Here is a 57,671-nt window from a genome sequence, read left to right on the forward strand (position 1 = left end):
TCGCCATCGCCGTCGCCGACCATGTCGCCGGCGCGCTGGACCGGGCCGCGCGCGGCATCGTCGTCGAGTACCCGCTGCGCGCGGAGGTCCAGGCCCTGTACGCCACCGAGTACGCCCAGGCGCAGCGCCTGCTGGCTGCCATCAACGAGCGCGTGGACGCGCGGCTGGAGGACTCCGAGGCGATCGCGCTCGCCCTGCACCTGGTCAACGCGGGCTTCGCCACGGGCGACCTGTCCTTCACGTACACGATGACCGGGGTCATCCAGCAGATGCTCGCCGTCGTGCGGGAGCGGTACGGGCTCTCCGTCTCCCAGGAGTCCATGAGCGCGGCGCGGTTCATCACCCACGTGCGCTACCTCTTCGTGCGCATCCAGCAGCACCGGCAGCTGAAGGGGCACGAGTCCACGATCGGCGAGGGCATCCGCCGGCACTACCCGGAGGCGACCCGCACCGCGCAGCAGCTGGCGACGATCGTCGAGCTGCGTCTGGGGCAGCTCCTGAGCGAGGACGAGGTCTCCTACCTGGCACTCCACGTGGCCCGCATGACCGCGGAGCCGGACGGCACCGCCGCCTAGGACCCCGGCAGCGGGCCGCCCCGTCGTCGGCCCGGCCATCCGCCGGTGCGCCTCACCCCGGCGGCGCGACGAGGCCGAACTCGTAGGCGAGGATCACGAGGTGGACCCGGTCGCGCGCGTCGAGTTTGGTGAAGAGCCGCGCGAGATGGGCCTTGGCGGTGGCCACGCTGATGGTGAGTTCCCCGGCGATCTCCGCGTTGGACAAGCCGCGGCCGACCAGGGTCAGGACCTCGCGCTCCCGGTCCGTGATGCCGTCGACGACCACCCCGCGGGCTCCCGGAGATCCGCCCCGCCGGACACCGGGGGACGGTTCCGGCCGCGCCGCGAACTCCGCGATGAGACGGCGCGTGACGCTCGGCGCGATGAGGGCGTCCCCGGCGGCCACGACCCGGACCCCGTCGAGGATGGACTCCAGCGGCATGTCCTTGACGAGGAAGCCGCTCGCACCCGCGCGGAGCGCACCGTAGACGTACTCGTCGTCGTCGAAGGTGGTGAGGACCAGGACCCGGGTCGTCGACCGGGGATCCGCGTCGATCAGGCGGGTGGCCTCGATCCCGTCCGTGCCGGGCATCCGGATGTCCATGATGGCGACGTCCGGCCGCAACCGCGCCACCAGCTCCACGGCGTCGGCGCCGTTACCGGCCTCCCCGACCACCTCCAGGTCGGGGGTGTCGGCGATGAGGACGCGCAGCCCCGTACGGATCAGCGGCTGGTCGTCGATCAGGAGGACGCGGATCACCGGCCCGCCTCCACGGGGATCGGCAGCAGGGCCGCCACGCGGAAGCCGCCGTCCGGAAGCGGACCGGCGCTGAACTCGCCGTGCAGCAGGCCGACTCGCTCCCGCATGCCGAGGATGCCGTATCCGGACCCTCCGACGCCGCCCCCGCGGCCGAGGTCGACGACGTCGACGGACAGCTCCTCCCCTCGGTAGTCGACCGTCACGGTGCAGTCCCGGGTGCCGGAGTGCCGCACCACGTTGGTGACCGCCTCCTGGACGATGCGGAAGGCCGCCAGGTCGACGTCCGGGGGCAGTTCGCGACGCTCCCCCCGCCAGCGGACGTCGACCCGGACACCGGCGGCCGCGCTCCGCCCGACCAGTTGGCCGAGGGCGCCCAGACCGGGGACCGGCTCCAGCGGCGCGGACTCCTCCTCGCCCTTGCGGAGCGCGCCGAGCATCCGCCGCAGGCCGGCGAGGGTCTCCCGGCCGGTGGCCTCGATGGCGTCGAGCGCCTTGCGGGTCTCGGCGGGCTGGGTGTCCATGACCCGGCTGCCCACGCCGGCCTGGATGGTGATGATGCCGATGTTGTGGGCGACCATGTCGTGCAGTTCCCGGGCGATCCGCAGCCGCTCGGCGGTGACCGCCTGCCGGGTGACCTGGGCGCGCACCGTGTCCGCGTGCGCCCGGTCCTGACGGATCGTGTTGCCGATCAGCCAGGCGATGACGACGGTCGACGCGAGCCCGGCCGGCGGCGAGGGGTTGAAGAAGTGGCCGCGGGCCAGCTGCCAGGCCGCGTAGCCCGCCAGCGTGGCGATGCAGAGCAGGGCGGCGGGCACCGAGACCCGCCGTGAGCGGGTCGCGGCGGTGTAGCCCACGGCCGCGTCGGCCAGCAGGAACAGGACGAACGTCGTCTCCCGCACCGCCATCCCGAGCGAGAACACGGAGCCGGTGAGCGCGACGGCCACGGCCGCCAGCGGCGCGCGGAACAGCAGCAGCGCTCCGAGGGTCGTGACGACGGCGGTGGCCAGGAGCGGTGCGTCCTCGATGTTGCCGTTGTACTGGACCAGGTGGCGGAGCTCGTCCGGCCGTTGCAGCGTGCGCACCAGGATCAGGGTCACCCAGAAGGCACCCACCCACGCACCCGGTGGCAGGCGTTTGAGCAGCGGTGGACGAGGAGTGGCGGTCATCGGTCGATCGTATCCGGGCAGGTCCGCCGGGGCATTGGCCCGCAGGCCTAATCCCCCGGGCTACCGGCGGGACGCCGCAGTGTGAACCACCGGCCGATGCACGGACGGTGCCCGCACCGGCAGCGTGGACCCCGTGATCGAATCAACTCGGCTGACCAAGCGGTACGGCGACACCGTCGCCGTCGACGACCTGACCTTTACCGTGGAACCGGGCAGCGTGACGGGCTTCCTCGGCCCGAACGGCGCCGGCAAGTCCACCACCCTGCGGATGATCCTGGGCCTCAACACGCCAACGGGCGGGACAGTCACCGTGGACGGGGTTCCCTTCTCCCACCGCCCGCGCGGACTGCGCCACGTCGGCGCGCTGCTGGACGCCCAGGACGTGCACGGCGGCCGGAGCGCGCGGGCGCACCTGTCGGCCCTGGCCCGCGGCAACCGCATCCCCCTGTCCCGCGTGGACGAGGTCCTCCGGGAAGCAGGACTGACGAAGGCGGCGGCCCGCCGGATCGGCGGGTTCTCCCTCGGGATGAAGCAGCGCCTCGGCATCGCGGGCGCCCTGCTCGGCGATCCGCCGGTGCTGCTGTTCGACGAGCCCCTCAACGGCCTCGACCCCGAGGGCGTGCTGTGGGTGCGCGGCCTGTTCCGGCGCCTGGCGGCCGAGGGCCGCACCGTTTTCGTCTCCAGCCACATGATGGCCGAGATGGAGCACACCGCCGACCGGATCATCGTCATCGGCCGGGGCCGGCTGATCGCCGACGAGAGCCTGGCGGAGTTCTCGGCGCGGCACGCCTCCCGGAGCGTGACGGTCCATGCCCCCGACCTGGCGGCCCTGGAAGCCGTCCTGGTCGCCGAGGGTGCGTCGGTGCACCGGGAGGACGGTCCGGCGGTCCGCGTCACCGGCCTGACCGCGGCCCGGATCGGCGACCTCGCCCACCGGCACCGCATCGTCCTGCACGAACTGGCCACGCACGCCTCCTCCCTGGAGTCGGCGTTCATGGCCCTCACCGCCGACAGCGTCGAATACCTCGCAGGAGAACCCCGATGAGCACACGGACTGCGTCCGGCACCAGGCCCTCCGAGCGGGCGGCCGAACCCGTGGCCGGATTCACCGACCTGCTCGCCGCCGAGTGGATCAAGATGCGCTCGCTCAGGTCGACCTACTGGGTGCTCGTCCTCGCGGCCGCCGTCGCCATCGCGATCAACGTGAACGGCGTCCACTCCGACCTGCCGTACATCGACCAGCAGCAGCCCCCGCTCCCCGGCGAAACTCCCTACACGTACGACCCGTTGTTCCACGGTCTGAACAGCATCGCCGCCGACGTCATGGCACTGGCGGCGGCCTCCTTCGGCGCCATCACGATCTTCGGCGAGTACGCCACCGGAATGATCCGGACCACGTTCGCCGCCGTCCCCGACCGGCGTGCGGTGATCACGGCCAAGGTGGCCCTCGTCACGCTGATCACCCTCACCCTCGGTGTGATCGTCTCCGTGACCTCGTTCTTCACCATCAACGCGATGCTGGCTTCCCGCAACGTCGGGCTCTCGATCAGCGACCCCGGCTGCCTGCGGGCCGTCGCCGCCTATGCGCTGGTCATCCCGGTCTGCGCCCTCATCGGGATGGCCTTCGGAGCCGTCCTCCGACATGCCACGGCCTCGATCGTCGCCGTCGTGGGGATCCTCTTCATCCTGCCGCTGCTCTTCGGCGGCGACAGGTACCGCTTCCTCAGGGAGATCGGCAACCACCTGCCCCTGGCCGCCCAGGGGCGGCTGGCCCTGAACCCGGACTCCTCCACCAGTCTGGGCGCCTACCCGGGCACGATCACGGGTTCCTGGATCGCGCTCGCGGCCTGGGCGCTCGTCTCGGTGATCGTTGCTGTGACGGTCGTACGGCGCCGGGACGTCTGAGACCGGCTCAGCGGCCGCGTGCGCGGCGGCCGCGCGGCCGTGTCTCAGCGCAGCTGCAGCACGCTTCTGACGCCGGCGTGGTCGGAGGGCCACAGTCCTGACGGGGTGCGGTCGGCCAGGGCGTGGCCGACCCGGTGGGTATTCAGTGCCGTGACCTTGCCGCGGAAGAGTACGTAGTCGATGCGCTGCGTGAGGGTGGAGGCGGGGTTGCGCAGGTCGGGGGCCTGGCAGCAGGTGAAGCCGGGGTCGCGGGGGCGGGTGGCGGTCCAGGCGTCGGTGAATCCGGCGGACAGGAGCCGGTTGTGGCTCTGGGTGTTGGTTCCCGGTACCGCGCCGACTCCGCCGGCGGCCGAGTTGAGGTCGCCGAGCAGCACGGTGGGGAGCGTGGTGTTCAGCGGGCCCGCGAGCAGTTCGTCGGTCTGAGCCTCCTGGACGGCCGGGGCGGCGGGATCAAGATGGGTGGTCACCACGCGCGTGGTGCGCCCGCGCACCGTGGCGTCGGCCGCGACCCAGCCGCGTTCGACCCGCAGGGGTGGATTGGGCGGGCAGCCCAGCACGGGGCGGCAGATGGGGACGTGGCTCTGGAACCGGGCGGCCTGCGGGTTGGCCACCGAGAAGCTGCGCGCGGGCAGGTCGGTGCGGGCCAGAAGCACTTCGCGGTCGGTGAGGCGGATGTCCTGCAAACCGCTGGGCGTGGAGCGCGGGGCCTCGAAGTCGCTACCGACGGTGACGCTGGCCACGGCCGCGTAATGCTTGCCCCGGGCGGACAGCTCATCGAGAAGGATCTGCAGGAAGTCGTACTCGACGTGGGTGGCGCTGCCCGGCCCGGCAGGCGTCTGGCTGCGCCACAGCACGGCTTCCTGGACGCCCACGAGGTGAGGGTCGCTTTCGGCGATCTCGTCGGCCAGCGCTTCGGCTCGCTCGGGAAAGTCCGTCGCCCGGACGTTCGCCCACACCGCGGTCACCGCGGCGACGAGCCCCTCTGGGCTGGTGGCGGCGAGGACCGGTGCGAGGTCGGCGCCGAGGTAGAGGTTGCGCGTCATGACCCGCAGGGGAGTCCGGCCGCCGTCGGCGGCCGAGGCCGCGCCGAGCGACCCGGGTGCGAGGAGCGCGAGTGCGCACAGGGAGGATGTGAACCAACGGCGAGCCATGCGGGCAGCCCTTTCGGTCAAAGCGGGCGAATGCCCGCATCCTCGCCGAATCTAGAATGACGGCCGGCATGTGGCGATCCAGACGTGGGCCGGCCGGCCTACGGCGCGCCCGAACGCGCCGGAGCCCCCGTCCCGCCCGGCACGGCGCGGAGCCCGCCCCGCCCCACGCGCCCGACCCGACGGGCTAGTTCGCGGCCGGAGTCGGCGGGGTAGGAACCCCGAGCGAATTCGCCGACGGTGGGGGAGAGCTCGTATGGGTGACCGGGACCGGCTGGGCGTGGTGTTCGTCCATGGGTTCGCCTCCGGACCGAAGGTGTGGGACCGGTTCCTCTCCCTCATCGAGGGGGACACGGACCTGGACTTCCTCGACACCCGGACGCTGGGGTACGCCACCGGGTTCGGCCGGGTTCGGCCGGACCGGGCCCTGCCCTCGCTGAGCACCGTCGCCGACCACCTGAAGACGCTCCTGGAGACCGAGCCCCCGCACCGGCCGCTGGTGCTCGTGGGGCACAGCATGGGCGGCCTGGTCATCCAGAGATGGCTGGTCCGGATGCTTCAGGAAGGGCGCGGCCGAGAGCTGGCCCGCATCCGCCGGGTCGTGCTCCTGGCCTGCCCGAACGCCGGCTCCGACCTCGCCCGGGGCGCGCGCAGGCAACTGCTCGGCGCAAACCCGCAGGAGCGTCAGCTGCGCACCCTCGACGAGGACGTACGGGACACGCACCGCCGTGCTCCGCGACATCGTCGGCGCGGACGCCGTCAGCGAGCGCACCTGCCCGATCCTGTTCTCCGTCTACGCCGCCGAGAGCGACGCCGTGGTCCCGCGCGCGTCCGCCCAGGGGGCCTTTCCCCGCAGCGGTGTGCTGCCCGGGGACCACTTCAGCGTCGTCCAGCCGCGCTCCCGCGACCACGCCTCGTACGCCACGCTGCGCCACCTGCTCCGCGAGGAGGCCAGCGGCAGCGATCCGCCCGCCGGGCGAACCGTCTCGGCGTTCACGCCCAAGGCCCTCGAAGTGCACGGCGCTCCCCTCCCCGAGGGGCGGCCGGAAGAGGCGGCCGACGGGCCCCTGACCCCGTACCTGCTGCGCTCCCACGACGCGCGGCTGCGCACGGCACTCGACGCGGCACTCTCCGGCGGTACGCCGCGCCTGCTGGTCCTGACCGGTGAGTCGGCGACCGGAAAGACCCGCGCCCTGTACGAGGCGCTGCTCGACCGGGCTCCGGACCGTCCCCTGCTCAAGCCGAGCACCGCCGCCGACCTGCTGTCCCTCCTGAGCGCGGGACGGGTGCCGGACGGGTCGGTGCTGTGGCTGAACGAGGCGCAGCGGTTCTTCTACGGCGCACAAGGAGAGGCCGCGGCGGACGCCCTCCACCAGTGCCTGGCACGGGACGGGCGGCTCGTGGCGCTGGCGACGCTGTGGACCCGGCCGTACTGGACGCAGATCACCGCCCCGCCCCGGACCGCCCACGTCCGGGCGAGGGCCCTGCTCACCCACCCGGCCCTGACGCTACAGCTGACCGTACCGCCGCACCTGGACGCCGAGGACCTGACGGTGTGGGCCGAACTGGACGAACTGGCCGGCGATCTGCGCCTGGGACTCGCCCTGGAGGCGGGCCGCGTCATCCAGCAGCTCACCGGCGGGCCACAGCTGCTGGACGCCTTCCTCTCGGGTCCGGAGGTGTTCTTCACCGCCTCGGAACACGCGCTGATCGGTGTGGCACTCGACGCCCGGCGCCTCGGCCACCACGCCCCCATGGCGCCCGGGCTCCTCGCCCGGGTCGCCGACGGCGCGCTGACCCCGAGGCAGCGCAGCGGAGTTCCCGGGTGGGAGCTCCGGGACCTCACGGCGCTCAGCGAGGGCGCGCGTGAGGACGGCACGCCGACCGACGTCCGCACCCTCACCGCCCTGACCGCGCTGCGTCCCCGCTCCGGGGGACCCGCGCTGTTCGAGCCCGCCGACTATCTGGACCAGCACATGCGCGGGCTCCGGGCGGGCCTGCGCCCGGAACCCGGGCTCTGGGACGCCTTGTCGGAGTACGCCGACGATCCGGCGGACCTGGTCCGGCTCGGGAGTTCCGCGTGGGACCGGGGCCTGCGGCGGCACGCGGCCCTGCTGTGGCGGCGCGCCGTACTCGCCGGTGACGCCTCCGCTCCCGCGCTCCTCGTGTCGCACCTCCGGGGGCCGCTCGACCCGGCCGGTACGGTGGCCCGCTGGGCGGCCGTCCACTGTTCCCTGGAGAACCCGTTCGGATGCTTCGACCTGCTCAGAGCGGTGGCCGACGCCGACGCACCCGCCGGGGCGGTGGAAGCCGAGCTCCGGGCGCGAGGCCTGATCACCCGTCTGGAGGAGTTCTCCAGCCTCCCCCTGACCCTGCACGCCACGCTGACGAGGCTGCGGGACTCGGGGCGAGGCCGCTCGCCCGGGAACTGCTGGACCGGGGCGCCGTCACCCGCATGGAGCTCGGCCGCAGTCGGGGCTGGACCGGGCTGCCGGGCATCCTGAGCCTCCTCAACGAGTCCGGAGCCGACGAGGCCCGGGCGGAGTTCCTGGCACGCGGTCCGGTGGCCCATCTCGATCGGGATGACCCGCTGGAGGCCGTCTGGATGCTGGAGGCACTGCTGGCCGCGGACGCGCGGGAGGCGGCGGAGGAAGTCGTCGAGCACTGCGAACTGGCCGGAAGGACGGACATCAGCGACGCCCGGACAGTCGCCGACCTGCTGTTCCTCCTCGACAAGATGCGTTCCCCCGCCAAGGAGGCGGTGCTGGCGCGCGACCCGGCCGGCTGCGCCGATCTCGGCTACGCCGGCAGTGTGGCGTGGCTGCTGAGGGCCCTGGGCGAGATCGGGGCCGACGACGCCGTGGCGCGGCTCCTCGCGCGCGACCCCGCGACCCACGTCGGCCTCGGGGACGGGGCACTCGAAGGCGCCGCGTTCCTGTTGGCGACCCTGGACGGGCTCGGGGCCGCACCGGGCGCGGCGACGCTGCGCGCCCGCATGGCGGTGGAGCTGGACCCGCTCGAACCGGGGGTCTTACGAGTCCTGCTGGCACACTCGCCGGACCTGGCCTGCGAAGCACTCGTGACCGAATACCCGGTGGACGACCTGGACCCGGACTTCACCGAAGACATCGGGATGCTGCTCAGCGCCTGGGCGGCGGTGGGTGATCAGGAGGCGGCCGTCCGTGACCTGCTCGCCCTCGACCCGGTGGCGCACGCGGACCTCACGGACACCTCGGCGGTCGCCCTGCTCATCCGCGGGCTGATGGACTCGGGGTCGACCGGCGCCCTGCGGGCGCTGCTGGACCGGGATCCCGCCGCACACGCCGGGACGACCGAACGCGGGGAAGTGGACGCCCTGCTGAGTGCCCTGCGGGACGCGGGTGCCGAGTCCGCGGCCGAAGACCTGGCGGAGCGGGCGCGCGAGGCGGGCACCGCCGTACCAGCACGCCTCCTCCCGTACGGGTGCGGACCGGACGGCCGTCCGGCGCGGCCGTGGACCTGGGACGACCCCCCACCCCTTCCCTGAGCACCGGCCGGGCACGGCGACTGCCCGGAACGGGCCCCGGCGGGGGCACGGGAGAGCGGGTCCGTCAGCGCTGCGCGGCGGCGCGGGGCGGGACTACGCGGCACCAGCCGCTGCCAGCACCGCGACGGGCAGGAGCAGAATCCACTGCGGCAGGCGGAGCAGCGGTCTGGGCCAGCCGACGGACAGCGTGACGACCAGGAAGGCTGCCGCGTACGCGACGAAGTGCGCGGCCACGAACCACCCCACCAGGTCGTTCCCCGGCGTCCCGTCCGTCAGGGAGAGGTAGAGCAGCGCGAGTCCGGAGAGCACCAAGTCGACGCTCACCATGTGCCACACGGCGTGCAGGACACGCTTGGGCTCGTCCGCGAGCCCACAGGACAGCAGCGGGCGCACCACATCGCGGCGCCCGCCGACGATGTGCACCACGGCCACGCCGAGAGCGGTGATGCCCGCCGCGAGAAACCAGCTGTTCATCGGACCTCGATTCCCTTGGCCACCACAGTGGCCAGCAATGCGGCCAGCTCCTGGGCGGGGTGCTCCCCGACCAGTCCCACGTGGAAGAACACAGCTCCTGCCAGCGTGTCCAGGACCAGGTCCACAGGCGTTCCGGCCGAGATCTCCCCACGCACCACGGCGCGTTCGAAGACGACCAGCAGCCGTTCCTTCGCCGGGGCCAGGAACTCGCCGCGGATACGCGCCTTCAGCTCGGGATCGGCGGCGAAGTCGGCGAGCAGTCCCGGGAGCGCGGCCGTGGCGGCCGGCGCGCTGAACTCGTCGACCAGACCCTGCAGCAGCACGGTCAGATCCCCGGCCAGCGTTCCGGTGTCCGGGATCGGAGCGTCATCGGTGCTCGTGAAGACGGCCTCGAAGACCAACTCGGGCTTGCCCGGCCACCGCCGGTAGATCGTGTCCTTGCCGACACCGGCACGCGCGGCCACCGCCCCGATCGAGGTCGCGGCGTAGCCGACCTCGACCACCAGCTCTGCCGTCGCACCGATGATCGCCTCGTGCGACCGGGGATCTCTGGGACGCCCCCTGGAGGGCGGAGAGGAACTCATGGCACTTACTTTACGGGTCGACCCGTAAGGTAATCAAGAGGTCGGCCCGCCATGGAAAACCGGAGCCGACGGCAGATCAGGAGCCGCCGGCGCAGGGTGGCTGCGGAGGCGACCCGGGCGTTACCCCACCTGGTCGGCGAGAGCCTTCGCGAGGGCGCTGACGCGCGCGTCGTCCTGCGTACCCGGGCTGTCTCCCACCGAGACGACCAGGAAGGCATCGCCCTTGCCGTCGAGCTTCAGCCGTACGGCGGCGAGGTCCCCGCTCGCGGTCACGGCCGGCCGGCCGGCTTCGGCCTCGCCGGCCTGCTTCAGATAGGCCCTCAGGGCTTCGAGGTCCATCCCGGCCTGCTGCTGGATCGCCGGGGCGAGCGGGTTGATCGCCTGCCGGTCCCGCGTCGCAACGGTGTGCACCACGATGTCCCTCCGGCCGATGAGGAAATCGCAGCTCACCAGGGCGCCGGGATTCTGCGCCAGCGCCTCCTCGGGCAGGGCCCGCTTCCCGCCCTCGGAGGTGGCGACGGGTTCGTCACCTCCGTCCGCGTGCCCCGGGCGGGCTTCCCCCTCCAGGCCGGCGGCCTTCGCCGCCTTGGCGATGTCGTAGGGGAGCGGACAGGTATCCGCCCCCTTGGCCCCCATGGAGTCCGCGGTCTCGGTCAGCCCGCTCAGGCTCAGCGGTGTCGCGCCGCCACTCTGACACCCGGCCAGCAGGGTCGTGGCTGTCACGGCGGCGATCGTCCATCCGTACCGACGGTGTGTCACGTGCGTCCTCGGCTCTCGTCCCGCCTGCTCCTGTGCCCAACGATCATAGGCGGGGCCTGCGCAGGCCCCGTTGCGCTCCTCCACGCGCAGCCGCGGCGCGCCCCGAGTCCCCTCATCCCCTTTCCGGATGCCCGGGCTTGTCGCCGTCCATGGGCCCGACGCGCCGCAGGGTGCGGATCGCCGGGATCGAGAGCAGCGCCACGCAGCCCGCCAGGCAGGTGCCCGCCGAGACCAGGAGCAGTGTCTCGGGGGAGGCCAGTTCGGTGGCCGGCCCCGCCAGGATCTGGCCGAGGGCGATCCCCGACACCGAGCCGGCCAGCTCGTACGCGGTGACCCGGTTGAGAACCGCGGGCGGCGTGTGGGTCTGCACGCTGGTCGCCCACATCACCGACCAGAACGCCCAGGCACCACCGCCGAGGACGTGTCCCGCCAACAGGACCGGCAGTGTGGTGCCCGACACCACGCAGAGAGGCAGCGCGGTGAACAGCACCATGGCCACCGCGCCTGCGGCCAGCGGCCGGGACGGGCGCAGGCGCAGTGCCAGCAAGCCACCGAGTACCGTTCCGACACCGAGGAAGGAGACGGCCAGGCCGTAGGCGTTCGGGCCGAGCCGGGCTCCGATCAGCGCAGAGCTCAGCGGCACCATCGGGCCGAACAGCAGCACGCCGAAGCCCACCCAGATCAGGATCACCGCCCACATCCAGGTGCGGGAGCGGAACTCCTGCCAGCCCTGGCGCAGGTCACGACGGAGCGAACTCCTCTCGGTGCCGGCGGAGTCGGCGGCGGCAAGGGTTCCCGTGGCCGTGTCCGCGGGGGCGAGGCGGATGAGCCCCAGGCACACGGCGCTGAGTACGAAGGTGCCCGCGTCGATCGCGTAAACGGTCCCGGCACCGGTCAGCACGATCAGCAGCCCCGCCAGGGCCGGGCCGAGCAGGTGGGCCAGCGCGTCGGCGACCTTGAGCGTGGCGTTGGCGCGCTGCGGTTCCCGGGCTACCAGCGGGACCATACCGTTCACACCCGGCTGGAACATCGCGACGGCCGCACCGGCCAGTGCCGCCATGGCCAACAGCAGCCAGAACGGCGGCGTCCCGGCGAAGAACGCGGCGGCCAGTACGCCCTGGGTGAGCACCCGGACGAGGTCTGCACCGACCATCATCCGGCGTGCGCCGACCCGGTCGGCGAACACCCCGCCGAACAGGACCAGGAGGACGAACGTCCCGGTCCAGGTGCCGAGGACGAAGCCGACTCCGGAGATCCCGTACAGCGGGCCGACCGCGAGCGCGGCGGCCACCGGCATCATCGCGTCGCCGAGCAAGGAGACCGCGCGGGCGGTGAAGTAGAGCGCGAACCGCCGGTCCCACAACGGGGGCCTGGCGGTCGGCGCATCGGTCTGGATGTTCTGGACGGCCTGTGTCTGTGTCTGTGCGGTGGTCACAGGACGATATTGGACTGGACCAATCGTTCACCCCAGTGTCCTGAACGACACGATGGGGTACTTTCGCGCCATGACGCCTCGTTCGCTGCCGAAGTCCCCGGCGCTCCACCGGGTCGTGGCCGTGCTGCGGCCCCCGCAGTCGACCTTCCCGCTGGCCTGCGCGACCGAGGTGTTCGGCGACCACAGCCCGGCGATCCCCTCCCGCTACGCGTTCGAGGTCTGCACCGAGCACCCCGGCCCGGTGCGAACCCGGTCCGGATACGACCTGCTGGTCACGACGGGCCTGGACGCGTTGGAGCGCGCGGACACCGTACTGGTCCCCGGCTGGCAACAACCCGTCGGCACCGACGTATCGGAAAACCTGATCGCGGCGGTCCGCCGGGCGCACCGCCGAGGCGCGCGCGTCGTCGGCATCTGCTCGGGCGCCTTCGTACTAGCTGCCGCCGGACTGCTGGACGATCGGCGGGCCGCCACCCACTGGGCCCAGGCCCCGGATCTGGCCGCCCGGTTCCCGCGGGTCCGGGTCGACCCCGCAGTGCTGTACGTGGACCACGGCGACGTCGCGACCAGCGCCGGATCGGCGGCCGGCGTGGACCTCTGCCTCCACCTGGTGCGCACGGACCAAGGCGCCGCGTACGCGATGCGGATCGCCCGTCAGATGGTGATGCCCCCGCACCGCGAAGGCTGCCAGCTGCAGTACGCCGAACTGCCCACCTCCGGACCGGTCGCCGACTCACTGGCCCCGCTGCTGGAATGGCTGGCCGGGCGGCTGGAGCAGCCGGTCAGCGTCGCCGAGATGGCGGCCCGCTCACAGGTCTCGGCCCGCACCCTGACCCGGCGCTTCACCGAGCAGTTGGGGATCAGCCCCGGACGCTGGCTGCTGGACCGGCGGATCGCCGCCACCCGGGCCCTGCTGGAAGAGACCGACCTTCCCGTGGAAACCATCGCGCACCGGGTCGGCCTCTCTTCGGCCGTCAACCTGCGCCGACGCTTCCACGAGGCCCTGCGCACCACACCCGCCGCCTATCGGTGCGCCTTCCGAACGGACGCGGCGGGGCACGCCGACGCGGTCCCTCCCGGATAGAGCAACGGCCCCGAGGGAATCAACACCAAGGCCGATCGGCCCCCGAGACCAGGTCTCGGGGGCCGACGACATCACCCGCAGCACGTGCCGCGGTACGCCGGTACCGCGCGGGGTGCGCCGTACGGCGCTCGCGCCGCGTCTCAGGGGGCGAAGTGCCTTCGGGCGGGACGGGTACGGGTGGGTCTGGTGCCGTGCATGGGGTGCCTTCGGTCAGTGAGCGGATGTGGGTGTGGTCAGCCGTGACCGGCCCCAACGACCGAAACGGCCCGCCGGGATAGCCGGCGGACCCTCACGGCCGACCGTCCTCACGGCTGACCGTCCTCACGGGCGAGACGTAGGGCGAGTTCCTGAAGGATTTCGTCGGTACCGGGATCCGTGCCGGTTTCGTCGTACGCGTAGGCGACTGCCGCGAAGGCGGCGATGAAGCCGTTGACCAGAGCGCTCAGCGGAGCGGAGAGCTGATCGAGCACGGCACTGCCGATTTCTTCGGGGTCGGCTCCCGCCGGCACGAGGAAGTGGCTGGGGGTCACTTCCGCGAGGAGTTCGGAGGCGAGGCCTTCGCCGACATCCGAGCGCAGTGCGGTGAGCGCTGCGATGGCTTTGAGTTTGATCTCGTTTTCGTGCACGGCCCGAGACTACGACGCGGGCAACGCGACAGAGATCCCCCTCAGTCCCGCGCCAGCCCGCCCCGCGCGATCACCCCCGCGTACCAGCGCGCGCTGTCCTTCACCGTCCGCCGCTGGGACGCGAAGTCCACGTGGACGATGCCGAAGCGCTTGCCGTAGCCGTACGCCCACTCGAAATTGTCCAGCAGGCTCCACAGGAAGTAGCCGCGTACGTCCACGCCGTCCTCGATCGCCCGGTGTACGGCCGCCAGGTGCGAGTCCAGGTACGCCACCCGCTCCGGGTCGTGGACCTGCCCCTCCGGGTCCGCGTAGTCGTCGTACGCCGCCCCGTTCTCCGTCACCAGGAGCGGGAGGCGCGGGAGTTCGTCGCGCAGCCGGGTCAGCAACTCGTACAGGCCGTTGGCGTCCACCGGCCAGTCCATCGCCGTGCGCGGGCCCGCCGCCGGGGTGAACGCCACATGCTCCTCGGCCCCCGCCCAGGGAGCGGGGGAAGCGGAGCGGCCCGCCGAAACCACGCTGGGGGAGTAGTAGTTGATGCCCAGCGAGTCGATCGGGGTGGACGCGACCGCCAGATCGCCGTCCCGGACGAACGACCAGTCCGTCACCCCCGCCGTGTCCTCCACCAGGTCCGCCGGCAGCCGCCCGTGGAAGACCGGGTCCAGGAAGATCCGGTTCGCCACCGCGTCGATCCGGCGCACCGCGTCCCGGTCCGCCGCCGTGTCCGTCAGCGGACGCAGGGCGTGGAGGTTCAGGGTCAGGGAGATCTCGGCAGTGGTCGGGAGGTGGTCACGCAGAACGCGAGCCGCCCCGCCGTGCGCCAGGTTGAAGTGGTGGGCGGCGCGCAGTGCCGCGAGGTCGCTGGTACGGCCGGGGGCGTGGACCCCGCTCCCGTACCCGAGGAACGCCCCGCACCAGGGCTCGTTCAACGTCGTCCAGGTCGTCACCCGGTCGCCCAGCGCCCGGGCCACCAGGCTCGCGTACTCCGCGAACCGGTGTGCCGTGTCGCGCTCCGGCCAACCGCCCGCGTCCTCCAGCTCCTGAGGGAGGTCCCAGTGGTAGAGCGTCGCGACCGGCCTGATCCCGCTCGCCAGCAGCTCGTCCACCAAACGGCGGTAGAAGTCCATGCCGCGCTCCACGGCCGGGCCCCGCCCCGTCGGCTGGACCCGGGACCAGGAGACGGAGAAGCGGTAGTCCGTGACGCCGAGTTCCTTCATCAGCTTCACGTCGTCCGGCATCCGGTGCAGGTGGTCGGCGGCGATGTCACCGGTGTCCCCGTTGCGGACCTTGCCGGGGGTGCGGCTGAAGGTGTCCCAGATGGACGGCGTCCGGCCGCCCTCGGCGGCTGCTCCCTCGATCTGGTAGGCGGCGGTGGCCGTGCCCCAACGGAATCCGGCGGGGAAACGGAGCCCCGTCCCGGTCTCGGGGCGGGTGCCCGTGGAGGTCGCCGGGCGGGCATCGACAGTGGTCATGAGACGGACACTCCAGGAAGTGAGGGGAGACGGGGGGAAACGATCAGAAGGGCGGCTGGCGGGGCCGGGACCGGGAGGCAGGCCCGCGTCAGCCCTTCACCGCTCCCTGCATGATGCCGCCGACGATCTGCCGGCCCAGCAGGCCGAAGACGAGCAGCACCGGCAGTGTGCCGAGCAGCGTGCCGGCCATGATGACCGACTGGTCGTTGACGTAGCCGCCGCCGAGCTGCCGCAGCGCGACCTGCACGGTCGGCTCCTGCGAGGACAGCGCGATGACCGGCCAGAAGAAGTCGTTCCACGCCGTCATGAACGTGAGCATCCCGAGCACCGCCATCCCCGGCCGCGCGATCGGGATCACGATCGACCAGAAGATGCGGGCGGTGGAGGCCCCGTCCACGCGGGCCGCCTCGATCAGCTCGTCCGGCAACGACTGGATCAGGTACTGGCGCATGAAGAACACCCCGAACGCCGACACCAGACCCGGCAGGATCACCGCCTGGAGCTGGTTCACCCACTGGAGTTCGGCGATCAGCATGAACAGCGGAATCACGCCGAGCTGCGGCGGGATCATCATCGTCCCGATCGTCAACGTCAGCAGCGCGCCCCGGCCCCGGAACCTCAGCTTGGCGAAGGCGAACCCGGCCAGCGTGCAGGAGAGCACCGTGCCCACGGTGATGGACCCGGAGACGATCAGCGAGTTCAGCAGCGCCTTGCCGATGTCGGCCTCTTCGAGGACCGCCTCGAAATTCTTGATCAGGTTCGGGCCGGGCAGCAGGCTCGGCGGCACCTGCGCCAGGTCCGCGTTGGACCGGCTGGCCGCGACGATCGTCCAGTAGAAGGGGAACGCCGAGATCAGCAGCGCGAATCCGAGGATGAGGTAGGCGATCCAGCCGCCCGTCATCGTCCTCCCGGCTCCGCCGCCCCTGCGGAGCCAGGGGTGCCTGCCGGGCCGCTCCCGCGGAGGGCGGCGCTTCTCGGGCGCGGTCGGCGGTGCGGCGAGCGCGGTCATCGGCCGGCCTCCTTGCGTGCACGGCGGCGCGCGACCAGGGCATTGACCCCGACGAGCACCACGATCAGGACGAACATCACCCAGGCGATGGCCGCGGCCCGCCCCAGGTGGAAGAAGCCCCAGCCCTGCTCGTACATGTACAGGCCGAGGGTCTGGTACTGGTGCGAGATGCCGCCGGAGATCGACCCCTCGAACAGCAGCGGCTCACCGAAGAGCTGGGTCGCCCCGATCGTCGAAATGATCACCGTGAAGACGATGGTGGGCCGCAGCCCGGGAAGGGTCACGTGGATGAACTGCCGCCAGCGGGAAGCCCCGTCGATCCCCGCGGCCTCGTACAGCTCGTGCGGGATCGACTGCATGCCCGCCAGGTAGATCAGCGCGTTGTAGCCGGTCCAGCGCCAGATCACGATCGTCGATACGGCGATCTGTGAGGCGACCGTGCCCGTCTGCCAGTCCACCGGGTCGAAACCGATGAGCCCGATCACGTAGTTGATCAGCCCGAAGTCGCGGCCGAAGAGCTGCGCGAAGACGAGTGTGGCGGCGGCGACGGACGTCGCGTAGGGGAGCAGGACCGCGGTCCTGATGAACGTCCGGCCGCGCAGTTTGTAGTTGAGCAGGTGGGCCAGGCCCAGTGCCATCGCGAGCTGCGGCACGGTGGACAGCACGCCGATGGTGAACGTGTTGCGCAGCGAGATCCAGAAGTACTCGTCGGCGAAGAGCGCGGTGTAGTTGGCGATGCCCCGCCACTCCATCTCGCCGCTCGTCTGGAGCTCGACGCGGTAGAGGGAGACGAACGCCGTGTAGAGGAGCGGGAACAGGCCGAAGGCGAGGAACAGGGTGAAGAAGGGGGCGATGTAGGCGTACGGGGAGGCCTTGCGCCAGGTTCGCCGGAGAGCGGCTGCCGGACCGTCGTCCGGGCCGGTCCCGGGACCGGATCCGGTCCCGGATCCGGTCCCGGATCCGGTCCCGGATCCGGTTCTGGCCGACCGGGGTCCGGCCTTCGCGGTGGAGGTGGGGGACACGATGCGGCCCTTCGGTGAATCGGGGCGGGAGGGGTTGAGGGGGCGGTGGCGGGAGGGGTACGGGGTGCGGCCGGCCCACCGAGGTGCGCGGGCAGCCCGGCCGCCCGGGCAGGCGGCCGGTCGTCCGTGCGGGGATGCCCGGGGTGGACCGGCCTCGCGGGGAGGCGAGGTGGTCGGCCGCCACCGTCGCTGGATGGCCCCGCGACCGGTGTCAGCCGATCACGTTCGCCACGCCCTTCTTCGCCGTCTCCCACGCCGTGTCCGAGGAGACTCCCTTGCGCTCGACCTCGCTCAGCGCGTTCGTCAGCTGCTGCATCACGTTCTGGTCGTGCACGCCCAGCACCTGGACCGGGGACTCCTTGGCCGCGTCACCGAAGATCTGGCCGATCGGGGCGCCCGAGAAGTACGGGTCCTTGGCGTCCGCGATCTTCGCGATCGCGCCCGTGGAGGAGGGGAAGTTGCCCTGCTTCTGGAAGACCTTCGCCTGCTGCTCGGGCGCGGTGAGCCACTCGATCAGTTTGTACGCCTCCTCCTTGTGCTTGGCCGCACGCGGGATCGAGAGGTACGAGCCGCCCCAGTTGCCCGCGCCGCCGGGCAGCTTGGCGATGTCCCACTTGCCCTGGCCCCCGTCACCGGCCTGGGCCTTGACGTAGCCGAGCATCCAGGCCGGGCACGGGATGGTGGCGAACGAACCGGCGGCGAAGGCCTGGTTCCACTGTGGGGACCACTGGTCGAGCTTGGCGCTCAGGCCGGCCTCGGCCGCCTTCACGGAGGTGTCCCAGGCCGTCCTGACCGCCGGGTTCTTCTCGTAGATCAACGCGCCGGAGGCGTTGTAGTACCGCTCCTTCTCCTGGCCGATCATGATCCCGTAGAGGGAGCCGATGCTGTCCAGCCAGGCGCTCTGGGCGGGCGCCTTCTTCTTGTACTCCTTGCCCAACTCCAGGTAGCCGTCCCACGTGGACCACTTCTTCGCGAGTTCCTCGCGGTCGGTGGGGAGCCCGGCCTGCTTGAAGAGGTCGGTGCGGTAGCACATGGCCTCGGGGCCCACGTCCGTGCCGAGGCCGAGGACCTTGCCGTCCTTCGTGGTCGCCGCCGACCACTTGGCCTCGGCGAACTGGCCCGCGAGCTTGTCGGCCCCGAACGCCTTCAAGTCCTGGAACTTGTCGGCCTGCTGCTGGGTGACCGACGCGATCCGGCCCACCTCGACGCCCTGCACGTCCGCGAGACCGCCGCCGCCCGCGAGGCGGGTCTGGAGCGACTTCCAGTAGTCCGCCTCGTCCTGGGTGTCGCTCTGCTTGATGGTCACGTTGGGGTTGAGCTTCTGGTACTCCTCGTAGAGCCCCGCCTCCTTGAAGCCGAAGGATCCGAAGAGGTCGACCGTGAGGGTGACTTTTCCGCCCGCGCCGTCGGAGGTGTCCGGCGAGGCGCCGGAACCACAGGCGGCGAGGAGGGCCCCCGTGAGGACGACCGCGCCGAGGCGGGCTGTGGCTCTCTTGGCGGCTCGGGCGATGGGCATGGGAAGCCTCCCTTGACTTCGGGATGAACCGAGCGCTTGAGAGCGCTCTCAGTTCTTGCGTCTGGAGCGTCCCCCACCGCCTCCTCCCCGTCAAGACTCGAACGCGTAACGGCTTGGTGTTACGCCCAACTGCCCTCTGTGCCTGTTCCCTTGACACTTAGGTTTCAGGAGATTTACGTTCCTTGACACTTGAGAGCGCTCTCGAACGCGCTCTTCCCCCACGTGATCGAGGTGCTTTCGTGCAAGCCTCCCTCTCCAGACCAGCAGTGGCGACGCTCCTGGCCGTCGGCCTGGCCGTCGCCGGCCTGGGCCCCGCCGCCTCCCCTGCGGCCGCCGCCACCGTCCCCGCGGGTTCGGGCAGTTACACCGATACCCGACCTCCCGGTACGTCAGGACCCACGACGAACACCGGCGCCTCCGTCACTCCCAAACTCACCGCCGCCGCCCGGGACAAGCCGGTCCCGACCAACGACTGGTGGACCTCGCTCGCCTACCAGCGCTACGGCGACAACCCGTACTCCACCCCCATGTACGGCCACCCCCTCACGTACCAGGCCAAGGCCTCCGGACTGGAGGTCGGTTACCCGACCGCGCCCGCGATCGTCGGTGACGGCCGGCAGTACGAGTACGCCCACAAGGCCGACCTCACCGTCGGCCTCACCGGCTTGAACTCTCCCGACACCAAGGCCGACGCCTGGTCGGACTGGACGGTCACCCCGTACTGGGCGGACGGCTCCCGCACCTTCCGGGCCACCATCGGCCACGGCATGCCGTTCGTGTACGCCAAGGGATCCGGCGGCGACGCCCGCATCACGACCGCCTCCACGCCCACCGTCTTCGCGGACAACGGCAACGTCGTCGGCATCACGGTCGCCGGTCACCACTACGCGCTCTTCGCCCCGACCGGCGCCGACTGGAACGTCTCCGGCACCACGATCACCGCCGGGCTCGCGGGCAAGGACTACTTCTCGCTCGCGGTCCTGCCCTCCACTGACGCGCTCGCCACGTACCGCAAGTACGCGTTCAGCTTCGTCACCGGCTCCCAGGTGGCCTGGCAGAGCGCCGGCGGCAACGTTGGGGCGACCTACACCCTGACCACGGAGGCCAAGGAGGGCACCGAGCGCGGCACGCTCCAGGCCCTCTACCGCCACCAGTGGCTGCACACCACCGACGCGCTGACCCCGTACACGTACGTCTCGCCGCGCGGCACCATGAAGGTGCGCGAGTCCGCCTCCTTCACCACCAGCCAGAAGAGCAACGGCGTGGTGCCCGCCCTGCCCGCGTCCAGCGGCGTCGACCGGGCCCGGCTGACCGGCTACCTCAACGAGGTCGCCAATGCCTCCGACCCGTTCTCCGGGGCCGCCGACACCTATTGGACCGGCAAGGCGCTCGGCCGTCTCGCCCAACTGGTGCCCGTGGCCGACCAGATCGGCCAGACCGCGACCCGCGACAAGCTCCTCGGCCTGATGAAGGGCCGGCTCCAGGAGTGGTTCACGGCGGGCGGGGCGAGCGAGTTCAGCTACGACAAGGACTGGAAGACCCTCACCGGATACCCGGCCTCGTACGGCAGTGACACCGAACTCAACGACCATCACTTCCACTACAGCTACTACGTCTACGCGGCGGCGATCATCGCCCAGTACGACCAGGCCTGGGCGGCCGACTCCGCCTGGGGCGCGATGATCAAGCACCTGATCCGCGACGCCGCCAACCCGAGCCGCACCGACTCTGCGTACCCCTTCCTCCGCGGCTTCGACGTGTACGCGGGCCACAGCTGGGCCTCCGGCCACCAGGGCTTCGCGGCGGGCAACAACCAGGAGTCCTCGTCGGAGTCCATCAACCTCAGCGCCGGTCTCGTGCTCTGGGGCGCGGCGACCGGAGACACCTCGCTCCGCGACCTCGGCAGCTACCTGCTGACGACGGAGTCCGAGGCCATCACCCAGTACTGGTTCGACGCGAGCGAGCAGGTCTTCCCCGCCTCGTACAAGTACGGCACGGTCGGCATGGTCTGGGGCAGCGGCGCCGCGTACTCCACCTGGTGGACCGCCAACCCGGAGGAGATCCACGGCATCAACGTCCTCCCCGTGACCGGAGGTTCACTCCACCTGGCCCGCGAAAAGGCCGCCATCAAGCGGAACATCGCCGAGATGGAGCGCGAGAACGGCGGCCCGGCCCAGGAGTGGCGAGACCTGCTCTGGGAGTTCGAGGCGCTGACCGACCCGGCCCTGGCGAAGGCCAAGTGGGACGGCGTGAACGGCAATTACACCCCCGAGCAGGGCGAGTCCAAGGCGCACACCTACCACTGGATCAACACCCTCGACTCACTCGGCGCACCGGACATGGCGGTCAGTGGAGACCTGCCCACCTCGGCCGTCTTCAGCAAGAACGGAACCCGCACGTACACCGCGCACAACCACGGCTCCACCGCCCGTACGGTGACCTTCTCCGACGGCAAGACCCTTTCCGTACCGGCCCGTTCGACGGCCACGGGCACCGGAGCCGGCGGCGGAGACCCGGACCCGGAGGAGCCGGGCCCGTCCACCGGCAACACCTTCCGCCTCAAGAGCGGCGGCGTCCTCACCACCGCCACCACCGACCCGGCCGGCGCGGACACCGTGGCCTCGGCCGACGGCGTGAACCGGGACGGCACTCCGTACAGGCAGAACGTCTACGAGGTGAAGCAGGTCAACGGCAAGGTCGCAGCCGGGGCCGCCACCGCGTTCCGCCTCCGGGTGGACGCGGGCACCAAGGTGGCGCTCGCCCCGCAGGTCCGCGTCAGCTACGACCTGACCGGTGACGGCACCTTCGACCGCACCGAGACCTTCCGCTACTTCGCGACCGACCCGGTCGCGGGCTGGGAGGAGTACACGCAGGCGGTCGGCGCGCAGGCCGTCACCGGCAGCCTGGGCGAACTCAAGAACGGCACCGTCCGTCTGGAGATCTGGAACGCGCTCGGCCATGGCACGTCGCAGGTGCAGACGGGCACGGACGCGGCGGTCCTGAAGATCCCGTACGTGTAGTCCACTGCGGGGATGAACCGGACGTACGGGTGCGATCGGTGCGGCGGGTCTCCGGCCCCTCGGGGTGGGGGCCCGCCGTACGCGTACGCCACGGTTCAGGCCGAGGCCCGCCGGACCAGCGTGGTCGGGGTGATCACCGAGTCGGGTGCCGCGCCGTTTCCCGTACGGTCGAGGATGCGCAGCAGCAGCCGTGCCATCAGCCGCCCCTGGCCCTCGATGTCCTGGCTGACGGTGGTCAGCGGCGGTTCGGTCTCCTTGGCCACCGGATCCATGTCGTCGAATCCGACGACCGCCACCTGCTCGGGCACCGCGATCCCGCGCTCCCGCAGGACCCGTAGCGCCCCCGACGCCATCAGGTCGTTCGCGACGAACACCGCGTCCAGGTCGGGCCGCCGTTCCAGCAGCTCCGCCATCGCCCGCGCCCCGCTCTCCACGGTGAAGGCGCCCTCGGCGACGAGCGTCGGATCGAGGTCCAGCAGCACGTCCCGGTAGCCGTCGAGGCGGTCCGTCGCCGAGGTCTGGTCGGGCGGCCCGCCGATGTGCGCGATCCGCTCCCGCCCGAGGTCACGCAGGTACCGGACGGCGACCCGGGCCCCGCCCCGGTTGTCGGCGTCGACGTACGGTACGGCCCGTTCGCCGGGGTCGGCGGTCCAGCCGGGCCGGCCCCCGAACACGGTCGGAATCCCCGCTCGCCGGGTGATCGCGGGAAGCGGGTCGTCCGTGTGCAGCGAGAAGGCGAGAGCGCCGTCCACGTGCCCGCCGGCCAGGTACCGGGTGATCCGGTCGAAGTCCCCCGGCCCCTCCACCAGCAGGAGCACGAGCTGGGTGTCGTGGGCGGTCAGCTCCTTGCTTATGCCCCGTATCTGCTGGGAGAAGAAGGGGTCCGAGAAGATCCGCACCTCCGGCTCCGCGATGACGACGGCCACCGCGCCCGTCCGCCGCGTCACCAACGACCGGGCCGCGTGGTTGGGGACGTAGCCGAGCTCCTCGACGGCCCGGAGCACCTTGTCGACCAGCGGTTTGCGGACCCCGTCGCCCCCGTTGACGACCCGCGAGGCGGTGGCCCGGGAGACCCCCGCGCGCGCCGCGACGGCTTCCAGGGTGGGTCGGGACCCGGGGGACTGCTCGGGCAAGGCGGTCGCTCCTCGTCGACGGGGGCGGCGACACGCAGGGTGGTGCGGACCTCTGCCGTCGCCGGATCGTCTACAGCCTAGCGCCGGGACGGGCGCACGGCTGAGAGCGCTTCCAATCGCTTCCAATCGGGACGTCGCCCCGCTTAACCAGCGTAGGGCTGCCACATCTTGACGGTCGTCGCGGGATTGCTCGCGGAATTGGATTTGTGCGTCACCAGGCACCGGTACTGCCTGCCGAAATGAACGACACGGTCGTTCTCCGCGTACTGTCGATTGACTTTCCATTCCGAGAATCCTGCTGCCATGTGACCCCACCTTTCATCGAGCCGGCCACTGCCAGCGTGCATGAAGCATCGCACCCTCCTGAGCAGGGCCGACACCGATCCTGTCGGCCGGCCCGTCTACGGCTCACGAGCTTTCATCGGTTCCGGATGCGGCAGACCTGTAGCGCATGCCCACAGGTCTGGACCAAGCTCATGGTATGGATCTGGAGTTGAGGCACCTCAAGATCGTCAGAGCCGTCGCAGACGCCGGCAGCCTGACCCGCGCGGCCACCGTCCTGGGGCTCACTCAGCCCGCCCTGAGCACTCAGCTCAAGCGGATCGAGCGGGCGCTGGACGGTCCGCTCTTCGTCCGGGGGCGGGACGGCGTACGGGCCACCGCGCTCGGGGAGCTGGTGCTGGACCGGGCCCGCGTGGTGCTGCCGGCCGTGTGCGAGCTTCAGGAGGAGGCGGTGCGCTTCGCCCGTCAGGGCACGGCCGGCTACCGGCTCGGAGGCACGCACGGGCCGCTGCTGGGCGGGCTCGTGGACCGGATCGTCCGGCAGGAGCCCGGGGTACCGGTGACCACGTACACCTCGTGGTCGGAACGGGAGGTCGCCGGGGGCGTGGCCGCGGGCAGGCTGGACTTCGCCCTGGTCGGGGTGTGCGGGGAGAGCGCCCCGCCGGAGCCGGGGCGGCTCGCCTGGATGGAGGTGGCGCGGGACCCGGTGCACGTGATGCTGGCCGAGGACCACCCGCTGGCGCGGCGGCCGTGGATCGAGCTGGCGGAACTGGCCGCCGAGGCCTGGACCGACGTACCGGGCGACGGGTGCTTCGGGGACTGCTTCGCGGCGGCCTGCGTGCGCGCCGGGTTCACCCCGGCGTGCGTGTACGAGGCGGACACGGCTTCGTGCGTGCACCTCGTCCAGGTCGGGCGGGCCGTGGGGCTGTGCCGGGCGACCTTCCCCGTGACCCCCGGGCTCGTGACCCGGCCGCTCGCCGGGAGCCCACTGGTGTGGCGGCACCTGCTCGGCTGGCATCCGGCGGCGCGGGCAGCCGCCCGAGCGGCAGCGGTGCTGGACCACGCCCGGGACGCGCACACGGAGGCGCTGGCCCGATCGTCCGCGGTCGCGGTCACCGCGGCACTGGCGGAACTGGCGTAGGCCGGTCGAGGCGAGGCGAGGCGTGGCGTGGCGTGGTGAGGCATGGAGGTCACCACGACCACGTCGGCCGGAGCTTCCCCTCCTGCACCCCCGCCGCGCGGCCATAACACCGGGGGAGGGGCCAACCGGCATCTCCCGCAGGAGCGTTCGGATTTCTACGGTGTCGCTGACCCCCACCGAACCGAGGAGATCCCCCATGCTCAAGCGACACGCCCGCGCGGCGTGTACCGCCCTGGCCGCCGCCGGGCTGCTGCTGGCCGCCACCGGCACCGGCGCCGTTGCCACCGCCGCCCCCGCGGACTCCGCCGACGCGGCGCGCCCGACGAAGTCGGCCTCCGCCACCCTTCGCACCGCCGACGCTCCTCCCGAGCTGCTCACCGCCATGCAGCGCGACCTCGGCCTGACCCCCACGCAGGCCAAGGCCCGTCTGGCCCACGAGGCCGAGGCGGGGGCCACCGCCGCCCGGCTGCAGGCCCGGCTCGGCGCCGCCTTCGCCGGAGCCTGGCTGGACGGTGCCGACGCGGGCACCCTGACCGTGGCCACCACCCGGGCCGCCGACACCGCTTCGATACGGGCCACCGGGGCCCGGGCGAAGCTGGTCAGCCGCTCCCTGGCCGACCTGGACACTGCGAAGGCCGCGCTGGACCGGGCCGCCACCGCCACGACCCCGGTCCGCTACGTCGACCCGCGCGGCAACACCCTGGTCGTCGAGGAGACCCTGCCCGGGGCCGCGGCCGGCCTGCTGGCGGCCACCGGGATCGACGCGGCCCTGGTCACGGTGGTCCGTACCGCCGAGGCCCCGCGCCCGCTGTACGACCTGCGCGGCGGGGACGCGTACTACATGAACGGCAGCGGCCGCTGCTCGGTGGGCTTCCCCATCACCAAGGGAACGGTGAACGGCTTCGCCACCGCCGGGCACTGCGGGCGGGCCGGGACCACCACCAGCGGGTTCAACCAGGTGGCCCAGGGCTCCTTCCAGGCCTCCGTCTTCCCCGGCAGCGACATGGCCTGGGTGGCGGCGAACGCCAACTGGGCCTCCACCCCCTACGTCAAGGGCAGCGGCGGGGCGAACGTGCAGGTCACCGGCTCGGTGCTGCAACCCGTAGGGGCCTCGGTGTGCCGCTCCGGATCGACCACCGGCTGGCACTGCGGGACCATCCAGCAGCACAACACCAGCGTCACCTACCCCGAGGGCACCATCTCCGGCGTCACCCGCACGACCGTCTGCGCCGAGCCCGGTGACTCCGGCGGCTCCTACATCTCCGGCAGCCAGGCCCAGGGCGTGACCTCGGGCGGCTCGGGCAACTGCTCCAGCGGCGGGACCACCTTCTTCCAGCCGCTGAACCCGATCCTGTCCGCCTACGGCCTGACCCTCAAGGTCACCGGGAGCGACCCGGGCCCCGGCCCGGGCAACCCCGAGCCCGGCGGCACCTGGAAGGCCGGCTCCGTCTACGCGGCCGGCGCCACCGTCACCTACGGCGGCGCGAGCTACCGCTGCGTCCAAGGCCACCAGGCCCAGACGGGCTGGGAGCCGCCGGTGGTCCCGGCGCTCTGGCAGCGGCTGTAGGTCACTCCGTAGGACAGGTGGCGCCGTGGCTGCCAAGGGGGGAGCCACGGCGCCACCTCATGCGCGTTCCCGTCCGGGACGGATCAGGGGGCACCGGGGCCGCTCTTCACGGTCGTCCAGCGGCCGCCTTTCACCGCGTACACCGTCAGTTGGCGGTTGACCGTGTCGCCGTACTCGTCGAAGGCCACGCGACCGGTGACGCCGTCGAACGCCAGCCCCGACACGGCCTGCGGCATCTTCGCCCGGGCGTCCGCGGGGAGGGCTCCGCCGTGGGCGCCCACCACGGCCTTCACCGCCTCGATGACGGCCCAGGCCGCGTCGTACGCGTAGGGGCCGTACGAACCGGCCGCCTCCGGATACCCCGCCGCCTGGTACTGCGCAAGGAAGTCCCGTCCCTTTGCCAGGTCCTCGGCGGGAACGCCGATGCCCGTGGCGAGGTCACCCTCGGCCTTCGTGTTCGTGGTGAGGAACTGCTGGTCGAAGACGCCGTCGCCGCCCATCAGGGGGATGGCCACGCCCGCCTGCTTGAGCTGCTCGGAGAGCGGCCCGGCGGTGTCGTAGTAGCCGCCGAAGTACACGGCGTCGGCGCCGGAGGCCCGCATCTGGGCGGCCAGGTAGGAGAAGTCGTCCTGCGCGGGATCAACTCGGTCCGTACCCACGACGGTCCCGCCGAGCTTCGTGAACGCGGCGCCGAACCCGGAAGCGAGGCCGGTGCCGTAGGCGCTGTTGTCGTCGATGACGTAGACCTTCCTCTTCCCGGCCTCGTCGTGGAGGTACCGGGCGGCGAACGGCCCCTGGTCGACGTCCGTGGCGACGGTCCGGAAGTAGGTCTTGTACGGGCGGGACGTGGAGCCCTTGGCCCAGTGGGGGCCCAGCGTCAGCACGGGGTCGGTGTTGGCCGGTGACACGTTGACGAGGTTCGCCTGCCCGAGCGGTTCCGCCATGGTCTTGGCGACCCCGGAGGTGAGTGGCCCGACAACGCCGAGCACCTTCTCGTCGTCGACGTACCGAGTGGCGTTCGCCCGGCCCTTGGCGGGAGCGGCCTCGTCGTCCAGAGGTTTGATCTCGAAGTTCACGCCGGGTACGTGCCCGGTGCGGTTGGAGGTCCGGGCCGCCAGGTCGGCGGAGTTCTTCATGCCGATCCCCATGGCCGACAGGTCGCCGCTGAGCGGTGCGTCCACTCCGATGACCACCGTGACGGGGGAGGCCGCGGAACCGCCGCCGCGTGCCCCGCCGCCGGGCGGGGTGTCACGGGTCAACTTCCACGTCAGAACAGACCCGGCCGCGAGCGTGACCATGGCGACTCCCAGAACGGCGGAGCGCCTCGTGAGGGAGCGCCGTCGGGCGGACGCACCCTCCTCCCGCCCCTGCTGGTCCGTCCAGCCGAGCGAGACCAGATCCTCGGCCGAGGGCACGGCCACGGGCGGGGTGGCCGGCCGCTCCGGTACGGGCCGGCGGAGGGTGTCGGGCATGCGCGCCGGTTCCTCGGCCGTGGGCGTCGGCAGGGGTGAGGGGGACGGCAGCTCCGCTTCCCGCTCGGTCGGGGTCGGGACGTGCTCCGTCGCCGCTTCCGGGACGGGCGCCGGTTCGGGCTCGCGCGGGACGGCCTGCGCAGCCGTGTCCGCCCGGGACCGGTAGGACCGCAGCGCCGACGCCAGCAGCTCGGCGGCCTCGGCGGCGCCGACCCGTTGCGCCGGGTCCTTCGTGAGGAGCGCGTCCAGTACGGGCGCCAGCGGGCCGGCGTGGGCCGGCGGCCGGTGCGGGCGGGTGAAGACGGCTACGGCAAGGGCGTGGAGCCCGTCGGCCTCGAAGGGCGGGCGTCCCTCGATCGCGTGGTAGAGCGTGGCGCCGAGCGCCCACAAGTCGTTGGCGGGGGTCGGACGCCTGCCCTCCAACTGCTCCGGGGGCATGTAGTGCGGGGTGCCGATGACGGTCCCGCTCCGGCTGAGCTTGGTCGTGGCGTCGGCCAGGTGGGCGATCCCGAAGTCGGTGAGGACGACGCGGTCCTTGGTCAGGAGCACATTGTCCGGCTTGATGTCGCGGTGGACGATCCGTGCGCCGTGCGCTTCGGTGAGCGCGCCGAGCAGGGCGGCCCCGATCTCCGCCACCCGCTGCACGGGCAGCCGGCCCTCCTGGCGGATGGCCGCGGCGAGGGACTGCCCCCGTATGAACTCCATGACGATGACGGGGGCGCCGTGGTGCTCGACGACGTCGTGGATGGTGATGATCCCGGGATGGCTGAGAGTGACCGCCGCGCGGGCCTCGCCCGTGAAACGCCTGAGCAGCGTCTCGCGGTCGCCGTCGTCCAGCCCCGCCGGGAAGAGGATCTCCTTGATGGCGACCTCGCGTCCGAAGAGCTGCTGGTCGACGCCGCGCCAGACCCGGCCCATGCCGCCCTGGCCGATGGGCTCGACCAGCTCGTACCGGCCGGCGATGAGTTCGGATTTCTGCTCGGTCACGCGCACACTCTAGGACCTGTTGGACCGGTCGGGTGACGGAACCATGGCCTGATCCCGTGCCTGGCCCGGTGAACCCGGTGGACCCGGTGCGGCAGTACGCGGGCCGGCTGCGGGGACCGCGGTGGGTGTGGTCACCTGGGTTCTGCTGGGGAGGGGAGGTGTGCGTAAGGTCGGCACGGGGCCGCCGGCGCCATGGCCGCGGTGGTGACCTTTTGGAGGAACGCGTGGGAAATGCCGAGCCCCAGTGGCGGTTGCCCTCTCATACGGCGGGTCCTGGCGCGGCAGGAGTGGACGGTCTGGGCGAGCGCGGGTTTGCCCGCTACGGTGCCGGGCAACTCGGTATCGACCCGGACGGCTCCGAGGCGAGGGACTTGGCCGGGATCCGGGAGGTCTGCGCGGCTCTGCCACCCGACCCGTACGCTCCGGGAACGAACCGGTTCCGCCGTTACTCCCACGCCGTGTACCTGCCGTGGAAGAACGAACTGTCCTGGATTCCCGGAACCCCCGACCCCGTGCACGGTACGGTCACCAACTTTTCCCAGGGCGAGGACGACCCCGAGCACCCGCGAAAGCTCCGCGTGCTCCCCGAGATCCCCGAGGAGCTGCGCGGCAACGCCCTGCTGCTGCGGCTCCTGCGCTGGGACATCGAGCAGGTCCTGTCCCTGAGGGACCTGCGGAGACGGCCGCTGTGGGCCGGGGTACACCTGATCAGGCTGGGCGTCGACCGTCCAGGCCAGGATGCCGTCTCATCCCCGAACTGCCTTCACCAAGACGGCGGTTCGGCCAGCACGTTCACCTTCGCCCACCTGATCAGCCGCACCAACGTCACGGGTGGGCAGAACGTCATCGCCACGCCGGGCAGTGCGGGCCTGCAGCCCGATGACCCGTGGGCGGACGTCCACGCCAGTTTCACCCTCACCGACCCGCTGGACGGCTACGCCGTCCACGACCACAGGGTCAGCCACTACGTCGGCCCCGTTCGCACCGGCTCCGAGCCGGGGCCGGGCGAACGGTCCATCCTCATCGTCGGCCTCGCCCCGTACGTCCCCCAGCTGTGACACCGGCACCGCCGGAGCCCGCCTGTGCTCCACGGGGGCTAAGGGGCGCTCGTCAGCCGCGGGTCCAGCGGAAGTCGACTTCCGGGTAGCGCGGGGAGGGGCTGTTCAACAGGGGGGACGGCCGGCCCTTCAGGAACTGGTCGAGGCACAGGCGGGTGTAGGTCCGGATCAGCTCGGTCGAGCGGGCCGGGTCCAGGGTCCCGAGCAGTTCGGCGTACAGGTCGGGCGGCCAGGACTCCGCCAGGCCGCCGGGAACGGCGAAGTGCGGTAGATCGGTGTAGGTGAGGTGCCCGGTGTGGCGCGCTCGAAGCTGGCGGCCCCATCCGCGCTGGTGCTCGCGCCAGCGCCGCCAGGTGTCGTGGTCCTCCAGCGCGGTGAGCAACAGGTACGGGCGATCCAGCCCGACGTCGGCCACCGGCGATCCGAACAGGGCGCCGTCGAGATTGACCCCGACGGCGAAGCGGTCGTCCACGCGGAGGACTTCGGCGGCGGCGGCCCCGCCCATGGAGTGCCCGACGACGCCGATCCCGCGGGGGTCCGCCCTGGGCGACCGCCGCCGACGGGTCAGTGCCGTGGCGACGAACCGCAGGTCACCGACGCGCGCGCCTATTTCGAGGCGTTCCTGGCGCTCCCAGTCGTCTGACTCCTCGGGCAACACGCTGGGGACGGCCCGACCGTCGGGGAACTCCACCACCGCCGCGTCGTAGGTGTGGTCGATGCCCGCGACCAGGTATCCGTACGATGCGAGCTCCTCGGCCAGGGCGGTGCAATTGCTGCGGCCGCCCTTGCGTCCGTGTCCGAGCAGTACCAGCGGCAGCGCGCCCGGCTGGACCGGCGCGCCGGTCCGGGCGTGCGGACGTACGGCACCCAGGGTGCCCGCCTTGAGGGGCAGACCCGCCTCGAGGGCGGCGGCGACCCGACTCGTGGTGTACGGGGCCCGGCGGCAGCTGGCGGTGGTGAGCGCGGGGTACCAGAGTTGCACCATGAGTTCGCGCGGCCTGCGGTCCGGCGCGAGGGGGTCGTCACGGTCGTGGTCGACCAGGTGCAGCTCGATGGTGCCCACCGGCCGCCGGGAGGTGGGAGCGGGGAGATCGATGAACTGCCCGGCGGCCCGCGCGGGCACGGAGGGCAGGATGACCGCCCCCGTGCTCGATCCGGCGAGAACCAGGAGGGACCGGCGCGAGACCATCAACCACCCCAAGGTGACTATGTGCAGAAGGATTTGACGAATGCTCACCCTAGAAGGTCTGGACCATTCTGCCTAGCGCTGTGGGGGCGGCGGGGTCCGTGTGTCAGGCGGCCTTGCGGTTGCCGCGGTCGTCGCAGGGCAGATCGGCGGCGGGGTGGTTCGCCGTGAAGTCGCGGGTGGCCTGGCGTTCGGCCTCGGTGATCGCTGTCGGTTGGACGTCGATGATGCCGCCGAAGGGGCGGTCGACGTCGCGGATGATGCACAACGCCGTCGTCAGCAACGCGGTGATGACGACGAGCGTGATCAGTTGGCCTCGGTTGTTGCGGCGGGGCAGGCAGATGCCGAGGGCGATGACGGTGATGGCCAGGGTGGCGAGCAGGAACCAGAGGATGGCGCTGGGAATGCTCGCGGTGGCCTGGGTGAGCCGTTCCTCCCGCTCCTCCGAGCGCTTGTTGTCGGCGGCGATCAGCATGCCGAAGACCGGCTTGCCCTCCACCTGGCGGAAGACCCGGCGGAAGTCGGTGGACCACACGCTGGGCACCGGCGAGCCGTGGCCGTCGGCCATGGCTGGCCACTCCTGGACGCGCACGGCACGGGCGTAGCAGACGGCGTCCGCCTGGACTTCGGCCCGCTGGGTTTCGGGCGCGTATTCGGCGGACTCGACGAGCTGGTCGATGGCGCGGGCTTCGCCGCGGGAGGCGACTTCGGCCTTGCCGTACGAACCGTTGGCGGTGACGAGGACGAAAGCGAGCAGCAGCACCGTCAGCGTCAGCAGGGGGCCGACCAGGTCCTTCACGGCCATGCCCGAGTCGTCGTCCTCGTTGAGGAGCCGGGGGCGCAGGAAGCGGTTCGCGGCGAGGCCGGCGAGCAGGGCGAGTACGGCGACGATGATGACAAGGACCACGGACGGACACCTCCGGGTGGGATGGGGGAGCCCCTGGCGTACGGGGCGCCGCGATCATGCCCCGTACCGTGTGCCGCCCAGAACAACGGAAACGTCTCCTCGCCCTCGAACGAGCGATACTCCTTGCGCCGGAGAGCCCCGCGCCGCGGTCGCCCGCGACCGGCCCGTTGGGTACCCCGGACGAGGGCGGACTCGACCCCGACCTCCACTCCCAGGGGCCTGAACCCGATGGGATGCGGCGGGCTGTCTTGAAAGCCGGTACGGCCCTGTGCTCTTCCCGCTACGGTGACTGCGACGATCTTGTGCGGGGTCCGGCGCATACGGCCGGGGGCCGCTGTTGAGCTGGAGGAGAGTGCTGATGGCGATGGCGCGCTACGTCTGGACGACCAAGGGCGAGGACGGAACCAAGGCCCAGGGCGCGTGGGACTGCACGGCGATGAACGCCCTGACCCTCGTCGGTGAGGTGGTCATCGACGGCACGCTCGTGGCCGACGGCGACCACGGATACCAGGGCGGCTTCACTGGCAACCTCGTATACCCCGGGGTGCATGACGCGGGGCAGGAGGTGCCCTTCTCCCTCCAGGCAGAGGCAGCCTTCAGGATCGACGCGGTCACCCAGCGGCTCTCGGTCCGGTCTCTCCGGGCCAACGACGAGACCCTCTTCCTCCACGGGGGCCTGGAACTCCTGCGCTGCGCCCTCAACGAGAACGTGGAGGCAGACGGCACGTCCCTCGGAGACCTGGTGGAAGGCATCAGCGAGGAGTAGGCCCGATGCGGCTGCCCTGGTGGAGAACGAGCCGGGCTACGTCGTCCGCTGACGCCTTCCCCGCCCCCGAGCCGCCGTTGGGCGGTGAGCCAGTGTCCGATGTCCTCTCCGTGCCCGGTCACCCCGGGGACGAATGTCTGATCCGTGATGATGTCGTCGACGTCTGGGAAGCGTTCGCGAAGGTCCGTCCATGGAGCCCCGGTGCGGTACTTGAACGCGATCGCGTCGATCACCTGTCGGTGATGACGCCACCACCCACCCCGCCGAGGTGCCAGGTCCGGCAGCAACGGCTCGATGCGTGCCCACTGGGCGCCGGCCAACGACGTCCCGAATCTGCTCAGCCGTCGGACGCACGCGGATCTCGTCAATATACGTGCGGGTCCCGGGAAGGCGGGCGCCGCCGATATGAAAAACGACCTACGCGCTGATGGCGGCGACCCTCGTGAACCTTTGCATATCCTCAACTTCACCCAAAGCCTATGCTCCAGAGCGCACGGCCTGTCCTATCGTGAGACCCATCGTCCTGCCGATACCCGGCAGGGAAACTGCGCGGGGGCTTTCATGCGTGGATTCGTTCACACAGCGACACGAACCGTCGGGGTAGCTGGAGTGGTAGTGGCGTCCGTTATGGCGGGGACCAACGCCCAGGCGGCCAGCGGTGGCGGCTGCGGCACCTACTACGCCGGGACGGGCGGGCAATACGTCAAGATCAAGGCCTGTATCAGCTCGCCCCGGTCGGGAGTGGGGCGCCCCGACGCGTACATCAGCCTGGCTGCGGGGCACCCGGCCTGCAATATCGCTATTCGGACGGTCCGGACGGGCAATTCGCAGGTCGTATCGAACAAGGTGCACCCCTGCCCCTCAGGTGCCATCAACGACAAGCACTTCACAGCTCCCGACTTCAGCGACACCACGGCCCAGACTGGTGAGTCGTATGCCAACTACACCCAGATCAACTGGACCTCTTCCGGAACGTGGACGATGCCGTACCGCAGCCCGTGGCTGAAGCTCCCGTAAACACGCACGGCCGAATGGGTCGGGTGCGTGCCGAACAGCGCATACCCGCCCCATTTCCATGGGGCTCCGCACCGGCCCGCTGGCGGACACGCTCGCGATCCTGGGTGCGATCCATCGCTTTGGGGGCAGCGGCGTAAGAGACAGCGGTCCTGTGGTGTGTTGATGCCGGGTAGGGGCTGTTTCGGGGCGTGGGGGCGCTGTCAGGGAGGGGAGGGATCGGGGCGGGATCGCTGTCCGGAGCCTTCATCGCACCAGGGCTGACGCTGCCTCAGTAGCCGTTGCCCTTCCGGAAGCGATGGGCGAGTTCCCGCTGGCCCTGGGCGCGTTGTTCCTGTCTTGGCCTCGCTCGTCGCTTACGGGCCGGGTCTCGTAGTCCCGGCCCAGGCGCCGCGAGCGCACCGCCGTCGGCCCAGACCAGTCGGCTCTTCCGGTAGCGGGATCGGAGCCGCTCGAGCATGCCGCAAGCCGCATCGCGGTCGGTCACGTCGGCCGGCGTGACCAGCCCCATCAGCAGCAGGGGTCGGGGGCTGAAACCACCCTCGTTAGGGCGTCTCCGCGGCCACCTTCAAGCGCGCCGCTTCGGGGCGGACCGCGCCGTCCTGGGAGGCCATCACGGCGATCTCGCGGTCTGCTGAGCTCGGTTGGGCGGATCGTCAATCGGGAGGAGCTGCCGGCCGGCGTCAGCAGCGCGAGGCTTTCCTGATCACCTGCGGGGTCGGGCCCGGCCTGGTGGAGCGCCTGGGGCGGGGCCTTCGACCGGATGACGCAGAGCCGCGACGGCGCCACGATGACGGACATGGAAGCGGCAATCGACCTGTACTGGCGAGCACTTCCGGGGACGGGTGGTCGCCAGCCGGCGTGAAGCAGCAGCGGTCCAGCGATCCCCACGTGCCGGAACTGCTGGTGAGTGTCGGTGATTCCGTGCGCCGTCTGTGCGCTCGCCAGGCCGACGCGCTGATGAAGATGCGCCAGCTGCGCGCGGGCGGTGCTCGGCGGTGTGCCTGGCACGCAGAGCACAGAAAGCCTGCATCCCAGGCACACCACCGCGCGTTGCTCGGGCCTACATTCTCCTCCGGAGACACCACCCCAGCGTGAACGGGTCCACGGGACAAAAGCCCGGCCCGGCGCCTGGCACACCGTCGGCAGTGGCGCCCGTAACAATTGCGGAGTTCGACGCCAGAGCCGGCCGCCGTCTTAGAGGCTCAGTAGATCGAGATGCGCCAAGGAGGACGAAATCTCCAGGCAAAAGCGACCACGCGTATCGCTACGCTGCTCGCAATAGGTATTGAGAACGCCCTCTAAGTGGTCGCCTAATCAATCGATCGATCTTCCAAAGCGGTTTGGGGGATCGGTGGAGCGCTGGCCGGTAGTACGCAAGTGCCACCGAAGATCAATTAGGGTGTGACTCGCACCTGATGCGCATGCAATATGTGCATCTACTGGGGTGATGTGACGGATCATTCCAGTTGCCCCTCGCTATTTATCGGCCGCCTTTTCGGCATGGAACGAAGATGAGGAAAGTTCATGATTCGACGCACTTCAGCAATGCTGCTCGCCGTGGCATCCCTGTTCGGTGCGGGAGTCGCGATGGCTGCGCCCGCGCAGGCCTCGTGCACCCTTGACAACGTCTGTCTCTACTCGGACGCCGACTTCAAGGGAATGAAGCGGGACGACTTCAGCTCCCGTAACAACTGGTCCAACATCACCTACGGGGGCACCAGCATCGCCCTCTACCGGGGTGACAACGTCGCCTCCAACGTCAGCTCCATGGACAACTGGGACGTGGACACCCGGATTTCGGTGTACTACAACTCCAGTTACGCCGGCCCCTGCTTCAAGGTCGAGGCCTACGGCCGTGTGTCCAACATGGCGTCCATCTACCTCAGCAGCGGAAAGTCCGCCAACGACGTCATGAACTCGCACAACTTCACCAACAACTGCTTGGGGACCGTGTACAGCTTCTGATCGTCGGCACATGACCGCAGTGGGGCGGAGGCCAATTCCGCCCCACCGCGCACATCCACTCCAAGCGGTTCCCGCGGAGAAGAACTCTTCTGAAACGCGCGGCGGCATCCCCGCCGCCGTGCCTGCGAGGCTCGTGTGGGGACACGTACAGCTTCTGATCGCCGGCCTACGACCGTGGTGGGGCGGAGGCCAATTCCGCCCCACCACAGCGCATCCATTCTATCCAGGGGTTCCTTTGCGTTACGCACGTCTTGTCCTCGCCGCCGGAGTCGGCACGCTGCTGCTCACCGGGTGCTCGGAGGGTGCCCCGGGAGGCGCCGACGCCGATGCCGGCGGTGGCGGTTCCGTGGCCCGGGAGGTCGTCACGGAGGCGGACATCGTCCTCCCGGTGTCGGCTTTTTTCTTCACCCCCGAGCAGCAGGTGCTGATGGACACCGCGCGTTCCACCCTGGCTGCCGACTGCATGAAGCGGTTCGGGTTCGACTGGCCGGTCACGAAGGCCGAGCCCGCCAAGGCCGTGAGCCGTCGGTACGGCGTGGTCGGCGAGAAGGTCGCCGCCGAGCACGGCTATCACATGATCCCGTCGGCAGGTGACGCCGAGCATGCCCCAGGTGCGGTGTCCGGCGGGCGCAAGCTTCCGCCCGAGGCGTACATGGTCTACGGCGCCAAGGGCGGCCAGGCGGACGCGGGTGGCAATTACCAGGGAAAGGCCATCCCCGAGGGCGGCTGCTTGGGGGAGGCCGACCGCACGCTGGGGCTCGGCAAGGTACAGGACCCCGCAAAGGGCAAGATCGGACTGCTCAGCATCGACTTCTCCTCTTTCGGGAAGGCCCAGGAGGCCCCGGAATTCAAAAAGGCGCAGGACGAATGGGCGGCCTGCATGAAGAAGGCGGGTTATCAGCACACCGGTTTCCTTCAGCCCGCCGAGAAGTATGCGTCCCAGGGGAACTCCGCATCGCCGGAGGAGAAGGTCGTGGCCAAGACCGATGTGAAGTGCAAGCAGGAAACGAAACTCGCCACCGTGCTACTCCGCCTCGAAACAAAGATTCAGAACGACTACATCGATCAGAACGCCACCGGTTTCGCCGAGATCAAGAAGGATCAAGACGCGGTGATCAGGTCGGCCAACGAGGCATTGGCGAACTGAATGCAGAACGACGAACAGCCCTCCGTGGACGAGGCCGAGGCGGCCCGTGGTAATCGTGGTAACGGCGTACGGAGCAGGCGCCGTTGGGTCGCCCTGATCGCTGTGAGCGCGGTCGCGCTCACGGGGGCGGGCTTCGGGGCCTCGCTGCTGATCAAGTCGCCCGCCCAGGCGGCGGCGGACTCCCGGCCCCCCGCACCGTCCGTGATCACCGCGCCGGTCGAGTACCGAACGCTGACCTCCTCGATGGTCCTTCGCGGCACCGTGGTCGCCGGCCAGAGCGTGGAGATCACCCCCGGCGGTGGCGCGGCCGATGGAGGCAGCCCCACGGTCTCCAAACTGCCGCTGAAGGTAGGAGACCAGGTACCCGCAGGCCGGCTGCTGGTCGAGGTCTCCGGCCGTCCGGTGATCGCGCTCCAAGGCACCGTTCCGCTGTATCGCGACCTCAAGCCCGGTGCTCAGGGCAGTGACGTGGGCCAGCTCCAGGACGCGCTTCAGCGGCTCGGCCACTCCACATCCCCCGACAACCGGGGGCGTTTCGGCGAGGGGACGAAGTCGGCGGTCACCGCGCTCTACAGAGCGGTCGGGTACGAACCCGTCCCGGTCGGCGGCACCGACGGCTCGGCCGCCGTCACCGCGGCCGAAGCACAGGTGACCTCGGCCGAACGAGCCCTGGACGACGCGAAGGATGCACTGAAGACAGCCGAGTCCGGCTCCGTTAACGGCTCGGCCAAGACCGCGGGCTCGACCACGGGAACGACCGGGGAAGCGGCTGGCGGCGGTCGCGATCTGGAGCCGCTGCGCAAGGCGGTGAAGCGTGCCCGGGAGGACCTGGCCACCGCGCGCGAGGGCCTCGTCGCCGCGCGGGCGGCCGCGGGCCCGATGATCCCATCCGGTGAGGTGACGTTCCTGGAGAGCTTCCCCGCGCGGGTGCAGGACCTCCCCGTACGGCTCGGCGGCAAGGTGACGGCAGCAGTGATGACCCTGTCCGCCGGCCCCCTGGTGGTGCACGGATATGTGCCCGACCACCAGAAGGGCCTGATCCGGGCGGGCCAGGAGGCGGAGATCCTCTCCGAGGTCAACGGCGCCACCGTCAAGGCCTCCGTACAGTCCATCGCCACCACCCGCACGACGCCGCGCACCGATGGCGACACGCAGGGCGCACCGTCGGCCGATAGGCAGGCCGACGCGGACGGCTATCTGATGACTCTGACGCCGGGCCGGCCGCTGGAGGCCGAATGGACCGGGCAGAACGTCCGCCTGACCGTCCTGGCCGCCACGACCGGCGGCAAGATCCTGGTCGTGCCCGTCACGGCGGTGTCGGCGGGCGCCGACGGCTCCACCGCGGTGACCGTGCTCGAGGACGACGGCAAACAGCGCCGGGTCCGGGTGAAGCCCGGCACCACCGGCGACGGCCATGTCGAGGTCACCCCCCTGGACGGCGGGACCCTCGGCGAGGGCGACCGGGTGGTGACCGGGGTCCGGGACGGCGGCGGCGCGCAGGGGGGCACCCGATGACCGCGTTCCCCACCCCGTCCGAGCCGCCCGTCATCGAATTCCGGCAGGTCGGCCTCACCTATCCGGGGCCGCCGCCCGTGGAGGCGTTCCGCGCCAGCGATCTCACGGTCCGAAGGGGCGAGTTCATCACCGTCGTCGGCCCCTCCGGATCGGGTAAGTCGACCTTCCTGAACATCGCCGGACTCCTCGACAGCCCCACGACGGGCGACTTTCTGCTCGACGGCATCGACACCGGCCGGCTCAGGGACACCGAGCGCACCACGTTGCGCGGCCGCCGTATCGGATTCGTCTTCCAGGCCTTCCACCTGCTGCCGCACCGCAGCGCCCGAGAGAACGTCGAACTCGCCATGGTCTACGGCAGCGCCCCGCGCCGCGAGCGCCCCCTGCGGGCCCGCGAGGCGCTGGCCCGGGTCGGCCTCGGTCACCGGACCGACGCGCTACCCACCCGGATGTCCGGCGGCGAACGTCAACGGGTGGCCATCGCGCGGGCCCTGGTCGCCCGGCCCTCGTTGCTCCTGTGCGATGAACCGACGGGAAACCTCGACACCGGAAACGCCGAAGCGGTGCTCCAGCTGCTGGAGGCCCTCAACGCCGAGGGCATCACGGTCGTCCTCATCACGCACGACCTGGCCGTGGCCGCCCGCGGCCGGCGGACGGTCACCATCCGGGACGGCATACTGAGCGAGAGCGAGCAGGTACGCGCATGCTGAGCCGGATCCGAAAGACACGCCGCGCCCCTGCCCGGCATCGGGCGCTCCACCTTCGCGCCACGGGACCTGCTGGCCGAGGCCTTGGCCGGGATGCTTCAGCGCCCCGCCCGCTCCGCGCTCACCATGCTCGGCACCGTCCTGGGCGTCGGTGCCTTCGTCGCGGTACTCGGCCTCACCGCCACCGCCTCCTCGCAGATCGACGCCCGCTTCAACGTGCTCTCCGCGACCGAGGTCACGGTCGAGGACATCGCCCGCGAACACGACGAGTTCGCCGCCGCGGCCTTCCCGGACGACGCCTCGGCGCGCGTCGAGCGGCTCAACGGGGTGCGGTACGCCGGCGTGCTGTGGACGGTGAAGCCCCGACGCAGCGCCGCCGAACTCGCCGTCACGGCCGCCCCGGTGGGCGGCACCGGAGGGGAGAGCCTCACCGTGGTGGCCGCCGCCCCCGGTGCCCTGCGCGCGGCCGAGCCCCGGCTCTCCCAGGGCAGGCTGTACGACGACTTCCACACCGATGCCCGACAGCGCGTCACCGTGATCAGCTCGAGCATCGCCGCCCGGCTGGGGATCACCACACTGGAAACCAAACCGGCGATCTTCATCGGGGGGCAGCCGTTCACCGTCACCGGCATCGTCGAGGACGTCCAGCGCCAGCCGGACGTCCTGCTCTCGGTTCTCGTACCGCAGACCACGGCGATCGAACTGTGGGGTCGGCCCGCCGAGGGCGCCAGGATGCTCATCGCCACCGATCTGGGCGCTGCCCGTCAGGTGGCGGGGGAGGCCCCGACGGCGCTGCGCCCCGACCACCCGGAGTACTTCAAGGCGGTTCCGCCGCCCGACCCGAAGGGCCTGCGGAGCTCGGTGACCTCCGATCTAGAGCAGTTGTTCCTGCTGCTGGCCGGGGTGTGCCTGGTCATCGGAGCGGTCGGGATCGCCAACACCACCCTGGTGGCAGTCATGGAGCGCACCGGGGAGATCGGCCTGCGCCGTGCGCTCGGCGCCCAACGGAGGCATGTCACCGCCCAGTTCCTCGCCGAGTCGGGCACCCTGGGCGCGTTCGGCGGACTCATCGGGACGGCCGTCGGCACGCTGGCCATTGTGGTGGTGGCGCTGATGAGGGACTGGACACCGGTCATGCACCCGGTGACTCTGGCCACCGCCCCGCTCATCGGTCTGGCGACCGGTGTCCTGGCCGGGATCTACCCCGCCCGCCGCGCCTCGACCGTGCAACCCGTCGAAGCGTTGCGCGGCTGACCCAGGATGTGGCGGATGATGGCCGCGGCTTCGTTCGGGTTGTGGTCCAGCCAGCGGGTGAGGCGGTCGCGAACGACCTCTTGGACGTAGGCGTCCGCTTCGGGACTGCTGAGCTTGGTCCGGGTGGAACCCTCGAAGACGGGATGAGCGAGTTTCACCGAGACGACCGCGGTCAGCCCCTCGAAGATGGCTTCGGCGGGGATGTCGTCGTCTGCGGCGATCTGCCGCCGGCTGCGGGCGTAGGCGTTGACGATGTCCGTGAGTGCGGTACGGAAGCCCTGTTCGTGAGCGCCGCCCTCATGGGTACGGCTGCTGTTCGCGAAGGAGTGGAACCCTCCCGTGGACCAGGTGTTCCACTGCATGGCGACCTGCACGAAGACCGTCGCATCCTCGTTCTCCGACTCGAAGGCGATGGCGGGGGAGTGGACGAGATTCGGCGGGTAGGGGTTGAGGTGGGCGACGTAGGCCCGCAGACCCTCCGTGTGGTGGTAGCGGACCGGCCGCTCCGGCCGCTCGTCGGTGAGCGAGATGGCCAGGCCCCCGTTGAGGAAGGCCAGTTCCTGGAGGCGCTGGGACAGCGTGGCGAACGAGTACAGGGTGGTCTCGAAGATGTCGCCGTCGGGCACGAACACGATCGCGGTGCCGTGTCCGCTGCTCTCCTCGTTCCTCGTCAGGGCCGTGATCGGAAGGCCCTTCTCGTACTCCTGGGTCCAACGGTGGCCGTCTCGGTGGACCTCGACCCTGAGCCGGCTGGAGAGCGCGTTGACCACGGACAGGCCCAGGCAGCCGAGGCCGCCGGACCGCCAGTAGCCGGTGCGGGGCTTGGAGCCGAAGGACATCTCCGTCAGCTCGAGTTCGACGGCCGGCTTACCGGCGGGCTCCACCACCTCGACGGACAGGCCCCGCCCGTTGTCCGCGACGCGAACGCCGCCGTCCGCGGTGATCGTGACGTCGATGGTGTCGGCGTGCCCGGCAAGGTGCTCGTCGACGGCGTACGAGACGACCTCGTACATCAGTTGATGAAGGCCGCGTTCACCGGTCGAGCCGATGTACATGCCGGGGCGCCTGCGTATCGCCTCGCGGCCCTCGAGAACCTGGATGTGACTGGCGCCGTACTCGTTCACGTTCGCGGGCTGACTGGGGTTGCCGGACTCGGTCATGAAGCACCCTCCCTGGGCCGTCCAGTGCATGTGTGTGAGCGGATCCCACCGAGGCGGCCGACGCTGCTTCCAGTCGGTCACCGGTGTATGTCCATCCTAGGTTTCTGGACGTAAAAACCCAGGTCAGGCCGCATGTCATGAGGTCTCAGATGGTCGCTTGCCCGGCTCACTCGACCCCGCCGTCCTGGGGGCCCGCCGCTGCGGGCGGAGCTGCGTGAAGGCCCTGCCGGAGGCGCCCAAGGCACATTCTCCGGCGGGCCCGAAAGCCCTTTCTCAGCGGATTCTCCGGCCGCGTGCGGCTGGTTCGCCCAGGCGGCCGCCAGGGGATGCGGGTGTTGTCGTGGATCGCCGCCCAAGTGGGATGCATGAGGGCAGCATGCTGAGCGGGACACCGATGGTCTTATGCTTCCGTGCGTGATCCGTCCCATCTCAGGCCCTCCCACCTGGAGGCACCCGCTCGCATCGCTCCTGCTCACCCTCCTGATATCCATCGGCTGGTACGGGATGCAGCCCGTATACCCCGACTGCGCTTTCTTCGTCCTCGGCCCCCCTGACGATTCACCGGAACGCGCCCATCAACGGGCAATCGATCAGGGGCATTGCGACCCCGGGGTCTACCGCTGGAGAACCATCGTGGGTCACTGAACCTGCACAGCCGTCATGGTTCTGACCTGGGGCGTCCTGAGTCGGCAATGGCCCAGCGGTTACCGCAGGATTCGCGCGCAGACGCCTACGTGTACAACACCCAGACCGCGCCGGCACGCCCAGGTCCCTGTCCGGCCTTGACGGCCGAGATACCGCTGCTGGTAGTTGACGAACTGACCTTGACGGACGCGCCCGAGCGCACTCTGTCCTGTGCAGGACATGTCGCGTCCAGGACACCGAAGAACCCTGGTTCACCCCCTTCACCTGCGGCAACCTTGATCACGTCAGCAGGAAACACCGCGCAACTACGGGGGAATCCAGTCATGTTCAGCCGCCTCAAGGCCGCCACGCTCGGCGCCGTCATGCAAGCCACCGGTGCGGACGGTGTGACATACGAGCCGGACTGGCGTGAGGACGACGCCCCGCTGGTTGCCGACGGAGTCGACAGCTGACCAACGGACTCCGGTCCGGCGGGAACAGCCCCGCGAGCCACCGATGGTGATCGCACCGGCCCGGCGGGGAGCACCTGCCCCGCACCATCGGCCGTTTCGCCTGGTTGTCCCCGACGGCCCTGTGATCACTGACACGGCACCTGCGAGCCCGCCGGTACGGTCCGGCCCCCAAGGGGGCGCACGCCCGGCCCTACGTCTTCCCCCCTGTGCTCTCGCCGCCGGCCTCGCCTGGCACCTCGGCTTCACCCGCGGCTGAGCCTGCGTGTTCGCTTTCGCCTGCCCCTTCGGCTTCGCCCGCGCTTCCGCCTGCAAGCCCAATGGCCAACCCCTCCCCTTTCCCCCTCCCCACCCATGGAGACACGAAGTGAAGAAGTCCATGCGGGTCGCCCTCGCCGCCTCGGCGGTAGCCGTGGTGCTCACCGCGATACCGGTCGGCGCCAACCCCCTGTCGGGCGCCGGCCCGGCGTTCGCCGCGGACAACGGCGCGATCGACCCGCCGCTGTTCGACGAGACCCTGGACGGCGGCACCGTCCGCGTCAACGTCCTCCTCGATGGACGGTCGGAACTCTCCTCTGCCTCCGAAGCGGGTGAAGTCCTCGTCTCCTACGACACCCTGCCGCTGGTCACCCTGCGGGTGAACCGGTCCGGCCTGGACTCGCTGAGCACGATGGCGGGCGTCGTCAGCGTCACCGAGGACATCCCGGTCGAGCCGACGCTGAACGAGTCCACCGCCAAGATCGGCAGCGACGCGGCCGTCGCCGCCGGCAAGACCGGCGCCGGCAGCGCCATCGCGATCCTCGACACCGGTGTCGCGACCCAGCACCCCTTCCTGGCCGGCCGCGTCAAGGCCGAGGCCTGCTTCTCCGTCACTGACGCCGCCTACGGCGCCGAAAGCCTGTGCCCCGACGGCACCGCCGAACAGGAAGGCGCCGGCAGCGCCGACGCCGACAGCGGCCCCTGCACCACGGTCGGAACCGGTTGCTCCCACGGCACCCACGTAGCCGGCATCGCCGCGGGCAACGGAACCGGGGTGGCCGGAGCGCCCGCCCGCGGTGTCGCCCCCGGCGCGGACATCATCGCCATGCAGGTCTTCTCCAAGTTCACCTCCGACTCCCACTGCGCCGGCGCCAGCCCCTGTGTCCTGAGTTTCCCCAGTTCGCAGATCAAGGCGCTGGAGAAGGTCTCGGCCCTGAAGAGCGCCGGCACCAACATCGTCGCCGCGAACATGTCCCTGGGCGGCGGCCGCTGGACGGCGGCCTGCGCCACCGATGCCCGTAAGCCGATCATCGACACCCTGTTCAACCAGGGCGTCGCCACCGTCGTCGCGGCCGGCAACAACGGCTACACGAACGCGGTAAGCTCCCCAGGCTGCGTGTCTTCCGCCCTCACGGTGGGCTCCACCACGGACGAGGACCAGCTCTCCACCTTCAGCAACCGCGGCCCCCTCGTCGACCTGCTCGCACCCGGCACCGGCATCGTCTCCTCCGTCCCCGGCGGCGCCTTCGCCTCCAAGAACGGCACCTCGATGGCCGCCCCGCACGTGGCCGGCGCCCTCGCGATCCTCCGACAGGCCCACCCCGGCAGGACCATCGCCGAGCTGGAAGCCCTGCTCAAGGCCGACGGAACGCCCATCACCTACGAGGGCGCGGTCACCCCCCGACTCAAGATCAACATCGTTCCGGAACCGGTGCCCGCGACTCCCGGTGACACGACCGGCGACAACAAGCCGGACCTCGTCGCGGTCGATGACGCCGGCAAGCTGCTCCTGTACCCCGGCGCGGGCACCGGCGCCCTCGGAGCACCCAAGGTCATCGGTACCGGCGGCTGGTCGGGATCGTCCGTGACCCACCGCGGTGACTGGACCGGTGATGCCAAGGAGGACATCGTCGCCCGCGTCGGCGGCGAGCTGCGCGTCTACCCCAACCGCGGCGACGGCACGCTCAACGCGCCGATCAAGATCGGCACCGGCCTGCCCACCACCGCCCAGGTCGTCGGCGCCGGCGATGTCACGAAGGACGGCAACCCCGACCTCGTCGTCCAGCACTCCGACAAGCTGTACCTGTACGCAGGCACCGCGGCCCCCGCGCCGTCCGTCGCCGCCCCCGTCCTCATCGGCACCTCCGGATGGGACGTCATGGACCTCACCGCCCCCGGCGACGCGGACAAGGACGGCCGCGTCGACCTGATCGCCCGCGACACCCGGGACGGCATTCTGTACCACTACCTCGGCCAGCCCGACGGAAAGACCTTCAGCGACCGCACCGAGTACGGCCGCGGGTACACCACCGCCTACCGGCCCCTGATCGCCGGCGCCGCCGACGCCAACGGTGACGGCACCGCCGACACGTGGGCCACCGCAGGCGACGGCACCCTGAAGTTCTACAAGGGCGGCACCTCGATCCACGGCCCGATCGACGGCCCGAGCATCCAGGTCGGCACCGGCGGCTGGGCCGCCATCAAGTCCATCAGCTGACCTGGCCCCTCCCGTCACCCAATTCGAGGCTCCGTACGGGGGCCTCGGGCCTCCGGCCTGACTTTCCCCCCGGCCCCACCGAGCCCCGACCGGCCCAGTCCCCCTGGGCCGGTCGGGGCGTCCCTACGTCTCTGCGTCCCTGCGTCTCCGCGCCCGGGACGCCCGACCGGGCTCCCGCCGGGCGCAGGGCCCGGACGACGGGTCCTCTTCAAGATGGCGATGTCTTCCTCACGCGGGGTCGGAGCGCCGGGAGCCGGTCCGGGTTGCCCCGGGACGCCGGCGTGAGGCCGGTGACCTTCCCAACAGGCCGATTTCTGGCGGATGTTGGCCGGAATCCCGAGAACCCGAAGGCCGGTCAGGGCGTCTTCCGCCCCGGCGTGTGAAGCTGTGGCTCTTACGGGGACGAGGGGTGAACGCGTTGTGGCTGCTCCGCTCCAGGACGGCGATCCAAGACAGCTGGGCACCTACTACCTAGACGGTCGACTCGGCGCGGGTGGTCAGGGAGTGGTGTTCGAGGGCTACGGCGTCGACGGCCGCCGCGTGGCCGTCAAGGTCCTGCGGGACGTGTCCGACGGCGACCGCGAGGCGCTCGGCAAGGAGCTTCGGGCATGGCGCCGTGTGGCGCCCTTCTGCACGACCAAGGTGCTCCACGACGACCTCGAAGGCCCGGTTCCTTTCGTCGTCAGCGAGTACGTCCCCGGCCCCGATCTGCGGCGCGCGGTCGACGAGGGCGGCCCGTACGAGCCCGAAGAACTACTGCGGCTGGCGATCGGCGTGGCCACCGCCCTGGTAGCCGTCCACCGGGCCGGCGTCGTCCACCGGGATCTGAAGCCCGAGAACATCCTTCTCGGGCCCGACGGCCCACGCGTGATCGACTTCGGCATCGCCCGGATCGTGGAGGGCACCGCCACCACCGGCATGCCCATGGGCACCCTGCGCTACATGCCCCCCGAGCGGTACAAGGGCGAGCACGGTGACGGTGCGGTCGACGTGTGGGGGTGGGGTGCGGTCGTACTGTTCGCGGCTACCGGGCGGCACGCCTTCGACGCGCCGCACGCGGCCGCGCTGACCTGGTGCGTGGCCACCCACGAGCCGGACACCTCGGTGCTGGCGGAGCCGCTGCGTTCACTGGTGGCCGCGGCGCTGGCCAAGGATCCGCGGGAGCGGCCGACTTCGGAGGAACTGCTCCTCTCGCTGGTCGGCCGGGCGGATCTGGCGGAGGCGGTGGGGAGGGTCGGTCCGGGACGGGCGGGCGTCGCCACCGAACCCACCCGGGCCGAGCTCGCGGAGGAGGTGTTCGCCGGGCTGGACTCTCGGGCACAGGCGATGGTGGCCCCGGTGATGCTACGGCTGGTGGCCCCGGGGAGCCGTGCCGAGGACACCCTGCGCTCGGCGCGGCGGAGCGAGTTCCGCTACAGCCAGGCTCCGCCGGAGGTGCTGGAGCGGGTGTTGTCCGCGTACACCGAGGTCGGGGTGCTGGCGTGGGAGGGTGAGGAGGTCTCCTTGTCCGGTGCCGCGCTCATCCGGTCCTGGCCTCGGCTGCGGGAGTGGGTGGACGGCGAACGCACGGGCCTGGGCGTCCACCAGAGGCTGGCCGAGGCCTCGCGGATCTGGGACGACCACGGGCGCAGGAACGGGGACGTGCTCCAGGGCACCGCGTTGGAACGGGCGAGCGGCTGGGCCGCGACGGGTCGCCACAACCTCGCCCTGAACGGCGTCGAGCGCGCCTTCCTGGCAGCCGGCGCGCGCCTGGCCCGCCGCCGGACCCGCACGCGTGCGCTGTTCACCGCCGTCGTGAGCGTCCTTCTGGTCTTCGCGGTCGGGGCCGCCGCCGTCGCCTTCGAGCAGCGGCGCGCGGCCGGCCGGGAACGCGACACGGTGATGTACCAGCAGGTCCTCGCCAACGCCGACCGCCTGAACGACGTTGATCTCTCCCCGGCGGCCCAACTCGCTCTCGCCGCACACCGGATGCGCCCCGGCGAGGCGACCGCCGCCCGGCTGGTCGCCGCGGCGAACAGTCCGTTGTCCACGCCGCTGCCCGGCATCGACAAACCGGTGGCCGGCGTGGCCTACAGCCCCGACGGGCGGGTCCTGGCGGTGGGCCTGGGCATGACCGATGGTTCCACCGTCCAACTGTGGAACGTCGCCGACCCCATGAGTCCGGCTCTTCTCTCGCAGTTCGCGGGCAGCGACACCAACCACGTCGCCTCGCTGGCCTTCAGCCCGGACGCGCGCACGCTCGCGACGGGTGGCAGCGACAAGCTGGTGCGCCTGTGGAACGTCGCGGACCCAGTCCACCCCTCGGCCATCGGTCGGCCCCTGCAGGGCATGGGGCCCGTCTGGTCAGTGGCGTTCAGCCCGAACGGGGCGTTCCTGGCCGCGGCGGCCGATACGGCCGGCTCGGGGAGCGGGGTGTGGCTGTGGAACGTCACGGACCCGTCCACGCCCGTGCTGACGCGTCGTGTGGACGCCGACGCATCCCAGTCGGTCGCCTTCAGCCCCGACGGGCGCCGGCTGGCCGCCGTCGTTCAGCTGGAGCCCACGAAGTACGCGCTCCGGCTGTGGACCCTTCAGGACCCCGCACAGCCCGCGGTCGAAGGCCCCACGGCCACGGTCGCCGTCGACGCGCTGGCGTCCCTGGCGTTCGCCCCGGACGGGCGCACCCTCGCGACCGGCGGGAACGACACCACGGTGAGGCTGTGGAACATCAGCGACCCGACCCGGGTCACCCCGGCCACGGACCGCGAAATGCCCCTCTACGGTCACACCGCCGCGGTCAAGTCGCTCGCCTTCAGCCCGGACGGTGCCACGCTGGTCACGGGCGCCAACGACCATGCGGCACGGTTGTGGGACGTTTCCGAACCCAGGACCGCAAAGGGATGGGGCCGGCCGCTGGCCGGCCACTCGGCCCCTGTTCGAGCGGTCGCGTTCAGTCCTGACGGGCGCACGGTGGCCACCGGTGGCGGCGATCACGCGGTGCGGTTGTGGACGCTGCCTCCCGCCGCGCCGGCGTCCACCGCACCGGCCGATGCCCGCCGTGCCGCCGTGTTCGCGGGGTTCAGCCCGGACTGGCGGCTGATGGCCACCGTCGGCGTGGACGAGAGCGTGCGCCTGTGGGACGTCTCCGACCCGAACCGGACCACCGCCCTGGGCAAGCCCCTGCCCGACGCCCGGTGGGCAGTGTTCAGCCCGAACGGACGGACGCTGGCCGTCGGCGGCCAGAACCTCGACAACGGCGACTTCGGCTACACCGTGAGGCTGTGGGACGTCGCCGACCCGGCCGCGCCCCATCTCCTGGGTCCGGCCCTGACCGGGGTCGGCTCGGCGGTGTTCTCCCCGGACGGGCGCACCCTGGCCACCACAGCCGCGATCGCCGCGGTCGACCAAACGGTGCGGTTGTGGAGCCTCGCCGATCCTGGCCACCCACAGCCCATGGGCCGGCCGCTGGCCGGCCACGGCAAACAGGTCCTCGCGCTGGCCTTCAGCCCGGACGGACGCGTTCTGGCCAGTGCCTCCCGCGACCGGACCGTGCGGTTGTGGAACGTGGCCGACGCCGCCCGGGCCACGCCCCTGGGCCCGGCTCTGACCGGTCACATAGCCGACGTCACGTCCGTCCGTTTCGCTCCGGACGGCCACACGTTGGCCACCGGCAGCGCCGACAACACGGTACGCCTGTGGAGCGTGGCCGACCCCGGCCGGCCCGTGCCGCTCGGCCAGCCGCTGACCGGCCACACGCAGCCGGTCGCCGACATGGACTTCAGGCCCGACGGCCGGATCCTCGCCACCGCCGCGTACGACGGCACCGTACGGCTGTGGGACCTGGCCGCCCCGGCCACGCAGCAGCCTTCCACCCAGTCGTTGACCGGGTACGCCGGCGGGTTCACCCAGGTCGCCTTCAGTCCGGACGGGCAGACGCTGGCGACGCGGAACGCGAACCTGGCGATCCAGCGGTGGGACATGAACGTCGGCCACGCCATCGACAGGATCTGCGCCGCCACGCGCACCACCCTGACGCCCGACGCCTGGCGGCGGTACGTCGGCGACACCGTGCGCTATGCGGCGCCGTGCTCCTGAACCCCCGCCACTGCCTCGTTGGAAGAAGGCCGTCCGAAAGGTTCGCCCCTGTTCCGGCACCGCGCGCGGCGTAAGGCCGGCGAACCCGGTGTGGCACGTTCCCGGTCCGCAACCACGCCGATGACCGCGTCCTGTCGGACGCCGAGTGGGGCGAGGGCGTGGCCCGGCCCGCTGAGCCGTATCCGCGACCCCGAGGAGCTCCGCGCCATGGCTTTGGGGGAGTTGCGGCTCAGTCGTCGGCGGGGATCTGGGCGTCGAGTTGGGTCAGGAGCTGCTCCGCGTCCAGGCCGAGGCGCCAGTAGCCGCAGAAGGTGATGGACCGGCGGTCGATGGTGCGGTCGTGGACGAGGTGGTGGCGCAGTGCGCGGATCGTGCGGGCTTCCCCGGCGATCCACGTGTACGGGGTGCCCTCGGGCAGCTCGGCGGAGCGAATCCTCTCGAGGGCCCGGTCGGTCCGGCTGGAGCTCTCGCCCTCCCGGACGATCCAGGTGATCTCTGCCTCGGCCGGGGTGGGCAGGGTGATCTGGTCGTCGGGGTGGGGGACTTCGATCCACGCTCTGACCTTCAGGCCTGCAGGGAGGCGTTCGAGGATGGCCGCGGCCGCGGGCAGGGCGGTTTCGTCCGCGAACAGCAGCACCCAGTCGGTTCCCGGGGGCATGCTGAAGGACACGCCTACGTTGTCGGCGACTGCAGGGCCCTGCATCGTCACCCGGTCGCCGGGCGCGGCACACAAGGCCCAGCGGGTGGCAGGGCCGATGTCACCGCCCTGGTGGAGGGCGAAGTCGACGTCGATCTCGTCCGGCCCGTAGCGCTGCTCCCGGATCGTGTACGAGCGCCTCAGGGCCCGCTCCTCCTCTGGCAGCGCCTGCCAGTCGGCGAACCAGTCTTCTCCCGCCGGTACGACGGGGGCGTTCTGGTGCGGATGCGGAAGGAAGAGGGAGAAACTCTGGTCATAGCCGCCAGAGCGGACGCCCTTCAGATCCTGCCCACCGAAGGTGATCCGGATCAGCGACTGACTGAGGCGGCGCGTCCGCAGGACACGCAGATCGAAGAACTGGAACGGCTCGACGGGCGGAGCGGGAGAAGGGGGCGTCATGGGTGTCTCTCGGTTCGGGTTCGTCGTTCGGTACCCCGGTGGTGGTGTTCACGTGCCACCACAATCCCTATAGAGTACTTTCGTACCTTATTACAGTACATGAGTACTGAAAAAGTGCGGTGCGGCGAGACCCGGCCCCCGGCAGTACGTGGGGCCACGGGAAGGGCCCGAAAGGCAGGAAATAGGCAGGAAATGGGAAAGGGGGTGGTGACGATGGCGATGGCTACAGAACAGGGAGCAGGCAGGCGGCGCCGCCGGGATCCGCAGATGCGCGAACGCATCGTGGCAGCGGCTCAGACGCTCATCGCCGAACGGGGCATCGACGGGCTGACGCACCGGGCCGTGGCCAACGCGGCGGGTGTGTCGCTGAGCTCCACGACGTATTACTTCACGACTCTGGACGACCTCATCCACCTGGCGCTGGAACGCGCCGTGGACGCGTACGCCGACTTCCAATCGGCTCTTCCCAGCCCGGCGGGCGCCCTGGACCGGGACGGCTTCATCGTCGTCCTCACCGACATGACCATGGACTGCTTCGGCCCCCAGCGCGAGCACGCCGTCATCCAGTACGAGCTCTACCTGGCCGCACTGCGGCGCCCTGCCCTGCGGCCGACGGCAGCCCGTTTCGCCGAACTCTCCATCACAGGACTGACCCGCCTCACGGACCCGATGACCGCTCGCGCCGCCCACGACCTTGTGGCGGGCCTGATCCTGCGCGGCCTCGCCTCGCCGAACCCGCCGGACCGCGAGGCTGTGCAGGCAGAACTCGCCACAGCCCTGCTACGCCACTGTTGATTCTCGGTCTGGCTGGTGGCCCTTTACCGTCGCTGCTGCCGTCGTACCGGCTGCGGTGTCCCCGGCTGACTCCGGTCGGCCTAGGGGAGTTCGTGGATGAAGTGGTGGTGTTGGCCGATGCCGGCGATGGTGTATTGGTCGCCGACGGGGGTGAAGCCGTGGTGTTGGTAGAAGCCGGTGGCGGCGATGCGGCCGCTGCACCAGACGAGTAGGCCGCCGCGTGCCGTGCAGGCGTCGAGGCCGGCGCGGAGTACGGCCCCGCCGAAGCCCTGTCCGCGGGCCTGCGGAGCGCTGGCCATTTTGCGGAGCCGCCATACCCCCTCGGTCGCGAAGGGCGCCAGGGCGGGGGTATCGGGCAGGGGTTCGATGCTGAAGGTGGCGCAGGCGGCGAGGTCGCCGCTGTCGGTGCGGGCTGCGAGGTGGAAGGTGTCCGGGAGCAGGTCGGCCTCGGTGAGGGCGCTCCGGCGGGGTTGCCCGGGCCGCAGGACCTGCTGGCGGAGATCCAGAATTTCTTCGACCTGGACGAAGGCGACGAACACGGTGTTCCCTCTCGTGGCAAGGCCCGGCCCGGCCTGGGTGCGGGACAGGTCTGGCGATCGACATTGTTGTGAGCGTGCGTATCGACTATGCCCAGTCGACGCCGAGGTCGGCGAGTGCGGCGTGTTCAGCCTGGTCCCAGTCGCGGCGTTGTGAGTCGAGCCAGCGTCCGATGTCTTCGCCGTGGCGGGTCACTCCGGGGACGATCGCGCTCAGGCGGGGCGCCGTGGGTTCAGTCCGGATCGAGGGCGGCGAGTCCTACGGCTCGCATGCGGGCGCGGACAGGGTTCCTGCCCAGCCCGCCGGGCCTGCGGACGTTGGTGAGTCACTGGTTCCGGTCCTGGGCGTTCTCCTTGGGCAGCGGATCCCGAAACGCCTGTCACCGCTCTTCCTCCGCCACCCGTGAGCCTCCTCGGCCGTCCTCTGCTCTGCCCTTTGCTCCGCCCGCGTCCGGACATGCCGTGGTGGGCTTCGGTGATGACGGGCAGGGAGGCGTACGTTGCGTACGGGGTGACGGCCCCCGCCCGTGCCGTAACGCGAGCTGCGGCGCCGGCGTCGTACGCTCAAGCCGGTGCCGACAGCGAAGCCGACGTCGTCCGCCGCTCCCGCCGATATGCCCCAGGCGGGGCACCGAAGTGCCGCTTGAATGCCTTGGCGAACGCGAATTCCGAGGTGTAGCCGGCGTTCTGGGCCACGGCGTTCAGGGAGTCGGCCGTCTCGCGCAGCATCCGCGCCGCGATGGCCATCCGCCACGTCGTCAGGTAGCTGAGCGGCGGCTCGCCGACGACCGTGGTGAACCGCCGGGCGAACGCGGCACGCGACAGCCCGGCCCGGCTCCCCAGCGATTCGACGGTCCATGGATGCGCCGGGTCGTCGTGGATCGCTTTCAGTGCCGGGGCGATCAGCGGGTCGTTCAGTGCCGAGGCCCAGCCCTGCGTCTGCTCCCTGGGCAACTCGGCGTACCAGGACCGCAGAATGTAGAGGAGCAGCAGATCGACGAGCGTCGTGACCACGGAGTCCGAACCCGGCTGGGGCTGGTGGAGCTCGGCGCAGAGCTGGTCGACCGCCGAGCGCAGCGCCGGATGGCGACCGGGGCTGGCCGGGAGGTGGATGACCTCCGGGAGGTCGCCGAGCAGCGGATGCGGCCGGTCGATGTCGAGGTGGTAGGCCCCGCATACCAGCACGCTGCGAGCGCCGTCGCCGTCGCCGTCGCCCTCGATGGTGAAACTCCCGATCGGCGAGGAGGTGTCGACGCGGTCGGGTTCGAAGGCGACCAGCTCGCTGGTGACCGCGTCACAGATGGCGTGATCGGTGCCGCGCCGCAGGAACACGACGTCACCGGGGCCCAGGGCCATCGGATCGCCGCCGACCGGCAGGAGAAAGCAGTGCCCTTCGACGACGACGTGGAATCCGGCTCCCGCGATGGGCTGGAAGCGCACCCCCCACGGCGCCTGCGCGTCGGTACGGACAACGGACGGGCGCCCGGTGCGCAGGGCCGCGAGCGTGTCGCTGAGTATGTCCATCCACGCACGATACCGTGCCGAGATCGAGACGATCAGACACAGAATCAAGACTTCAGGCCATTCATGGTCTCGGTCGTGACACGTAGCGTCCTCGCTATGAACAACACATCAGACACCCAGCGTGTCGTCGTCATTGGTGGTACCTCCGGCATCGGATTCGCCGTTGCGCAGGCCGCAGCGGCTCAGGGCGCGAACGTGGTCGTCGCCTCCAGCAGCAGGGGCCGGGTCGACCTGGCGGTGAAGAAGCTCGGTGGCCCGGCCGAAGGCATCGTGCTGGACGTCGCCGACGAGGCCGCGCTCGCCGCCTTCTTCGACCGGATCGGCGCGTTCGACCATCTCGTCTACACGGCGGGCGAGTCCCTGCTGCTGAAGCCGCTCGCCGACCTCACCGCCGAGGAGTCCCGAGCGTTCTTCGAGCGCCGCTTCTGGGGTGCCGTGCTCGCCGCGAAGTACGCGGCGCCGAAGCTCCGTCCCGGCGGTTCGATCACCTTCACCTCCGGTGCCTTCGCCACCCGGCCCGCCCCCGGAGCATCGCTCGGCGCAAGCATCACAGCAGCCGTCGAGGGTCTGACGCGGGCCCTGGCCCTGGAACTCGCCCCACTGCGGGTCAACGCGGTCCGCCTCGGCGCGATCCGCACCGAGCTGTGGGACAGCACCGTGCCCGACCCTGAGGCCTTCCTTCAAGCGCAGGGCAGCGGCCTTCCCGTGCAGCGCGTCGGCAGCCCCGAGGAGGCTGCGGCGGCCTACCTCTACCTCCTGAGCAACGGCTACGCGACCGGCACGGTGCTCACCCTCGACGGCGGAGCCGCCCTGGCCTGACATCGGCTGCTGTCGGACCGACAAGCCCGGTCCGACAGTTTCGGCCGCTGCCTGTGTAGGGAGGAACGGAGACCATCCGTAGACGAGTCGCAGGAGCAGCCGCCTGTCGCTGATGCCGGAATGCTGATGAGGCTTGGAAGCCCCCTGGCGTGTCGGCGTCAGCTGATGGCCACAGAGGTTGCCCTACCTGTGGTCGCTCCGTGGAGGTCGTCTCGGGGTGTGGCGGTTCCAGGTCAGGGGGGTTGGGGCCGTCGAGCAGATCCTCCCGCCGCGCAGGAGTCCGTCCGTCCGTGCGTCCGTCCGGACGGACGTCCGGCGGCCTGGTCGCCGCCGGCTTCCGCCACCATGAATCACGAGCTGGGATGCCCCCTGCTCCACGACCACCTCCTGCTGTCCCTCCAGGGCCGGTGCATGGACGGCACGTGGGACTCGGTCCACTCCGACGTCCTCTTTCGAGAACACCGTCGCCGCCTCAGCCTCCTCCAACGAGGTTGTGGCCGCCGAGGTCTGGGAGACGCTCGCCGTGGCGACCGAGCTGGATCTGCTGACGATCAGGAACCTGCGGTGGTTCTGCCGTCGGCGTTCACTGGTAGCGGTTGAGGGGATTTGTAGTCGGGGACTGACGCCTGAGCAAGGGCCAGCCTGCACGGCTGGGCTACGAGGGCCTCGGATGGTGCGGGAACAGATTGAGGATCTACCTGCGGTGCAATGTTTCGAAGGGGTGGATGTTGTCCGCCGTACAACACCAGGTTGTTCGGAGGACAACACCTCAAGGGGGTAGCGGTGGGGACCAAGCGGCCGGGGCGTCCGTGGGCGCCGGCTCGCGGATCATGCCGAGAGATCAACAGCTTGGTGGACCTGATGCGCGGACGGTTGGACGGAGCTGCCGTATCCGTTCCGGAGCTGCACCAGCGCCTGACCCCAGATCAATTCATCTCGGGCCAGGTGCCCGAGCTGCGCAAGCTGCGGGATCAGCTAGCCGGGGATGGCCTTGATTGGGACCTTGCTCCGGTGGGGTTCTCGTGCTGTTCGGGAGCGAGATCGTTAGCACGTGATCGTCCGGCATGGGTGTTCTCGCGGGTTCTGGGGCGAGCCCTTCGCGGCGCTGCGTAGGTTCTGCGGCGGGAGGGATGTGCATGACGGACGTGCTGACGTGGACGGTCGAGCGGCGGGTTTAGCTGGCGGAACGCGCTGAGCTGCTGCGTAAGGAGTTGGCCGGGCTCGAGGCGGAGGTGGCCCGGTTGGAGGCCGCTGAGGTGGTGTTCGGGCAGTGGGTCGATGCGACCGATGGTGGGCGGCGGCGGGCGGGCATCTTGTCGCCGGAGCCGGAGCCGGAGCCGGAGCCGGAGCCGGAGCCGGAGCCGGAGCCGGAGCCGGAGCCGGAGCCGGAGCGGGTGGTGGTAGGGCCGGGTGCGGGTGGGATGCGGCTGGTGCCGGATCGCGCAGAGGGCATGGGGGTGGAGGTCCTCACGCCGGAGTATCAGCGGATCATGGAGATCGTGGCCGGTGCGGACGGGCCGGTGATGGCCAAGGATGTCGCGATCGCCTTGGGCCGTGAGACGACGCCGGGGAAGGTCGAGCCGGTCCGCGGGCAGCTGCGCAAGCTCGCAGACCGGGGCTGGGTCGCCCGGACCGGATCGGGCCGCTACCTGCCGCGCTGACTGCCACTGACGGCGGTGGTCCGACTGGTTCCAGCAGTAACGCGAGGGCCCCCGGCAGTAGTTGGTGCGTTTGTGAAGACATATCAGCCCGCCGAGGGCTCTCACGATGTTGTCTACAAGGTTCGTCTCCCGCTGTCGAAGCGGGCCATCGATCTGATCGCCGGTCTGATACGCGGGCGCCGTAACCAGATGCGCTCCCGCTGGCGCAAGGCGGATCCCGGCAGCCAGGCGGTCATCGTCCTCGCCGTGCTCCGTCACGACCCGCGCCTGGCCGACATGGCCGGCGGCAACGACATCTCCGCCCCCAACGTGCGCCGCTGGGTGCAGGAAGTCATCGAACTCCTCGCGGTCCGGTCCCGGCCCCGCGGCTGGACCGGGCGCTGAAGGAGGCCGGACGTTCCGGCGGAGTCGTTGCCCTGCTGGACGGCACCCTGATCCGCACCCGCCGCCGCACCGGGAAGGGCAACCGGAAGAACTATTCTGGCAAGCACAAGTCCCATGGCCTGCCGTTTCTCGCGCTGACCGACGCCAAGGGCAACCTGAACTGGATCTCCTCGGCGAAGCCGGGCCGCTCCGGCGAGATCACCGCCGCCCGCCACGACAAGATCACCGGACACCTGCGGGAAGCCGGACTCGGTGCCTTGGCGTTCTCAGGTTCATCGGCCTCGACGACGACCCCGACGACGACACGGTGATCATCACCGGCCGGAAGGCCACCCGCACCCACCGCCTCACCGTGGCCGAGGAGGAGGCGAACAAGCTGGTCAGCCGCGAACGGGCCGCAGTCGAGCACGGCTTCGCGAACCTCACGAACTGGAGGATCCTGGCCAAGCTCCGCATGAACGCCCGCAACGCGACCAAGCTCCTGCGGGCCCTGCTCGTCCTGGCCAACACCGAAGTACAGCCGTGACGGACGATCTCGCGCTCACGATCTCGCTCCCGAACAGCACGAGGACCTCACCCGGACGTCACGCCAGCCCCGCTGACCAGCTGACCAGCGGAAATCACGCACTCAATGACGGGCTGGGGGCAGTACCACCAGGCCGCCCCCGCCCCCGCCGCGCTGTTTCGGTGATCGGCGGACAGAGAGGCCGCTGCCGATGCTGGATGGCGGGTTGTGCGAGGTTTTACCAGGTCATCTTATGTAGATCTAATAACAGTCGTGCCAGAGATGTCCGGATCGGCGACTCTTGTCGCAACTTCCGTTCACATCCGGAGGGTTACGTTCCTTGCAGCGGTCATGACCTGACCTGCAAGTTTGCTCCATCGGAGCTGTAACTCCCTGGGGGGATTAGTGCATCCGCGTACAACGCGTACGATCGGGCCGGATGTAACGCTCCGCGACGACTCCCCAAGATCTGTGCCAGAACCCCCAAGAAGTCGTCATAGCCACTCGGGGGTGCGACCCCATCCGAGCAGCTCCAGGAGACCCTGTTGCCGCAGTTTCCCTCGTCCGCGCCCACCGCGTCCAACCCCGCCGTCCCATCGTGTGACTGCCTCGCGCACGCGTACGGGAATGCCGCCGATCACGGCCAGCGGGTTCCCAGGTATCCGTCGGACATGACGGATACGGAGTGGGCGGTCATCCGTCCGCTGCTGCCGCCTCCGGCGTGGCTGGAGGGCAGGGGCGGGCAGCCGGAGGGCTACTGCCACCGGCAGATACTCGACGCGGTCCGCTACCTCCTCGACAACGGCATCAAGTGGCGGGCGATCCCCGCCGACTTCCCGGCCTGGGACCGGGTCTACGCGTTCTTCCGCCGCTGGCAACGCCAGGGTCTGATCACCGAGTTCCACGACCGGCTCAGGTCCCGGGTCCGAGAGCTGGAGGGCCGGCAGGCGGAGCCGACGGCCGCGATCATCGACTCGCAGTCTCTGCGGGCCGCCGACACCGTCGGCGCCGGATCACGCGGCTGGGACGCGGGCAAGAAGGTCGGCGGCCGCAAGCGCCACCTGGCCGTGGACTGCACCGGCTTGCTCCTGGCCGTGACGGTCACCGCTGCATCCGTGCAGGACCGGGACGCGGCCGCACCCCTCCTCGAACGGCTCCGGGAACTCCACCGCGAAATCGCTGTGGTGTGGGCCGACAGCGGTTACGCTGGCCAGCTCGTCGACTGGGCCAAGAACGCTCTCCACCTCGCACTGACCATCGTCAGACGCAGCGACGGCCAGAAAGGCTTCGTGATCCTGCCCCGACGCTGGGTCGTCGAACGCACCCTGGCCTGGCTGATGCACCGCCGCCGCCTGGTCCGCGACTACGAACGCCTGCCCGCCACCC

At 70.8% G+C, this 57,671-nt stretch carries 48 protein-coding genes and 1 pseudogene (2 of these 49 running past the window's edge); 27 read left to right on the forward strand and 22 right to left on the reverse strand.

From position 1 onward, the window contains the following. Positions 1–575: the 3' portion of a PRD domain-containing protein gene (locus AC061S_RS15245; RefSeq protein ID WP_478686470.1), read on the forward strand. 277 nt of this gene lie to the left of the window's left edge; 575 of the gene's 852 nt are visible here — the last part of the coding sequence; its start codon lies off the left edge, out of view; the stop codon is at positions 573–575. A 52-nt stretch (positions 576–627) separates the two neighbouring features. On the opposite strand, the gene AC061S_RS15250 is transcribed toward AC061S_RS15245, so the two are convergent. Together AC061S_RS15250 and AC061S_RS15255 are read right to left on the reverse strand one after the other, a co-directional pair. Beyond that, positions 628–1,314 (reverse strand): response regulator, encoded by a 687-nt coding sequence (locus AC061S_RS15250; protein WP_478686471.1) that lies wholly within the window; start codon positions 1,312–1,314, stop codon positions 628–630. Beyond that, positions 1,311–2,480, reverse strand: a complete 1,170-nt coding sequence (locus AC061S_RS15255; RefSeq protein WP_478686472.1) for a sensor histidine kinase — start codon at positions 2,478–2,480, stop codon at positions 1,311–1,313. Before AC061S_RS15255 ends, AC061S_RS15250 begins: the two co-directional genes overlap by 4 nt. Positions 2,481–2,613: 133 nt before the next feature. Between AC061S_RS15255 and AC061S_RS15260 the strand changes: the two genes are divergently transcribed. Next, on the forward strand, positions 2,614–3,525 hold the full coding sequence (locus AC061S_RS15260) for an ABC transporter ATP-binding protein (RefSeq protein ID WP_478686473.1): 912 nt from the start codon (positions 2,614–2,616) through the stop codon (positions 3,523–3,525). Continuing rightward, positions 3,522–4,385 (forward strand): ABC-2 transporter permease, encoded by an 864-nt coding sequence (locus AC061S_RS15265; protein WP_478686474.1) that lies wholly within the window; start codon positions 3,522–3,524, stop codon positions 4,383–4,385. Before AC061S_RS15260 ends, AC061S_RS15265 begins: the two co-directional genes overlap by 4 nt. Before the next feature lie 44 nt (positions 4,386–4,429). Here AC061S_RS15265 and AC061S_RS15270 read toward each other — a convergent pair whose 3' ends face one another. Further along, positions 4,430–5,536, reverse strand: coding sequence for an endonuclease/exonuclease/phosphatase family protein (locus AC061S_RS15270; RefSeq protein ID WP_478686475.1), 1,107 nt, complete (start codon positions 5,534–5,536; stop codon positions 4,430–4,432). Positions 5,537–5,789: 253 nt separating this feature from the next. Here AC061S_RS15270 and AC061S_RS15275 point away from each other — a divergent pair, with 253 nt between their 5' ends. Together AC061S_RS15275 and AC061S_RS15280 are read left to right on the forward strand one after the other, a co-directional pair. Continuing rightward, positions 5,790–6,701 carry an esterase/lipase family protein gene (locus AC061S_RS15275; RefSeq protein ID WP_478686476.1) on the forward strand — a complete coding sequence of 304 codons (912 nt, stop codon included), beginning with the start codon at positions 5,790–5,792 and terminating at the stop codon, positions 6,699–6,701. A gap of 1,287 nt (positions 6,702–7,988) precedes the next feature. Next, positions 7,989–9,059 carry a hypothetical protein gene (locus AC061S_RS15280; RefSeq protein WP_478686477.1) on the forward strand — a complete coding sequence of 357 codons (1,071 nt, stop codon included), beginning with the start codon at positions 7,989–7,991 and terminating at the stop codon, positions 9,057–9,059. Between the two features lie 93 nt (positions 9,060–9,152). Here the strand turns inward: AC061S_RS15280 and AC061S_RS15285 are convergent, their stop codons facing one another. The 4 genes from AC061S_RS15285 to AC061S_RS15300 form a co-directional block, all read right to left on the reverse strand. After that, the gene (locus AC061S_RS15285) at positions 9,153–9,533 is read right to left on the reverse strand and encodes a hypothetical protein (protein WP_478686478.1); all 381 of its coding nucleotides are present in this window, start codon (positions 9,531–9,533) and stop codon (positions 9,153–9,155) included. Next, entirely contained in the window at positions 9,530–10,117 is a 588-nt protein-coding gene (locus tag AC061S_RS15290) for a TetR/AcrR family transcriptional regulator (protein ID WP_478686479.1), read from the reverse strand. Before AC061S_RS15290 ends, AC061S_RS15285 begins: the two co-directional genes overlap by 4 nt. Positions 10,118–10,237: 120 nt before the next feature. Beyond that, complete coding sequence (locus tag AC061S_RS15295; RefSeq protein ID WP_478686480.1) at positions 10,238–10,840, reverse strand: macro domain-containing protein; 603 nt, start codon at positions 10,838–10,840, stop codon at positions 10,238–10,240. A 148-nt stretch (positions 10,841–10,988) separates the two neighbouring features. Then, the gene (locus tag AC061S_RS15300; RefSeq protein WP_478686481.1) at positions 10,989–12,311 is read right to left on the reverse strand and encodes an MFS transporter; all 1,323 of its coding nucleotides are present in this window, start codon (positions 12,309–12,311) and stop codon (positions 10,989–10,991) included. Positions 12,312–12,381: 70 nt separating this feature from the next. Between AC061S_RS15300 and AC061S_RS15305 the strand changes: the two genes are divergently transcribed. Then, positions 12,382–13,395 (forward strand): GlxA family transcriptional regulator, encoded by a 1,014-nt coding sequence (locus AC061S_RS15305; RefSeq protein ID WP_478686482.1) that lies wholly within the window; start codon positions 12,382–12,384, stop codon positions 13,393–13,395. A 305-nt stretch (positions 13,396–13,700) separates the two neighbouring features. Here AC061S_RS15305 and AC061S_RS15310 read toward each other — a convergent pair whose 3' ends face one another. From AC061S_RS15310 to AC061S_RS15330, 5 genes are all read right to left on the reverse strand, one after another. Beyond that, the gene (locus AC061S_RS15310) at positions 13,701–14,021 is read right to left on the reverse strand and encodes a hypothetical protein (protein ID WP_478686483.1); all 321 of its coding nucleotides are present in this window, start codon (positions 14,019–14,021) and stop codon (positions 13,701–13,703) included. A 41-nt stretch (positions 14,022–14,062) separates the two neighbouring features. Beyond that, positions 14,063–15,490: a GH1 family beta-glucosidase gene (locus AC061S_RS15315; RefSeq protein ID WP_478686484.1), complete on the reverse strand. Its 1,428-nt coding sequence runs from the start codon at positions 15,488–15,490 to the stop codon at positions 14,063–14,065. A gap of 88 nt (positions 15,491–15,578) precedes the next feature. Next, positions 15,579–16,499: a carbohydrate ABC transporter permease gene (locus tag AC061S_RS15320; protein ID WP_478686485.1), complete on the reverse strand. Its 921-nt coding sequence runs from the start codon at positions 16,497–16,499 to the stop codon at positions 15,579–15,581. After that, complete coding sequence (locus tag AC061S_RS15325) at positions 16,496–17,521, reverse strand: carbohydrate ABC transporter permease (protein ID WP_478686486.1); 1,026 nt, start codon at positions 17,519–17,521, stop codon at positions 16,496–16,498. The genes AC061S_RS15320 and AC061S_RS15325 overlap by 4 nt, the downstream gene beginning before the upstream one ends. Positions 17,522–17,732: 211 nt before the next feature. Next, positions 17,733–19,037, reverse strand: coding sequence for an ABC transporter substrate-binding protein (locus tag AC061S_RS15330; RefSeq protein WP_478686487.1), 1,305 nt, complete (start codon positions 19,035–19,037; stop codon positions 17,733–17,735). A 239-nt stretch (positions 19,038–19,276) separates the two neighbouring features. On the opposite strand from AC061S_RS15330, the gene AC061S_RS15335 reads away from it, so the two are divergent. Next, positions 19,277–22,057, forward strand: coding sequence for a glycosyl hydrolase (locus tag AC061S_RS15335; protein ID WP_478686488.1), 2,781 nt, complete (start codon positions 19,277–19,279; stop codon positions 22,055–22,057). Between the two features lie 95 nt (positions 22,058–22,152). Here AC061S_RS15335 and AC061S_RS15340 read toward each other — a convergent pair whose 3' ends face one another. Together AC061S_RS15340 and AC061S_RS15345 are read right to left on the reverse strand one after the other, a co-directional pair. Beyond that, positions 22,153–23,190 carry a LacI family DNA-binding transcriptional regulator gene (locus AC061S_RS15340; RefSeq protein WP_478686489.1) on the reverse strand — a complete coding sequence of 346 codons (1,038 nt, stop codon included), beginning with the start codon at positions 23,188–23,190 and terminating at the stop codon, positions 22,153–22,155. 143 nt (positions 23,191–23,333) lie between these two features. After that, positions 23,334–23,537: a carbohydrate-binding protein gene (locus AC061S_RS15345; RefSeq protein WP_478686490.1), complete on the reverse strand. Its 204-nt coding sequence runs from the start codon at positions 23,535–23,537 to the stop codon at positions 23,334–23,336. Positions 23,538–23,671: 134 nt separating this feature from the next. Between AC061S_RS15345 and AC061S_RS15350 the strand changes: the two genes are divergently transcribed. Continuing rightward, positions 23,672–24,613: a LysR family transcriptional regulator gene (locus AC061S_RS15350; protein ID WP_478686491.1), complete on the forward strand. Its 942-nt coding sequence runs from the start codon at positions 23,672–23,674 to the stop codon at positions 24,611–24,613. Positions 24,614–24,809: 196 nt separating this feature from the next. Then, the gene (locus tag AC061S_RS15355; protein WP_478686492.1) at positions 24,810–26,180 is read left to right on the forward strand and encodes a carbohydrate-binding protein; all 1,371 of its coding nucleotides are present in this window, start codon (positions 24,810–24,812) and stop codon (positions 26,178–26,180) included. 83 nt (positions 26,181–26,263) lie between these two features. On the opposite strand, the gene AC061S_RS15360 is transcribed toward AC061S_RS15355, so the two are convergent. Further along, positions 26,264–28,639, reverse strand: coding sequence for a bifunctional serine/threonine-protein kinase/ABC transporter substrate-binding protein (locus tag AC061S_RS15360; RefSeq protein ID WP_478686493.1), 2,376 nt, complete (start codon positions 28,637–28,639; stop codon positions 26,264–26,266). Between the two features lie 224 nt (positions 28,640–28,863). Between AC061S_RS15360 and AC061S_RS15365 the strand changes: the two genes are divergently transcribed. Continuing rightward, positions 28,864–29,697, forward strand: coding sequence for a 2OG-Fe dioxygenase family protein (locus tag AC061S_RS15365; protein WP_478686494.1), 834 nt, complete (start codon positions 28,864–28,866; stop codon positions 29,695–29,697). Positions 29,698–29,749: 52 nt separating this feature from the next. Here the strand turns inward: AC061S_RS15365 and AC061S_RS15370 are convergent, their stop codons facing one another. Further along, entirely contained in the window at positions 29,750–30,886 is a 1,137-nt protein-coding gene (locus AC061S_RS15370) for an alpha/beta hydrolase family protein (protein ID WP_478686495.1), read from the reverse strand. 103 nt (positions 30,887–30,989) lie between these two features. Next, on the reverse strand, positions 30,990–31,790 hold the full coding sequence (locus AC061S_RS15375; protein ID WP_478686496.1) for a bestrophin-like domain: 801 nt from the start codon (positions 31,788–31,790) through the stop codon (positions 30,990–30,992). A 358-nt stretch (positions 31,791–32,148) separates the two neighbouring features. Here AC061S_RS15375 and AC061S_RS15380 point away from each other — a divergent pair, with 358 nt between their 5' ends. Beyond that, the gene (locus tag AC061S_RS15380) at positions 32,149–32,556 is read left to right on the forward strand and encodes a hypothetical protein (RefSeq protein WP_478686522.1); all 408 of its coding nucleotides are present in this window, start codon (positions 32,149–32,151) and stop codon (positions 32,554–32,556) included. A gap of 170 nt (positions 32,557–32,726) precedes the next feature. On the opposite strand, the pseudogene AC061S_RS15385 reads toward AC061S_RS15380, so the two are convergent. Then, positions 32,727–33,026: pseudogene (locus AC061S_RS15385) on the reverse strand (transposase); the annotation flags it as partial. A 157-nt stretch (positions 33,027–33,183) separates the two neighbouring features. Here AC061S_RS15385 and AC061S_RS15390 point away from each other — a divergent pair. The 6 genes from AC061S_RS15390 (at position 33,184) to AC061S_RS15415 (ending at position 40,161) form a co-directional block, all read left to right on the forward strand. Next, positions 33,184–33,573 (forward strand): hypothetical protein, encoded by a 390-nt coding sequence (locus tag AC061S_RS15390; protein WP_478686497.1) that lies wholly within the window; start codon positions 33,184–33,186, stop codon positions 33,571–33,573. Positions 33,574–35,097: 1,524 nt separating this feature from the next. Then, a complete protein-coding gene (locus AC061S_RS15395) occupies positions 35,098–35,538 on the forward strand; it encodes a peptidase inhibitor family I36 protein (protein WP_478686498.1) in 441 nt (146 codons plus the stop codon). Positions 35,539–35,884: 346 nt separating this feature from the next. Beyond that, a complete protein-coding gene (locus tag AC061S_RS15400; protein ID WP_478686499.1) occupies positions 35,885–36,685 on the forward strand; it encodes a hypothetical protein in 801 nt (266 codons plus the stop codon). Continuing rightward, positions 36,686–38,200: a peptidoglycan-binding protein gene (locus tag AC061S_RS15405; protein WP_478686500.1), complete on the forward strand. Its 1,515-nt coding sequence runs from the start codon at positions 36,686–36,688 to the stop codon at positions 38,198–38,200. Further along, positions 38,197–38,910 (forward strand): ABC transporter ATP-binding protein, encoded by a 714-nt coding sequence (locus tag AC061S_RS15410; RefSeq protein ID WP_478686501.1) that lies wholly within the window; start codon positions 38,197–38,199, stop codon positions 38,908–38,910. Before AC061S_RS15405 ends, AC061S_RS15410 begins: the two co-directional genes overlap by 4 nt. Positions 38,911–38,937: 27 nt before the next feature. After that, positions 38,938–40,161, forward strand: coding sequence for an ABC transporter permease (locus AC061S_RS15415; protein ID WP_478686519.1), 1,224 nt, complete (start codon positions 38,938–38,940; stop codon positions 40,159–40,161). Here AC061S_RS15415 and AC061S_RS15420 read toward each other — a convergent pair. Further along, on the reverse strand, positions 40,107–41,321 hold the full coding sequence (locus AC061S_RS15420; protein ID WP_478686502.1) for an ATP-binding protein: 1,215 nt from the start codon (positions 41,319–41,321) through the stop codon (positions 40,107–40,109). The genes AC061S_RS15415 and AC061S_RS15420 overlap by 55 nt on opposite strands. 968 nt (positions 41,322–42,289) lie before the next feature. On the opposite strand from AC061S_RS15420, the gene AC061S_RS15425 reads away from it, so the two are divergent. The 3 genes from AC061S_RS15425 (at position 42,290) to AC061S_RS15435 (ending at position 48,965) form a co-directional block, all read left to right on the forward strand. Beyond that, positions 42,290–42,418 (forward strand): hypothetical protein, encoded by a 129-nt coding sequence (locus AC061S_RS15425; RefSeq protein ID WP_478686503.1) that lies wholly within the window; start codon positions 42,290–42,292, stop codon positions 42,416–42,418. A gap of 364 nt (positions 42,419–42,782) precedes the next feature. Then, a complete protein-coding gene (locus tag AC061S_RS15430) occupies positions 42,783–44,891 on the forward strand; it encodes a S8 family serine peptidase (protein WP_478686504.1) in 2,109 nt (702 codons plus the stop codon). Between the two features lie 420 nt (positions 44,892–45,311). Beyond that, on the forward strand, positions 45,312–48,965 hold the full coding sequence (locus AC061S_RS15435; protein ID WP_478686505.1) for a protein kinase domain-containing protein: 3,654 nt from the start codon (positions 45,312–45,314) through the stop codon (positions 48,963–48,965). A 229-nt stretch (positions 48,966–49,194) separates the two neighbouring features. Here AC061S_RS15435 and AC061S_RS15440 read toward each other — a convergent pair whose 3' ends face one another. Continuing rightward, positions 49,195–50,061 (reverse strand): siderophore-interacting protein, encoded by an 867-nt coding sequence (locus tag AC061S_RS15440; protein WP_478686506.1) that lies wholly within the window; start codon positions 50,059–50,061, stop codon positions 49,195–49,197. 267 nt (positions 50,062–50,328) lie between these two features. Here AC061S_RS15440 and AC061S_RS15445 point away from each other — a divergent pair, with 267 nt between their 5' ends. Continuing rightward, a complete protein-coding gene (locus tag AC061S_RS15445) occupies positions 50,329–50,856 on the forward strand; it encodes a TetR/AcrR family transcriptional regulator (protein ID WP_478686507.1) in 528 nt (175 codons plus the stop codon). A gap of 80 nt (positions 50,857–50,936) precedes the next feature. Here the strand turns inward: AC061S_RS15445 and AC061S_RS15450 are convergent, their stop codons facing one another. Continuing rightward, complete coding sequence (locus AC061S_RS15450) at positions 50,937–51,395, reverse strand: GNAT family N-acetyltransferase (protein ID WP_478686508.1); 459 nt, start codon at positions 51,393–51,395, stop codon at positions 50,937–50,939. A gap of 561 nt (positions 51,396–51,956) precedes the next feature. Next, complete coding sequence (locus AC061S_RS15455; protein ID WP_478686509.1) at positions 51,957–52,916, reverse strand: AraC family transcriptional regulator; 960 nt, start codon at positions 52,914–52,916, stop codon at positions 51,957–51,959. Positions 52,917–53,012: 96 nt separating this feature from the next. On the opposite strand from AC061S_RS15455, the gene AC061S_RS15460 reads away from it, so the two are divergent. From AC061S_RS15460 to AC061S_RS15485, 6 genes are all read left to right on the forward strand, one after another. Further along, the gene (locus AC061S_RS15460) at positions 53,013–53,735 is read left to right on the forward strand and encodes an SDR family oxidoreductase (protein ID WP_478686510.1); all 723 of its coding nucleotides are present in this window, start codon (positions 53,013–53,015) and stop codon (positions 53,733–53,735) included. A gap of 1,211 nt (positions 53,736–54,946) precedes the next feature. After that, positions 54,947–55,396 (forward strand): hypothetical protein, encoded by a 450-nt coding sequence (locus AC061S_RS15465; protein ID WP_478686511.1) that lies wholly within the window; start codon positions 54,947–54,949, stop codon positions 55,394–55,396. 72 nt (positions 55,397–55,468) lie between these two features. Beyond that, positions 55,469–55,780, forward strand: coding sequence for a helix-turn-helix domain-containing protein (locus AC061S_RS15470; protein ID WP_478686512.1), 312 nt, complete (start codon positions 55,469–55,471; stop codon positions 55,778–55,780). A 50-nt stretch (positions 55,781–55,830) separates the two neighbouring features. After that, the gene (locus AC061S_RS15475) at positions 55,831–56,091 is read left to right on the forward strand and encodes a hypothetical protein (RefSeq protein ID WP_478686520.1); all 261 of its coding nucleotides are present in this window, start codon (positions 55,831–55,833) and stop codon (positions 56,089–56,091) included. Next, the gene (locus tag AC061S_RS15480) at positions 56,088–56,306 is read left to right on the forward strand and encodes a transposase family protein (protein WP_478686513.1); all 219 of its coding nucleotides are present in this window, start codon (positions 56,088–56,090) and stop codon (positions 56,304–56,306) included. Before AC061S_RS15475 ends, AC061S_RS15480 begins: the two co-directional genes overlap by 4 nt. Before the next feature lie 650 nt (positions 56,307–56,956). Continuing rightward, positions 56,957–57,671 carry the 5' portion of an IS5 family transposase gene (locus AC061S_RS15485; RefSeq protein ID WP_478686514.1) on the forward strand. It continues 110 nt past the right edge of the window, so only the first 715 of its 825 coding nucleotides appear in the window; the start codon lies at positions 56,957–56,959; its stop codon lies off the right edge, out of view.

It is taken from the genome of Streptomyces sp. CA189, from assembly GCF_056428985.1.

What these genes read in the sequence shown, in the direction of transcription:
- AC061S_RS15255 (WP_478686472.1), bottom strand. Translation starts at nt 2,480, where the DNA reads ATGACCGCCACTCCTCGTCCACCGCTGCTCAAACGCCTGCCACCGGGT.
- AC061S_RS15265 (WP_478686474.1), top strand. Translation starts at nt 3,522, where the DNA reads ATGAGCACACGGACTGCGTCCGGCACCAGGCCCTCCGAGCGGGCGGCC.
- AC061S_RS15270 (WP_478686475.1), bottom strand. Translation starts at nt 5,536, where the DNA reads ATGGCTCGCCGTTGGTTCACATCCTCCCTGTGCGCACTCGCGCTCCTC.
- AC061S_RS15275 (WP_478686476.1), top strand. Translation starts at nt 5,790, where the DNA reads ATGGGTGACCGGGACCGGCTGGGCGTGGTGTTCGTCCATGGGTTCGCC.
- AC061S_RS15280 (WP_478686477.1), top strand. Translation starts at nt 7,989, where the DNA reads ATGGAGCTCGGCCGCAGTCGGGGCTGGACCGGGCTGCCGGGCATCCTG.
- AC061S_RS15285 (WP_478686478.1), bottom strand. Translation starts at nt 9,533, where the DNA reads ATGAACAGCTGGTTTCTCGCGGCGGGCATCACCGCTCTCGGCGTGGCC.
- AC061S_RS15290 (WP_478686479.1), bottom strand. Translation starts at nt 10,117, where the DNA reads ATGAGTTCCTCTCCGCCCTCCAGGGGGCGTCCCAGAGATCCCCGGTCG.
- AC061S_RS15305 (WP_478686482.1), top strand. Translation starts at nt 12,382, where the DNA reads ATGACGCCTCGTTCGCTGCCGAAGTCCCCGGCGCTCCACCGGGTCGTG.
- AC061S_RS15315 (WP_478686484.1), bottom strand. Translation starts at nt 15,490, where the DNA reads ATGACCACTGTCGATGCCCGCCCGGCGACCTCCACGGGCACCCGCCCC.
- AC061S_RS15320 (WP_478686485.1), bottom strand. Translation starts at nt 16,499, where the DNA reads ATGACCGCGCTCGCCGCACCGCCGACCGCGCCCGAGAAGCGCCGCCCT.
- AC061S_RS15330 (WP_478686487.1), bottom strand. Translation starts at nt 19,037, where the DNA reads ATGCCCATCGCCCGAGCCGCCAAGAGAGCCACAGCCCGCCTCGGCGCG.
- AC061S_RS15345 (WP_478686490.1), bottom strand. Translation starts at nt 23,537, where the DNA reads ATGCACGCTGGCAGTGGCCGGCTCGATGAAAGGTGGGGTCACATGGCA.
- AC061S_RS15350 (WP_478686491.1), top strand. Translation starts at nt 23,672, where the DNA reads ATGGATCTGGAGTTGAGGCACCTCAAGATCGTCAGAGCCGTCGCAGAC.
- AC061S_RS15355 (WP_478686492.1), top strand. Translation starts at nt 24,810, where the DNA reads ATGCTCAAGCGACACGCCCGCGCGGCGTGTACCGCCCTGGCCGCCGCC.
- AC061S_RS15370 (WP_478686495.1), bottom strand. Translation starts at nt 30,886, where the DNA reads ATGGTCTCGCGCCGGTCCCTCCTGGTTCTCGCCGGATCGAGCACGGGG.
- AC061S_RS15380 (WP_478686522.1), top strand. Translation starts at nt 32,149, where the DNA reads ATGGCGATGGCGCGCTACGTCTGGACGACCAAGGGCGAGGACGGAACC.
- AC061S_RS15390 (WP_478686497.1), top strand. Translation starts at nt 33,184, where the DNA reads ATGGCGGGGACCAACGCCCAGGCGGCCAGCGGTGGCGGCTGCGGCACC.
- AC061S_RS15395 (WP_478686498.1), top strand. Translation starts at nt 35,098, where the DNA reads ATGATTCGACGCACTTCAGCAATGCTGCTCGCCGTGGCATCCCTGTTC.
- AC061S_RS15405 (WP_478686500.1), top strand. Translation starts at nt 36,686, where the DNA reads ATGCAGAACGACGAACAGCCCTCCGTGGACGAGGCCGAGGCGGCCCGT.
- AC061S_RS15410 (WP_478686501.1), top strand. Translation starts at nt 38,197, where the DNA reads ATGACCGCGTTCCCCACCCCGTCCGAGCCGCCCGTCATCGAATTCCGG.
- AC061S_RS15420 (WP_478686502.1), bottom strand. Translation starts at nt 41,321, where the DNA reads ATGACCGAGTCCGGCAACCCCAGTCAGCCCGCGAACGTGAACGAGTAC.
- AC061S_RS15425 (WP_478686503.1), top strand. Translation starts at nt 42,290, where the DNA reads ATGTTCAGCCGCCTCAAGGCCGCCACGCTCGGCGCCGTCATGCAAGCC.
- AC061S_RS15440 (WP_478686506.1), bottom strand. Translation starts at nt 50,061, where the DNA reads ATGACGCCCCCTTCTCCCGCTCCGCCCGTCGAGCCGTTCCAGTTCTTC.
- AC061S_RS15445 (WP_478686507.1), top strand. Translation starts at nt 50,329, where the DNA reads ATGCGCGAACGCATCGTGGCAGCGGCTCAGACGCTCATCGCCGAACGG.
- AC061S_RS15455 (WP_478686509.1), bottom strand. Translation starts at nt 52,916, where the DNA reads ATGGACATACTCAGCGACACGCTCGCGGCCCTGCGCACCGGGCGCCCG.
- AC061S_RS15460 (WP_478686510.1), top strand. Translation starts at nt 53,013, where the DNA reads ATGAACAACACATCAGACACCCAGCGTGTCGTCGTCATTGGTGGTACC.